The sequence below is a fragment of the Marivita sp. genome (assembly GCF_048006345.1).
Lineage (GTDB): Bacteria > Pseudomonadota > Alphaproteobacteria > Rhodobacterales > Rhodobacteraceae > Marivita.
Genome location: NZ_CP180351.1, coordinates 3,160,010 through 3,216,852, shown reverse-complemented (window position 1 = coordinate 3,216,852; position 56,843 = coordinate 3,160,010). Strand labels below are relative to the sequence as shown.

The following is a 56,843-nucleotide window of genomic DNA, read 5'->3' as shown; positions in this document are numbered from 1 at the left end:
GGTTTCGTTCGAGATGGATTTCATAGGGCTGTGCGCCGACACGCGGCGCTGATCCTGTCCGCGCGCGAGATGGTAGAGGCGGTGGCCCATACTGCCAAAGCGATGGGTCAGATCATCAAGGTCCCAGCGCAAGAGATCGTCAAAGGTGCGGATGCCCGCGCGGTCCAGCGCGTCTTGCGTCGCGGTGCCAACGCCCCAGATCATGCGGACGGGTTTGGGCTTGAGAAAGGATTGGGTTTCGGCCTTCCCGATCACGGAAAAACCGCGTGGTTTGTCGAGATCCGAGGCGATCTTGGCGAGGAACTTGTTGTGGCTCAGCCCGATGGACCCGGTCAGCCGCAATTCATCACGCATGCGTTTGTCAAGCCGCGCCAGCATCACGGCGGGTGGGTGACCATGCAGGCGGGTGGTCCCGGTCAGGTCGATGAAGGCCTCGTCCAGCGACAGCGGTTCGATGGCGGGGGTCAATTCCTCCATCAACTGCCGGATGGCGCGCGAGGCTTCGACATAGGCGTCCATGCGCGGTTTGACGATCACCGCATCAGGGCAGAGTTGAAGGGCCTTGAACATCGGCATGGCAGAGCGGACGCCCTTGATCCGCGCAACATAACAGGCGGTGGACACGACACCGCGCCGACCGCCGCCGATGATCACCGGTTTGTCAGCGAGTTCCGGATTGTCGCGCTTTTCGACAGAGGCATAGAACGCATCGCAATCCATATGCGCAATGCTCAGGTCGTAAAGCTCGGGATGCGCAATGACGCGCGGACTGCGGCACGCGGGGCAGCGGGCACCGGCATCGAATTCGGTCAGGCAATCGCGGCAGAGGGCAGGCATGGGTTGGGTATCCGAACGAGCCTCGACAGGGTACACCCGGCGTGGGTCAGACAAAAGGCAGGATCATGCAGGATTTCGGCGGAGCAAAGCTTATCCTGTTCATTGGCGACCGGATCGTCGTTCTGCGCAGGGACGAGAAGCCGGACATCCCGTGGCCGGGCCGGCTTGATCTGCCCGGGGGTGGGCGAGACGGCGAGGAGTCCGCGGTCGAGTGTGTGTTGCGCGAGACCGTTGAGGAAGTTGGTCTGTCGCTGACGCCCAGCGATCTTGTCTGGCAGCACCAGTTCGAACGCGGTGTGTTCTTTGCCGCACATCTGCCGACCGATGCACAGGCCCAAATCGTGTTCGGGTCAGAGGGGCAGGGTTGGCTTCTTGTTGATCCTGCGGATTACGTCCGCGATCGAGAGGCGATCCCGCATTTCGCGGCCATGGTCCAACGCTATCTGGATCACGCGTTCGGCTGAGTCGCCTGTGGGGACTGCATTTCGGCCACGATGGCCTCGGCAGCAACACGCGGATCGGCGGCTTTCCAGACCGGGCGTCCGACGACGATGTGGTCGACACCGTTCTTGACGGCATTTGCCGGGGTCGCGACGCGCTTCTGGTCACCCAAGTCGGCACCAGCCGGACGCACGCCGGGGGTCACGATCAGTCGGCCTTTGGATTCCGGTAGGGCACGGATCAGGGCGGCTTCGTTTGGGGATGAAATGACGCCGTCGGCACCGGCATCAAAAGCCCGGCCAGCCCGTTCGACCACAAGGTCTGGAACGGCACCATCCTTGATCATTGCTGAGTCCAGATCGCTCCGTTCAAGCGATGTGAGGATGGTCACCGCAAGGATCTTGAGATCTGAACCCGCTGCACCTTCCTTCGCCGCGCGAACGACATAGGGGTCGCCATGCACCGTCAGGAAATCGAGATCGAATTGTGCCAGCCCGCGCACGGCGGCTTCGACCGTTGCTCCGATGTCGAAAAGTTTCATGTCAAGAAAGATGCGCTTGCCGTGTTCTTTCTTGAGTTCGTCGGCCAGTGCAAGACCGCCGCCGGTCAGCATCCCGAGACCGATCTTGTAGAACGACACTGCATCGCCCAGCTTTTCCGCCAAGTGAAGACCATCCAAGGCGTTGGGAACGTCCAGAGCAACAATCAGGCGGTCGTCAGACATGGGGCAAAGTCCTTTCAGGCAAACGTGTGCCTTCTAGGCGGGCGCCGTGTCTGAGGTCAAGCGGCGCGGCCGAAGAATTTGTCCAGAAGGCTTGGTCCGGAAAACAGGTTGCGATAGGCAAGGACGCCGGGGCTGTCGGCGGGCACGACGCGGGACACGAACTGGCCCTTTTTGTGCTGGTCGATCGCAATGCGGATCAGTGCCGGGCGCAATGCCTCAAAGGGCATCGAGATGGGTCCGGGCACATGGACCACATGGCAGGTTGTGCCAAGGGCGCTTTCGACCGTGACATGGGCTTCGAACATGCCGGTTTTGGCTTCGTGAATGATGTTGGTTGCATTGGCTGTGTAGGGCATCGAACTGCTCGGTTCTGTTTGATCTATGTTAATGAAATGGGAACGCGCTTGACGGAATAAAGGTTCCGGGCACCGAAACCGGGTCACTTCCTGTCACAGGGTCTTGAAGCGGAGCGTGTGGGTTTCCATCTTGATAGGCGAAGGCCCACACACGGATTTGCCGCGAAGCGGGGGTCCGGAACCGGGGCGCTTAACAAGAAGGAGAAGGCCATGAACTTAGAAAAGTTCACGGAGCGGTCGCGCGGCTTCATTCAGGCTGCCCAGACCATTGCAATGCGGGAAAGCCATCAACGGTTGGCGCCCGAACATATCCTCAAAGCCTTGATGGACGATGAGCAGGGGTTGGCCTCCAACCTCATTCAGCGCGCTGGCGGTGCGCCGCAGCGGGTTGTTCAGGCTTTGAACGGCAAGCTTGCCAAAATCCCCAAAGTGTCGGGCGATGCCGGACAGGTGTATCTTGACAGCGCGACGGGCAAGGTGCTCGACGAGGCGGAAAAGATCGCGAAGAAAGCTGGCGACAGCTTTGTGCCGGTCGAGCGGATCCTCATGGCTTTGGCTATGGTCAAAAGCCCGGCGCAAGAAGCGCTTGAGGCGGGTGCGGTGAACGCACAGGCGCTGAATTCTGCGATCAATGACATTCGCAAGGGCCGGACTGCCGACAGCGCCAGCGCGGAAGATCAGTACGAAGCGCTGAAGAAGTTCACGCTTGATCTGACCGAACGTGCCCGCGAAGGCAAAATCGACCCGATCATTGGCCGGGACGATGAAATTCGTCGCGCCATGCAGGTGCTCAGCCGCCGGACCAAGAACAACCCCGTTCTGATCGGGGAGCCGGGCGTGGGTAAGACTGCGATTGCCGAAGGTCTTGCGTTGCGCATCGTCAATGGCGACGTGCCGGAATCCCTGCGCAACAAACGTCTGTTGGCATTGGATATGGGCGCGCTGATCGCCGGTGCGAAGTATCGCGGTGAATTCGAGGAACGTCTGAAAGGCATTCTGTCCGAAGTGACGGCTGCTGCGGGCGAAATCATCCTGTTCATTGACGAGATGCACACGCTGGTGGGCGCCGGTAAGGCCGATGGCGCGATGGATGCGGCCAACCTGATCAAGCCTGCTTTGGCACGGGGCGAACTGCATTGTATCGGTGCAACCACGCTTGATGAATATCGCAAGCATGTCGAGAAAGACGCGGCTTTGGCCCGTCGGTTCCAGCCTGTGATGGTGTCGGAGCCCACGGTCGAAGACACGATCTCGATCCTGCGGGGCATCAAGGAAAAGTACGAACTGCACCACGGCGTGCGGATTTCGGACAGCGCTTTGGTGGCCGCGGCAACCCTGTCGCATCGCTATATCACGGATCGGTTCCTGCCGGATAAAGCCATCGACCTGATGGACGAAGCGGCGTCGCGTCTGCGGATGGAAGTGGACAGCAAACCTGAAGAACTGGACGCGCTGGACCGCGACATCCTGCAAAAGCAGATCGAGGTGGAAGCCCTGCGTCTGGAGGACGATCAGGCCTCGAAGGACCGTCTGGCCAAGCTGGAAAAAGACCTTGCCGATCTGCAGGAGAAGTCTGCGGAAATGACGGCGAAGTGGCAGGCGGAACGGGACAAGCTGGCTTCGGCACGCGATGTGAAAGAGCAGCTCGACAAGGCGCGGGCCGAGCTTGAGATCGCCAAGCGTGAGGGCAACCTGGCCAAGGCGGGTGAGCTGTCATACGGCGTGATCCCGCAGCTTGAGAAAAAGCTGGCCGAGACCGAAAGCAATGACGACGGCGTCATGGTTGAGGAAGCGGTGCGCCCGGAACAGATTGCCGCCGTTGTCGAACGCTGGACCGGTATTCCGACGTCGAAGATGCTGGAAGGCGAACGCGACAAGCTTTTGCGGATGGAAGAGGGTCTGCACAAGCGGGTCATCGGACAGGATCAGGCGGTTCGGGCGATCGCGAATGCGGTGCGGCGGGCACGGGCTGGTCTGAACGACGAGAACCGTCCGCTTGGCAGCTTCCTGTTCTTGGGGCCGACTGGCGTGGGTAAGACTGAGCTGACCAAGGCGGTGGCGGAATTCCTGTTTGACGACGACAACGCCATGGTGCGGATCGACATGTCGGAGTTCATGGAGAAACACGCTGTGTCCCGTCTGATCGGCGCGCCTCCGGGCTATGTCGGCTACGATGAGGGCGGCGTCCTGACCGAGGCAGTACGGCGGCGACCATATCAGGTTGTGCTGTTTGACGAGGTCGAAAAGGCGCATCCGGATGTGTTCAACGTGCTGTTGCAGGTGCTTGATGACGGGGTGCTGACCGATGGTCAGGGCCGGACCGTGGACTTCAAGCAGACGCTGATCGTATTGACGTCGAACCTCGGGTCGCAGGCGCTGAGCCAGTTGCCCGATGGCGCTGACCCCAGTCAGGCCAAGCGCGACGTGATGGACGCGGTGCGGGCGCATTTCCGTCCCGAGTTCCTGAACCGTCTGGATGAGACCGTGATCTTCGACCGCCTCAAGCGCGAGGATATGAACGGAATCGTCGATATCCAGATGGCGCGCCTGCTCAAGCGGCTTGCCGCGCGCAAGATCGACCTGCAACTGGACGATGCCGCCCGCAAGTGGTTGGCGGACGAAGGGTACGACCCGGTGTTCGGGGCACGTCCGCTCAAGCGGGTGATCCAGCGGGCGTTGCAGGATCCGCTGGCGGAGATGCTGCTGGCGGGTGACATCGCGGATGGGGATTTGGTGCCCGTGACAGCGGGGGCTGAAGGCCTGATCATTGGGGATCGCGTGGCCGCGTCGAACAGGCCGCGCCCGGATGATGCCGTGGTGCATTAAGCTTTGATCGAAGTGGCAAAGAAGAGGCGGGGGAGACCCCGCCTTTTCCATCTTTGCCAATCGTTAAGGGTTTGCCCACAAAATCGCTGTGGACAGCCTGTGATCTTTGTTTGCCCGATACCAAATATTGATTTAGACAGGTGTGAACCCACAATAAGAGGTGAGTCATGACAGCTGCGGACGATCTGCGCAATTTTCTGGGCGACGACCGTTTTGCCACCGTCATGGCGGACCCGCCGTGGCGGTTCCAGAACCGCACCGGCAAGGTCGCGCCCGAGCACAAACGTCTGGCGCGCTATCCCACGATGGAGCTTGATGAGATCTGCGCGCTGCCCGTGGCGGAGCATCTTGAAGATCGCGCACATTGTTATCTTTGGGTGCCCAACGCACTGTTGCCAGAGGGGCTTCAGGTGCTGAAAGCGTGGGGATTTGAATACAAGTCGAACATCATCTGGGAAAAAGTGCGCAAGGATGGCGGGCCGGATGGCCGGGGTGTTGGATTCTATTTCCGCAATGTGACGGAAATCCTGCTGTTCGGGGTGCGCGGGAAGGATGTGCGGACATTGGGGCCGGGCCGGTCGCAGGTGAACTACATCGAAGCCGACGAACCGGATGGCGACGTGCTCAAGACCCGTAAGCGTGAGCATAGCCGCAAGCCGGATGAGCAGTACAAGATTATCGAAAGCTGTTCCTGGGGGCCGTATCTGGAACTGTTCGGGCGTGGCAAGCGGGATGGCTGGACTGTCTGGGGCAACCAGGCGGACGACGATTACAAACCGACGTGGAAGACCTACAAACACAATTCCGGCGTGGCGGCAGAGTAGGGGCGTTTCGATCAATCGAAACGGATGATGCGATGACGCATCATCCTCGCCGCTCCTCGCTCAGCTCTTGATGATGGACGCGGGCAATCCGATCAGAAGAAGCGGACAGGGATTCCCCACACCCCGGTCGATCCGGTCCTTCAGCTTTTGCCAATGTGTCGTGGCCGCGCCAAACTTGTCGCTGACAAAATGCTTGGCAAAGGCTTCGGCAAAGGGCGTGTGATGGTCGATCATCCGCTGAACCGCATCGCGTTGACGTTTGGTGCGATCCTTCATGCCAAACGCTTCCACCATCTCGGCCTCGTCAATGAAACCGTGTTTTTCGATGCAACGCTGTATGATGCCCCGCATGTCGTCCTGAAGGCTGGCGCCCCGCGTGATCAGGATGCCGACGGAAATCGCGGATTGCGCATGAAGGCGCTGAAAGTTTTCCAGGTCGCGGTCAAAGAACGGATCCTTGTTGTTCCATTCGATTTCCAAAGCGACCTTTCCCAAGGGCGTGCTGCGGATGTGGTCAATCTCGTGGCTGTTGGACACGGTTTCGCGCCCGTCGACGATCATGCGGAAGTCGAAGCTGTGTTTGGGCCAGTTTTCCTCGTAGAGCCGCTTGCGCAGTCTTTGGGTCGAAGGAGCCTCACCGCCGCCAGAGCCGATCAGTTCCTCGGCCGGTATGCTCAGATCCTGTAGTGCGGATTCAAGCTCGCCAGCGATTTCGGGAAAATCGACGGACAGGATGGCCCCCGCATGGTTGCGGGTCTCAACATCAAATCCGTTTTTGCGAAGCTCGTCGAACATGCGCCCAGCTTACGGCATTGATGTCCCGCCTCAAGCGGCGTTTCAAAGGACGGACAAAGCCGAGGAAACACGAAAAAGGGCGGTCCGAAGACCGCCCTTGATTGCGCTTGCGCGCGACGTTTTTAGCCTTCCGGCAGGATCACCGTGTCAATGACGTGGATCACGCCGTTCGATGCTTCGATGTCGGCGGTTGTCACGTTGGCGTTTTCAACCATCACACCGTTGTCGAGGTCGATGGTCACGGAAGAACCCTGAACGGTTGCGGCTTCCATGTCATCGGTGAGGTCTGTCGACATCACTTTGCCAGGGATCACGTGGTACGTCAGAATGGCGACCAGCTGATCCTTGTTTTCCGGCAGAAGCAGGTTTTCAACTGTGCCTTCCGGCAGAGCGGCAAAAGCTTCGTCGGTCGGTGCGAATACGGTGAACGGGCCTTCGCCCTTCAGCGTGTCGACCAGCCCAGCAGCCTGAACCGCAGCGACGAGGGTTCCGAAGGTGCCTGCATCAACGGCGGTGTCGACGATATCCTTGGAGTGACCTCCGGCGAATGCGGTGCCTGCCAGCAGCGAAGCGGCAGTTGTGAGGGCGATTGTTGTCTTACGAAACATGTGTGTCGTCCTTTGTAAAAAGCGTTGCGATGTGTCTCGCACATCTGAACCTTTAACGCAGGCCGAGGGTGTTTGGATCTGCGGGGGAATCCGCCGATACCGCTTGACAAAAAGCGCTTGCCGCCTAAGCCGCAAGTTATTGCCATTTCAACTGAAATTCTTGTGATCAGGCGTTAGTGATCCGTCATCATTCAAGCCCGATTGCAGCCTTTGCGATGCCATCCAGAAGCGCTTCGATTGTCTTCATCGCGCCGTCCGGGAAGGTGCGGAATCCGATGGTTGTCACATCCGGGGTCTCTGGGCGGACCATGACGAAAATGTCGTAGGGACAGAAGACGATGTTCATGGGATCGGCCTCCATCACGTCGCGGGACAGCTTGGCGGAGCAAAAGCTGTAAACATCCGCGTGCAGGAACAGCGTGACGTCCGACCCGACATCGCCCTTGGTGCGTTCCAGCATGTCGCCCGTGTGGCTGATGTGGTCGATCACAAGCCCTGCATCCAGGATCGCGTTTTCGAGCCCGAAGGTGACGTCGTCAAAAGACTGATCCGTGTCATAGGTGATCATATCCGCAGCCGAGACCGAGGATGCCGCGATTGTCAGTGCGAGTGTGGCGAGCAGACGTTTCATGGGGTCTCCTTTTGTGGCAAGCCTTGCCGTAAGCTGGGATCGTTGGGATCAGTCTAACGTGTTCCTTTATATAGATGCAATGAATTGAATGTGAGGTCGTTATGGGCGTCGCCATGTATGCACTGAATTTTCTGGCGCTCTTGTTTGTCGGAGTGATCGGATTGATCGTCCTTGCCGCGATTGTGCTGGGGATCATCGACCGGACGCAGACGAGTGATGCCATCCGGCGCAACTATCCGGTGCTGGGGCGGTTCCGGTCGTTGTTTTCGACTTTGGGCGAATTCTTCCGTCAGTATTTCTTTGCGATGGATCGCGAAGAACTGCCCTTCAACCGGGCACAGCGCGAATGGGTCAAGCGATCTGCCGAGGGTCATGGCAACACTGTCGCCTTCGGGTCGACCCGGAACACAGCGATCGTAGGCACCCCTATTTTCGTGAATGCGCCCTTCCCGCCGATCGACAACCAGTTCGCAAAGTCGGAACCCAAGGTCATCGGGCCCAATGCGCGTATCCCTTATACAGCCACGTCCTTCTTCAATCTGTCCGGCATGAGCTACGGCGCGATTTCCAAGCCTGCCGTGCGTGCTCTGAGTCGCGGGGCAAAGCGGGCAGGCATTTGGATGAACACGGGCGAGGGCGGTTTGTCGCCGTATCACCTGGAGGGCGGTTGCGACATCGTCTTCCAGATCGGCACAGCCAAGTACGGTGTGCGCGATGCGGATGGGCGGCTGGAAGAGGGCAAGCTGCGAGACATCGCGGCGCATGAAACGGTGCGCATGTTCGAGATCAAGCTGAGCCAAGGTGCCAAGCCCGGCAAGGGGGGCATCTTGCCCGGCGAAAAGGTGACGCCCGAAATCGCGCAGGTGCGGGGGATTCCCGTGGGCAAAGACAGCATTTCGCCCAACCGCCATGAAGAGGTGGACGATTGGGATGATCTGCTGACCATGATCGCCCGTGTTCGCGACATCACGGGCAAGCCTACCGGGATCAAGATGTGTGTCGGGTCGGAAGAGGGGATTGCCGGTCTCTTCGATGCGATCAAGACGCGGGGCGCTGATATGGCCCCGGACTTCATCACTCTGGACGGTGGAGAGGGCGGCACCGGCGCAGCCCCGATGCCGTTGATCGATCTCGTGGGCATGAGCATCCGCGAGGCGCTGCCGATGGTGGCCAACCTGCGCAATGGGCATGGGTTGCGGGACCGCATTCCGCTGGTCGCCAGTGGCAAGCTGGTCAACCCCGGCGATGTCGCGTGGGCGCTGGCGACAGGCGCGGATTTTGTGACCTCGGCGCGCGGCTTCATGTTTGCACTGGGCTGCATTCAGGCGCTCAAGTGCAATCGCAACACCTGCCCCACGGGGATCACGACTCACAATCCGCGCTTCCAGTCCGGTTTGGTGGTCGAGGACAAAGAGTTGCGTGTGGCCGCCTATGCCAAAGAGATCATCAAGGAGGTTGAGACCATCGCTCATTCCGTCGGTGTGGCGGAACCGCGACTGATGCGCCGCATCCACGTGCGCGTGGTTCAACCTGATGGGCGCAGTATTCTCATGTCCGATCTTTGGCCGCAGGCGGTGCAGGCGTGACGCGGGGGTTCACACCCCGTGCCCTGGGCGAGATTGCGATCCGCTGTCGGGACTACGAGGCAATGGTTGCATTCTACGAGACCGTGCTCGGCCTCGAGGTTCTTCCCGACGGACGGCGGGCCGGTCCACCGCAGAGGATCACGTTCTTTCATCTTGGCGAAAGCTACGGCGGACATACTGCCGTGCTTGCTCTGTTCGAGGACACAGACCCGTCCCCCGTCGTCAGTGACCCATCCACGCTGCATCACATCGCGCTGAGCCTTCCATGGGCGGAACAGGATGCTGCCAAGCTCTGGTTGGAAATGCAGGGCCTTCCCGCAAGGTTTCAGGATTTCGACTGGGTCGGCTGGCGCGGGCTTTTCACGCGCGACCCAGACGGGAACACCGTGGAACTGGTTGCCGCCGTGCCGAATGCCCGCGACGGCTAAGCGTCAGGTCACGGGGCAATTGACGCGACCGCGTGCTTCTGGTCCAAGGCCATCATCGACAGTCTTGATCGGGATCGCCTGCCATGACCAACACAAAACGCATCGTTCTTTCCAGCGATCACGCGGCAATCGACCTGCGGCAGGCCGTTGCCAAACATATCGCAGCGCAGGGCTGGGATGTGGTCGATATCGGCCCCACCACACCGGAAAGCACCCATTATCCCTTGCATGGACAGGCCGCCGCCGAACGTGTGGCGTCGGGTGACTGCACCCTCGGCATTATTCTGTGCGGCACAGGGCAAGGCATCATGATGACCGCGAACAAGGTCAAAGGCATCCGCTGTGGTGTTTGCTCTGACGTGTTCTCGGCGCGGATGATCCGACAGCACAACGATGCCAACATGCTGTCCCTTGGCGCGCGGGTCGTTGGCGAAGGGCTGGCACTGGACATCGTGGATGCCTTTCTGAACGCAGAATTTGAAGGCGGCCGTCACGCGACGCGCGTCGACATGATCGAAGCCTGACGTCTGAGGTCGCGGTCACGTATCCGTTTTCGCGGTTTCAAAACATTTCAAAACGGCCACGCACACGTGAGACAAGTTGGTTTGGTCGATTGATCCTCTGCGTCTATATCCATGTGGAACACGGACGAAGAGGATCCCATGGCATATCGTTGGAAGAACACACTCAGCGCAGAGGACGTGACCCCGTACTCGGCTTTCCTGAACCGTCGGCAATTGATGGCAGGCCTCGCAGCGGGTGGCATTGCAGGCGCGCTGCCAATCGGCGCAAAAGCGCAGGAGTCTCTGGAACCGAACGCCTGGGAAGAGATCACCAACTACTGCAACTATTATGAGTTCGGCACCGGCAAGGAAGACCCGGCACGCTATGCGCAGGCGCTGACCATTGATCCCTGGACCGTGCGGATCGACGGCCTTGTGGACAAACCCGGCGATTACAGCTTTGCCGACATCCTGTCCCAGATGACTATTGAAGAACGTATCTACCGCTTCCGCTGTGTGGAGGCGTGGTCGATGGTCATCCCGTGGAACGGGTTTGAGTTGGCCGATCTGCTGAACTGGGTCGGTGTCCAGTCCAGTGCGAAATACGTCGCCTTCGAAACCGCGCTGCGCCCTGAAGAAATGCCGGGGGTCTCCAGCCGCGTTCTCGACTGGCCCTATGTCGAAGGCCTGCGCCTTGACGAAGCGATGCACCCCCTGACGATGATGGCCACCGGCATTTATGGCCGTGACATCCCCAAACAGAATGGCGCTCCAATGCGTTTGGTCGTGCCATGGAAATACGGGTTCAAGTCGATCAAGTCCGTCGTTCGCATTTCTCTGGTGGAAGACGAACCACCTGCAAGCTGGAACGTCGCCAATCCTCGTGAATACGGCTTCTATAGCAATGTGAACCCCGAGGTGGATCATCCGCGCTGGTCGCAGGCCACGGAACGTCGCATCGGCAGTGGTCTTTTCGCCAAGCGTGAACCGACCCTGATGTTCAACGGGTATGCAGACGACGTTGCCAGCCTTTATGACGGCATGAATCTGCGGGAGTTCTTCTGAACCATGGTCGACGTGATCAACACCACGCTTCGTCGCATTCCGGCATGGGTTCTCTATGTATTGGCACCCATTCCGGTGATCGCGCTCTTCTATCTTGGCCTGACGGGCGAGCTTGGGATCGACCCGGCCAAGCGGATCGAACATGAGCTCGGTCTCTGGAGCCTCTGGCTTCTGATCGCCGGACTTGCCGTCACGCCGTTGCGCCGTTGGCCGGGAGTGAACCTGCTGAAGTTTCGCAGGGCGATTGGTGTGATCACCTTCTTCTACCTGCTGGCGCATCTGCTCACATGGCTCGCTCTCGATGTGCAGTTCCAGAACGTTTGGGCCGATATCGTCAAGCGCTGGTATATCACAGTGGGAATGGCCGCATTTGTCCTGATGCTGCCGCTCGCTCTCACGTCCAACAATTGGAGCGTGAAACGCCTTGGTGCCCTCACATGGCGAAAGCTGCACAAGCTCGTCTATCCGATCGCTGTTCTGGGGGCGTTGCATTTCCTGCTGCTCGTAAAGGGCTTCCAATGGGAGCCGATCCTCTACGCGGCGGTGATCGCAGGTCTCCTTCTGAGCCGGATTCGCACCGATCGCATACCCGGAATCGGGCAGTTCCGGCAGGCGTAACTCGTAGGTCTAGGGGCGTGGAGTCTGCACCTTACTAAATCTGGACTGGCGCCTGTCAAAATTACCCTGACAGGCGTCCGCGTGCACGAATATTGCGCCAAAACCCTGTTTTCATAGAGAAATCGAACTCCAAGAAAAATCTTCAATTCACTGATTTTTTCGCTTGCGGACTCGGCGCAGTAACCGTAGAACCCCCTTCACCGGCGGCGCTGAGGCGGATGCTGGGACATCGGACGGGGCGTTGATTGCTTACGGTGGTGGATAATTCAGGGGTATATGAGGGCGGGCGCGCCGGGAAGTTAGGGCGCACTGGTCTTGTTGTTTGTCTCTGGGTTGCTCTTTGACATTGCTAATATCTGAAGAGATATGCGGGCGGTTTGGTTTGTTTCGGCAAGTCTGGACGTCTGTATGTCGCGCTCTTAGGGTGTTTGTTTGGCGATTTGGGTTGATGGGTGTTTCGACATTCCTGGGCTCAAGTAGCGAAGCGGTAGCCCGATGATAGAGTGTCAGCTTCACTGTTTGGCGGCTTTTGTTTCCTTGTGAAACTTGAGCGCATCAAACAGAGAAAACGCCAGGTGATGTCAGTAATGTCATCTGGTGGATGTGCAGAGGTTCGACTGTCAAGAAGGCTATTATGTAGCCTTTCAACTTGAGAGTTTGATCCTGGCTCAGAACGAACGCTGGCGGCAGGCCTAACACATGCAAGTCGAGCGAGGACTTCGGTTCTAGCGGCGGACGGGTTAGTAACGCGTGGGAACGTACCCTTTTCTACGGAATAGCCTCGGGAAACTGAGAGTAATACCGTATACGCCCTTAGGGGGAAAGATTTATCGGAGAAGGATCGGCCCGCGTTAGATTAGATAGTTGGTGGGGTAATGGCCTACCAAGTCTACGATCTATAGCTGGTTTGAGAGGATGATCAGCAACACTGGGACTGAGACACGGCCCAGACTCCTACGGGAGGCAGCAGTGGGGAATCTTAGACAATGGGCGCAAGCCTGATCTAGCCATGCCGCGTGAGTGATGAAGGCCTTAGGGTCGTAAAGCTCTTTCGCCTGTGAAGATAATGACTGTAGCAGGTAAAGAAACCCCGGCTAACTCCGTGCCAGCAGCCGCGGTAATACGGAGGGGGTTAGCGTTGTTCGGAATTACTGGGCGTAAAGCGCGCGTAGGCGGACATTTAAGTCAGAGGTGAAATCCCAGGGCTCAACCCTGGAACTGCCTTTGATACTGGGTGTCTTGAGTTCGAGAGAGGTGAGTGGAATTCCGAGTGTAGAGGTGAAATTCGTAGATATTCGGAGGAACACCAGTGGCGAAGGCGGCTCACTGGCTCGATACTGACGCTGAGGTGCGAAAGTGTGGGGAGCAAACAGGATTAGATACCCTGGTAGTCCACACCGTAAACGATGAATGCCAGTCGTCGGGCAGTATACTGTTCGGTGACACACCTAACGGATTAAGCATTCCGCCTGGGGAGTACGGTCGCAAGATTAAAACTCAAAGGAATTGACGGGGGCCCGCACAAGCGGTGGAGCATGTGGTTTAATTCGAAGCAACGCGCAGAACCTTACCAACCCTTGACATCCTCAGCTACATCCAGAGATGGATGGTTCCCTTCGGGGACTGAGTGACAGGTGCTGCATGGCTGTCGTCAGCTCGTGTCGTGAGATGTTCGGTTAAGTCCGGCAACGAGCGCAACCCACATCTTCAGTTGCCATCAGGTTATGCTGGGCACTCTGGAGAAACTGCCCGTGATAAGCGGGAGGAAGGTGTGGATGACGTCAAGTCCTCATGGCCCTTACGGGTTGGGCTACACACGTGCTACAATGGTAGTGACAATGGGTTAATCCCAAAAAGCTATCTCAGTTCGGATTGGGGTCTGCAACTCGACCCCATGAAGTCGGAATCGCTAGTAATCGCGTAACAGCATGACGCGGTGAATACGTTCCCGGGCCTTGTACACACCGCCCGTCACACCATGGGAGTTGGGTTCACCCGAAGGCCGTGCGCCAACCTGCAAAGGGGGCAGCGGACCACGGTGAGCTCAGCGACTGGGGTGAAGTCGTAACAAGGTAGCCGTAGGGGAACCTGCGGCTGGATCACCTCCTTTCTAAGGATAACCTTAGCAGTTTGGTTCGCCGAACTCGTAGGTTACTTAGCAGATGGCTTCTCAAGGCCATCATAAACAGGTCTCGCGAGAGGCACTGTAAACCAGGCCGTCCTCATATCTCTTCAGAACGTCAGACCCTGTATGGCGGGACCTTTCGGAAAGGTTCGGTGTCAGGGTCCCAAAGCATGGGGCCTTAGCTCAGCTGGGAGAGCGCCTGATTTGCATTCAGGAGGTCAGGAGTTCGATCCTCCTAGGCTCCACCATCTTCGCTTCGGCTGTGCAGGATCGGTTCTATCACTTGACCGGGTGCCTCCCCGCGCATTTGCATGGCAAATACGCTTGGTCGCACTCACTTAAGTGGCTGGAACCACTTAAGTGGGGTCGGTAGCTCAGGTGGTTAGAGCGCACGCCTGATAAGCGTGAGGTCGGAGGTTCAAGTCCTCCTCGACCCACCACTAACTTGCGGGAAGTGACGTGTCTGGGAACATACTTCTGAGCATTCTTAGGAATGTTGAGATGTTTGCTCCAAGCAAACTGGACGTCTCTTATGAGATGTCATTTGAAATCGTTTAGAGAGATACAAAATCAACTATGTTTGATTGCCGCGAGTGAGCGGTGATCTCCATGGGTTCGGCTTCGGCTGAAGGTGTTGATTGGGTCTAGCCGGCTCGATCTGCATATCCTCATGTGAAACGAACATAAGTTGTCCAAGTCAAGTACACTAACCCGTCGTTCATTCCGCACGGATTGAACGACATAGTCCTCGCTAAAGCGAGGGCGGGAAAAAAGTGACTTTTGATCGGAAGGATCAACAACTGCGCTCAAGTAGCGAAGCGGTAGCGCTTCAAAACTGCTCGGTTTTGTTCTTTCTGGATCAAATCAAGCGCGAGAAGGGCGTTTGGTGAATGCCTAGGCAGTAAGAGGCGATGAAGGACGTGATACTCTGCGATAAGCCGTGAGGAGCTGAGAATAAGCTTTGATCCACGGATTTCCGAATGGGGCAACCCACTTGATTGTTTATTATTGTCGGCCGCAAGGTCGATCAATAGTAGGCAAAACCAAGTACTTATAGACTGAATACATAGGTTTATAAGAGCAAACCCGGGGAACTGAAACATCTAAGTACCCGGAGGAAAGGACAGCAATAGCGACTCCCCTAGTAGTGGCGAGCGAACGGGGACCAGCCGAGCCTTGAGAGTGACCAGAATGTGCTGGAAAGCACAGCCATAGCGGGTGACAGCCCCGTATGGGAAGCTCGATGGGACGTATCAAGTAGGGCGGGACACGTGAAATCCTGTCTGAAGATCGGAGGACCACCTTCGAAGGCTAAGTACTCCTTACTGACCGATAGTGAACCAGTACCGTGAGGGAAAGGTGAAAAGCACCCCGACGAGGGGAGTGAAACAGTACCTGAAACCGAACGCCTACAATCAGTCGGAGCCCCCTTGCGGGGTGACGGCGTACCTTTTGTATAATGGGTCATCGACTTGGTCTATCTAGCAAGCTTAAGCCGTTAGGTGTAGGCGCAGCGAAAGCGAGTCTGAATAGGGCGCATGAGTTAGATGGATCAGACCCGAAACCGAGTGATCTAGGCATGGCCAGGTTGAAGGTTGGGTAACACCAACTGGAGGACCGAACCCACATCCGTTGAAAAGGATCGGGATGAGCTGTGCCTAGGGGTGAAAGGCCAATCAAACTCGGAGATAGCTGGTTCTCTGCGAAATCTATTTAGGTAGAGCGTCATCCGAATACCCCCGGGGGTAGAGCACTGGATGGGTAATGGGGCCCCACAGGCTTACTGATCCTAACCAAACTCCGAATACCGGGGAGTACTAGATGGCAGACACACGGCGGATGCTAACGTCCGTCGTGAAGAGGGAAACAACCCTGACCGACAGCTAAGGCCCCCAATTCATGGCTAAGTGGGAAAGCAGGTGGGACGACCAAAACAACCAGGAGGTTGGCTTAGAAGCAGCCATCCTTTAAAGATAGCGTAACAGCTCACTGGTCTAAACAAGTTGTCCTGCGGCGAAGATGTAACGGGGCTCAAGCCATGAGCCGAAGCTTCGGATGCACATAGTGCATGGTAGCAGAGCGTAGTGTGACATAGGACTACGTCTTACTGATCTTTTGCATGACTGACGGAAGTTACGAGGGTGTTCGCACTCAAGTAGCCGAAGGCGGTAGTGCAAATAAGAGGTCAGAAAAGACGAAGTCTTTTCTGTGAAGCCGGCCTGTGAGGGATCCGGTGGAGAGATCACTAGCGAGAATGATGACATGAGTAGCGACAAAGAGTGTGAGAGACACTCTCGCCGAAAGTCCAAGGGTTCCTGCTTAAAGCTAATCTGAGCAGGGTAAGCCGGCCCCTAAGCCGAGGCCGAAAGGCGTAGGCGATGGGAACCACGTTAATATTCGTGGGCCAGATGGAAGTGACGGATCTCGAAGATTGTTCCTCCTTATCGGATTGGAGGGGCCGTTCAGAGGTTCCTGGAAATAGCTCCATCATCAGACCGTACCCTAAACCGACACAGGTGGACTGGTAGAGCATACCAAGGCGCTTGAGAGAACGATGTTGAAGGAACTCGGCAAAATACCTCCGTAAGTTCGCGAGAAGGAGGCCCGGTTCCTAGGCAACTAGGGGCTGGGGGCACAAACCAGGGGGTGGCGACTGTTTATTAAAAACACAGGGCTCTGCGAAGTCGCAAGACGACGTATAGGGTCTGACGCCTGCCCGGTGCCTGAAGGTTAAAAGGAGGGGTGAGAGCTCTGAATTGAAGCCCAGGTAAACGGCGGCCGTAACTATAACGGTCCTAAGGTAGCGAAATTCCTTGTCGGGTAAGTTCCGACCTGCACGAATGGCGTAACGACTTCCCCGCTGTCTCCAACATCGACTCAGCGAAATTGAATTGCCTGTCAAGATGCAGGCTTCCCGCGGTTAGACGGAAAGACCCCGTGCACCTTTACTACAACTTCGCACTGGCATCAGGATTGTGATGTGCAGGATAGGTGGTAGGCTTTGAAGCAGGAACGCCAGTTTCTGTGGAGCCTCCCTTGAGATACCACCCTTCGCACTCTTGATGTCTAACCGCGGTCCGTTATCCGGATCCGGGACCCTGCGTGGTGGGTAGTTTGACTGGGGCGGTCGCCTCCTAAAGCGTAACGGAGGCGCGCGAAGGTTGGCTCAGAGCGGTCGGAAATCGCTCGTTGAGTGCAATGGCAGAAGCCAGCCTGACTGCAAGACTGACAAGTCGAGCAGAGTCGAAAGACGGCCATAGTGATCCGGTGGTCCCAAGTGGGAGGGCCATCGCTCAACGGATAAAAGGTACGCCGGGGATAACAGGCTGATACTGCCCAAGAGTCCATATCGACGGCAGTGTTTGGCACCTCGATGTCGGCTCATCTCATCCTGGGGCTGGAGCAGGTCCCAAGGGTACGGCTGTTCGCCGTTTAAAGAGGTACGTGAGCTGGGTTTAGAACGTCGTGAGACAGTTCGGTCCCTATCTGCCGTGGGTGTAGGATACTTGAGAGGAGTTGCCCCTAGTACGAGAGGACCGGGGTGAACGATCCACTGGTGGACCTGTTGTGGCGCCAGCCGCAGTGCAGGGTAGCTATGATCGGAAAGGATAACCGCTGAAGGCATCTAAGCGGGAAGCCCCCCTCAAAACAAGGTATCCCTGAGGGCCGTGGTAGACCACCACGTCGATAGGCCGGAGGTGTAAGCGCAGCAATGCGTTCAGCTGACCGGTACTAATGGCCCGATAGGCTTGATTTGATCCAGTAACAACAAAATCGTCGTCCGCAAAGCGGACACGATTGGTGGCAGGCAGGGTATGACGCAGTCATGCCCGTTGCCACACCGTGGACTAGCAAAATACCGCCAACCACTCCTGGAACAAAGATCAAAAGCACTACACCAAAGTGCACAAAACTTGGACAACACACTCTTTACTCGGTTTGGTGGTCATAGCGTGAGCAAAACACCCGGTCCCTTTCCGAACCCGGCCGTTAAGTGCCACCGCGCCAATGGTACTGCGTCTCAAGACGTGGGAGAGTAGGTCATCGCCAAACCTAGTAAAGAGTGACAATATCTCTCTAAATCGAACAAAAATACTGTCGCGGGGTGGAGCAGCCCGGTAGCTCGTCAGGCTCATAACCTGAAGGTCGTAGGTTCAAATCCTACCCCCGCAACCAAATCCTTCAGGAAACATAATAAATATCAGTGGCTTGCCGATTGGCGAGAATTCTTGGATCATTTTTCCCATACAGTATCAATGACTTAGCGCCGCAGGTTCAAATCACCCTGCAACCAACTGCCAACGCGTAGAACAGCGGATAATCGGCGTCATCCTTGTGACAGATGGTGGCGATATACAAGAAATTTCAGAAAGTTGCGAGAAGCTGTGTGCAGTTCATGCTGACCCAGCCCCCTGATCCGGTCCGTTCCGGTGTATAATCCGTTCCTGTTTTTTCAGTCGATTTGGTTGCGGTCAAGGCCTGCTGAGCGGAGCCTTTGCGGAACTCAAGTGAGCCAGGCCGGGTACTGCGGGTGAGATTGCCGTGACGGCCGAGGCCAGCCCGCCAAGCGATGTGCGTGGTCGTTCTGTATTGTCGTTGATCCTTCAGTTTTCGATGAACTTCTGGGCTTCGGAAAGATTGCCGAAGATGTGCTCAATCAAGCATTGGTCTGGGAGCGTGCCATTGAACGACTCCACAAAGGCGTTCTGCATGGGTTTCCCAAGAGCGATGTCGTGCCACCCGACACCGGTTTCCTGACACCATCTCAGCACTGCTAGAGATGACTTTTCCGTTCTATTTTCGCTGACAATCATATCTGGCTGACCGCGTCGTCGGATCAGATCAACACGTTCGCGGGTCATCGGTCCGCCCGATAATAAGCGATCCACAACATTTGCCAGCGCTTCGCGCGCGCAATCATCCACGATGCAAAGAACAATGACCCACTGGCCGTCTTCAAAGGCGTCAGACACATAGCCATCGTGCGGGCCGCCGTTCTAGATGGGCGATTGACAGGCGCATACCAAAGAGCAGCAGACCGACCCACAACTTTTGCCCACTCCCGCTGCACGCCATCCAGATCGACTACCACGTGATGCGCCATGCTCAGGATCTGGAAACCGTGAGCTCCTATGAGGGTACCAGCGACGTCCATGCCCTGATCCTCGGACGCGCGATCCAAGAAATGCATGCATTTGGCTGACAGAACGAAACGCTCGGAACAGGGCGTCTGATTAGTGCTCACCCGCGGTTTCGTTGAGCGCGCGATTGCACAGAACCGAGATCAGTGTCGCAAGCGCTCCCATGACTGCATAGCACTTCGCGACAAGACTGTAATCGCCGTCATAAAACACACCCGTCAGCTGCGCGATAACCGCGCTTCCCAGCATTGCCATGCCTCCGACGACAGAAGACGCGAGACCTGCGAAGCGTGTGTGAGGATCGACTGCAAGCGTATTTGTATTCGAGTATACCATCCCCTTTGCGGCCATGATGGCCAGGATCAGAAGGTGAAAGAGCCATAGCGGGATCGCCATGATTTGTGTCAGTCCAAGGAAGATCGTGGAAACCGTGGTCAGGAAGATCAACGCCACCCTCTGCATGTGTGCAGGCCCGAACCGCATAACGGCCCGCGAGTTGATGAAGGCTGAACCGACAATACCCAAACCGAATGTCGCGAAAATGGCCGAAAATCCCGAAGCGACCCCATATATGTCCCGGTATATGAAGGGGGCCAGCCCGACAAAACCAAACATCGCGCCATAGATCAGCGTTGAGACAGCAATGTTCCCCACCGTCTGCCTGCTGCGCGCCATAGTTGCCAGATTGGCCGTGATGACGGAGAACTCGATCCGGGTTCGGTTATCCGGGGGGCAGGTTTCAGGAAGGGCCATCAGCACGGCCGCCAGCACGGGCAGGGCCAGCACTGTCAACAGGACGAACACAGCCCGCCACCCCGCGAAAGAAGCGGTGACCTCTCCCAGAAAGGGCGCCACGATCGGTGCCAGCATGAAAATCATCGCCGCTGTTGACAGGGCTTTGGCCATCGCGGCCCCTGACATCCTGTCCCGGACAATGGCCACGGCGATCACTCTGGGCCCAGCCGCTGCGAGCCCTTGCAGGCCGCGACCAATCACCAGCATCTCAAACGTGGGTGCCAAAGCGCAGAGCACCGATGCCAGCGCGTAAAGTCCAATTGCAGCGCCAAGGATTGGCCGACGACCGTATCTGTCGGAGAGAATGCCTACACCCATCTGACCCAGCCCGAAGGTCAGGACGAAGACTGTCAGCAGAATTCGGACGCGGGTCGGATCGTCCATTGCGTAATCGGCCGCAACCTGTGGCATAACGGGCAGGATAATGTCCAGCGACAGCGACAGGTTCCCCATCAAAGCGGCGATGAAGAGCGTGAACAAGGGCCCGTCTAGCCAGCTGCGCGCTCCAACGCCATGCTTGAGCTGGGCCATGATCAGAAGCCGTCCGGTGTCGTCACACCAAGGGACCTGGCCAGCTCCTGCAAGCGTTTGGCGGTTCCGGGAGCGAGCGGTATGCCCTCGGCGGTGCACTTTTGAGCTGTCGCTGCACCCCGTTCGCCCGGCAGCAAAGGCGGAGCAGACGGGTCGATCGGATCAAGCGCCCGGATCGCGCCGGCAAGTCGACCGACCTCGGCAAAAAATGCCGCTTCCTCACCGAAGGCCTCCGGCGCGACTGCCAGTACCATCCCGTTGAAGCCACCGGATTTCTCTCCGGTCAGCACCGGTCCGATCACGGCATTGCCCGCCAGAACACTGGTCAGCATTTCGATCATCAACGACAGGCCCGAGCCTTTCGCCCCAGCCATCGGCAAGAGTGCTGCAACCTTGTGCGGATCGGTGGCTGGGTTACCCTCGCTGTCGATGGCCCAGCCTTCAGGAATGGTCTGGCCCGCATCTTTGGCGGCCATGATCTTGCCTAGGGCCACCGATGCGGTGGACATATCGAGCAGGATCGGATCACTGCCGGAACCCGTCGGGACCGCAATGGACAACGGGTTGGTCGACAAGGCCTCGCCCCGTGCGCCGACATAGCTCATCAGCGGTTTGGACGCGGTCATGGCAATGCCCACCAGCCCCTTCGCCGCCAACGCCTGCGTGAAATACCCCACGGCCCCCGCATGCGAGATGCGTCGCGCGGCACACCAACCAACGCCATGTGTCCGCGCCGCCGCCGCGGCTTTGTCGACCGCCATGTTCATGCCAACCGCACCGGGGCATTTCCCGCCGTCGATCACCGTCACTGCGCCGAACGACCGCACCACTTCGGGCCGCTTGCCGGAGGTCATAAGCCCGAGCGAGATCATCTCGACATAGCGGGGAATGCGCAGCACGCCGTGGCTGTCCACGCCACGCAGGTTGGCCCAGACCAGCAGGTCGGCGGTCTGGTCCGCGTCCTCGGGTGCGAACCCGCCTGCCGTCAGGAGGTCTTTGGCGAATTCCTTCAGCGCATTGGCGTGGATCGTCGGCATGACGGTATCCCTTTCGGATCAGTTGGCCAGTGGCGTCGGGAAGAACTTGTCCAGCCAGCTCTTCATCAACATCTTGGTGCGCGGCGCATCGTCAGGGGCCAGTGGGAAATGCGCCGTGGTGTCGACCAGCATCAACTCCTTGGGATGTCCTGCCTTTTCCCACATGCGCACTGACTCGATTGTCGGTGTGATGATGTCGTCCGAGGTGTGGAACAGCAAAAGCGGACGCGGTGCGATATTGGCGACCACATCATCGGCACGGAAATTGCGCATTGACCATGCGGTTTCCGTGGGGATCTCCATGATCGCCTTGGGCGACAGGTTCTTGCGCAGCCTCTCGGGGATCGGCACTGCATCAAAGCGCGACATCCAGGCGCTTTCACCTGTCTCCTGCTTGTGGCGGCGACCCTCTTCGAGGATCGTCACGAAGCGGTTCCAGCTTTCCTGTCGGGTGCTGGCCACGGAACTTGCGTTCACCATCGCCCCAGCCGCAGGACGACAAGCAGCACGCCACCCTTTCATCGACACCGGCCGTATAAACCGACACCGCCGCACCGAAACTGTGCCCTGTAATGCCGATCCGCTGGGCATCCACCTCGGGGCGTTTTGCCAGAAAAGTCAGGGCGTTCTTCGCGTCGGCCACCTGGTCCATGCAGCGCACCTGTCCGCGCTCACCTTCGCTTTCGCCGCAGCAGCGGAAATCGAAGCGCAACGCCACATAGCCGAACTCTTCCATCATATCTGCCTGAATCTGCGCATGGCTCTCGTCTTTGGAACCGACAAAGCCATGGCAAACGATGAACGCCGGAAGTGGCGTGCCGTCATAGCCTTTGGGGATATGAATGACAGCCGACAGGGTCAGCCCGTCGGATTCAAACGTGACTTTTTCCTGCATTGGAAAACTCCTTTCAGCCGCTGTGGATCAGCCAAGTTTCATGAACGGGTGGACATGTTCGCGCCATTCCAGCGGGGCGGGGGTGCCCCAGACATTCATGTCGCGCACATTGCCGGGGCGTTCGAGATTGGTGATGACATTGGGTTCGAAATTCAGGTCATCCGCGATCATCGCCATCGGCCCCGAGATTTCGACCATGCAGTTCGAGCTGTCGAGGTAGTAGGCATAGGTGTTGTCACCGGGGCGGTGGCGGCCCGGACCCCAAAGATACTGGCGGTCATGCCGGTCGAGGATGTCGCCCAGTCGGCAATACATGTTGAATTCGGGAAACTCGAACGAGTAGTGATGCAAGCCCGGGCCGGTGCCTTTGACCAGCCCGAGGATATGGTGCTGGCGGTTGCCGCCGTAGTACCAGCTCAGCGCGTAATTCACCATTCGCTCGGACTGACGCACGTCGCCGATGGCCATCAGCTGCGCCGCGGTCGCTTCGGGGTCGGGCGTCAGGATGTTCATGTGGTCGAGCCGCCGGGGGCCGACACCATGCGTGTCGTAGCGCGGATTGCGCATGTCATCTCGTGTGGGTGTGTGGATTTCGAACCGCAATCCCTCGGGGGTGTCGAACGTGACCCCCGCCGTCATGCAGTCGAGCGACGGCTCTTGCGACACGATCCGACAGCCCGCAGCCTCGATCCGATCGGTGGCGGCCTTTACATCGTCGACATGCAGCGCCTCGAGCCCGATCGTGTTGGTTGCGTTTTCGTCGGCTTCGACGATCACCAGTTCCGCGGCGCGCCCATTGGCGCTCAACCAGACCTGGTTCCCAGTCTCGCGGGTGACGCGCAGACCCAAGATGTCTGTGGAGTCCCGTACAAGGTCTTCGACCCGGTTGGTGTTGAGCTTCACATGCCCTGCGGCGTGAACAATCTGAGCCATCCCGCATCCCCTTTTCTGTCTGTGTCGTCTCGCTGTCGCGTGACTGGTTACCTGTGGGTTTCCCAAATATCAATGAATTTCGAAAATAACTGCAATTACGAAAATACAATGTTCCTCGGATCGATGTCCTGCTGCACGTGGTTTTGCAAAGTCCCGATCCCTGTGATCTCGACCTCGATCACATCGCCATCGCGCAGGAATTCCTTGGGTGTCCGCGACGATCCAAACCCCGACGGCGTGCCGGTCACGATCACATCGCCTGCCTGTAACGGCGCAAAAGTCGAGATATAGGCAATCAGCCATGGAATATCGAAAATCATCCGGTCCATCGAAATCGCCTGTTTGATCCGCCCGTTGACACGGGTTTCAAGCGCCAGTTGCGTTGGGTCCGGGATTTCGTCTGTTGTCACCAGCCACGGCCCGAACCCGGCGCTTTGATAAAAGTTCTTTCCGGGGGTGAACTGGGTTGAGTGTTTCTGCCAGTCCCTGACACTCCCATCGTTGAAACAGCTGTACCCCGCAACGTGCTTCATCGCGTCGGCGCGGTCGATCTTGTGACCCGGACGCCCGATGATGACCGCCAGCTCGCCCTCGAAATCGAATTGTTCGGAACGGGCGGGCTTTAGGATCGGCTGGCCGTGGCCGGTCTGCGCTTCGGCGGTGCGGGTGAAAAGCAGCGGAAAAACGGGCACCGGTTTTTCGGCTTCATGGAAATTAGTCGCGACGCAGAAAACCTTGGACGGATTCACGACCGGGGGGAGCAGGCGCACCGCAGTCAGCGGCAGGCGCCGCGCGCTGGCGGACGGGGTAGGGCCATAGGCCATCAGGCTTGGCAGATAGGACCGAAGGTCCGGCGCTCCGTCCAGAACGACAATCGTCTCTCCGTCCAGCATGCCAAAGCCAAGGGTGCCGTTGTGGTCGAAACTGACATATCTCATAGGCGCCTCCAATGTGACCGAGGCAAAGGGCTACTGATTGCAATGGTTTTCGGGAAATTTGAGGAATTTCGAGAATCGCGGAATCTGTAAGAAAATTGATGGCGACGGCGGCTCGCCACGGAAAATCGTGACAATTTTCGAAATTCATCTGTCCGTTTTCGCGACCGCGACCTAAACTGGATCGATACGGCGGTGGACGCCATTGACTGCGGAGCGGGATTCAGATGGAGACCACGAAGACCAAGGCAAAGGGCGAAACCCGCGCGGGAGATGTGCATCTGCGGATGCGCGACGATATCCTGAGTTGTGTCCTCAAGCCCGGCGAAAAGCTGCGGTTCGAGGCGCTGCGAGACCGCTACGAAGTAAGCTTTTCGACCCTGCGTGAGGCGCTTGTCCGGCTCAGTGCTGAAAACCTCGTGGTTTCGGAAGGCCAGAGGGGCTTTGCCGTGGCGCCGGTCTCGCTGGCTGATCTGCAGGACCTCACCAATGTGCGTGTCCTTGTCGAACGTGAGGCGCTGCGCCTGTCGATGCAGCTGGGTGACGACGCCTGGGAGGCGGATATCCTTGCGAGCTATCATCGGATGGATCGGTTGCAGGCGCGCCTTGGGGCGCAGTATTTCTTTGACGAAGAATGGGCGCGATTGCACGGCGTGTTCCACCGGTCGCTGGTCTGCGCCTGCGGCTCTCCGGTCCTGCTTGAGTTGCGGCAAACGCTGTTCGACCGCGCGCATCGGTATCGGCGCATGTCGTCGCAGTTTCGCAAGAAGTGGCGACCCAAGGATGTCGAGCACAAGGTCATCCTTGACGCTGCCATCGCAAGGTCGCCCAAGGCACTTGATCTGATCGAAAGGCATTTCCGCGAGACCACGGAAAACGTCACTGAATTCGCGGGCCACCTATTTGGCCCACAGTGACATCGTGACGGGGGGGCGAACCAAGCGTTCATGCCGGTTTGCGGCATTTGACCAGGATGTTATCCAGGTGCGACATGACCACTGTGCCATCGGGGTCGATCAGCGATAACCGATGTTCCACCACCCCGCGATCCGGGCGTGACCGCGACGGGCGTTTTTGGGTCCACTCGATGGTCAGTGTCAGTTGATCGCCTGCTCGGACAGGCTGGTGAAACCGGACCTCTTCGTAGCCAAGCGAGGCGATGACGGCCGCCCTCACCGGGGCTTCATGCAAAAGCCTTTGTTTGAGACCAAGCACATAAAGCCCAGGCGCGGACAGGCCGCCATTGACCTTTTCGGCCACCACAGGATCGACATGGATCGGCAACGGATCCCAGACTTGGGCAAAGGCCAGCATCTCATCGCCATCCACCGTAACCGTGCCGCAAGTCTCAATTCGGCCAATCTCGATATCGTCGAAAAACAACACTTCAGGCATGGCTGACCTCCAAAGTATGGGGAAACAGGCGCTGCAAAGCACCGAGGGCGGTGTCCAACTCGCCTGCGGTGGTGGCCCCGGCCATGACCATATGGTCAGGGCGCGTCAGGATGGCATTGGCGTTCTTCGCGGTCATCCAGCGGTCGAACACATCGTGTTCTTCGGCTAGCCCGCGCGGACCGATGGAGACGATCTCGATCCCAAGGGCCTTGGCCCGGGCGCGGGTGCGAAGGGGCAGCTTGAACGTGTCGCGGGTGAGAATGGCCCAGCGCGGGCCGATCATGTCGTCGAGCAGTTGCCAGCCCTCAGGCGTCGCCACACGCGGCTGCGGTGCTGCGAAGCCTTCGGCTGTGCTGGCCCCGATTGCACGCATACGGCAAAGGCTGTTGCCGATGGGCGGGAAGAGCTCCTGCCGGACGGTTTCGCCCCGCCCGTCGGCCATGTCTGCCCGCATGCGATCATTGCGCTGCGCGGCTTTTGCGGGGTCAGTTTCGCAGATAATCCGCCCAAGATCCTTGGTGACGGCGATCACGTCGCGCACCAGCGGGCGGCGTTCGTCTTCGTAACTGTCCAGCAGCGCTTGGTCCGCACCGCGAAGCACAGCGTCAAGTTTCCAAGCGAGGTTCACGGCGTCCTTGATGCCCTGCACCATCCCCTGGGCAAGAAAAGGCGGCGTCATGTGACAGGCATCTCCGGCCAGGAAGACATTGCCCAGTCGCCAGCGTTCCGCGACCAAGGCATGAAACCGATATGCGGCCGCCCGCCAAAGCTGGGCCTCGTTCGGCGAGACCCACGGCGCCAGAAGGTTCCAGACAGCAGCGTCTGTCGTCATGTCATCGGGGCTTTCGCCGGGCATGAGCATGAATTCCCAGCGCCGCAGGTTCCGCGGTCCAACCACAAAGGTGTGCGGACGCTCCGGATCGCAGAACTGGATATTCACATCGGGCAGATCAACGTCTTCGTTGACCAAGGCATCCACCACGATCCACGGTTCGTCGAAGATCAGGTCTTCGAAGCTTATACCCAGCGTTTTGCGCACTGTGCTTGCCCCACCGTCGCAGCCGATCGCAAAGCGCGCGGTCACGCTTTGGCGGATACCGCTCTTGACATCGCACAGACCCAAAGTCGCGGTTGTACCGTTCGTCTTGAGGGAGACCATCTCGCAGTCGGTGCGCATCGTGATCTGGGGGTCGGCTGCGGCGTGGCGGCGCAGGACGCGTTCTAGCTCAGGCTGCAGGAAGGTCTGGTAAGGGGCCCAGCCCAACGGAAAAGGCGCCGGTGGTGAGGTGAAGCGCCGGATGACATCGCCCTTGGCGGTCCGGTATTCTGATGAACGGTACATGCTGATGAACGGCGCGAGATCTTCGGCAACGCCGATTTGCTGAAAGACGCGCATCACCTCGTGATCCATGCCAATGGCGCGGGGGCGGTCATAGATGTCGGCGGCGGCATCGACTGCCAGGACCTGCGCGCCGAACCCAGCCAGAAGCTTGGCCAGAGTCACGCCCACCGGGCCCATTCCGATGATGGCCACGTCGTAGTGGCGTCGCAGGCGGGACTTTGCGGTCTTAGCTGGATCGGTCATGGCGTATCGATCTCCTTGGTGCGTCGATCCTGTGGAATTGACGGTGTGCCACAGGGCGTTCTTATTTTACGATAAATTTTTCTATCACAGATATTATGATTGAATTTCGAAAATATATAAAGCTTGTGGTGGAGATTGCGGATCAAATCGTTTCACGCAGGTCGAGCGCGGCTTCGGCTGCGTTGACACCGCTGGTCAGGGCGCTTTCATAAGCTCCGGTGTACATGTAGTCGCCACAGAGGAACAAACCGGTCACGTCGCGGTAATGGGACTTTCTCATCCGGTTGATCGCCGCTGCAGCCCCTTGGGGCATTGCATAATTCGCTTCGGGCCAGCGGGCGATATTGGAAAAGCGGATCTGGGTGGGCAAGGGATCAGGGCAGATGTCGCGCAGGATGCGGACGGTCTCGCGAGTGATCTCCTCGTCCGACATTGCCAGCATCTCGTGCACCGACTGACCATAGAAGAACACGTTGATTGAATCGCATCCCTCGGGGACCATGGCCTTGGACTTGGCGGAGTTGTACAGGATCGCCGAGATTGGATAGCCGGATTTGCGCGGCACCATGCCGCCGGAGGCTCCGCCCTTCGACATGAGTGTGTCCACAGCCAGCACGACGTTCACAGCGGGCGCATAGGTCACACAGGACAGAGCGCTGCGCATCACGTCCGGCAAGTCAGGCAGGATGTCGAGCGCCTTGGTGGCCGTCGCGCCGCAAATAATGTGGGTGGCCTCGATGAAGCCCTGGTCTGTCTCGACCCCACGCACGCGGCCGTTCTCGATCACGATCCGGCGTGCGGGGGTGTTGGTCAGCACTTCCGCCTTTTTTGCGACCCGCGCCTCGAGATGGCGGGCCAGCTGGCCGGTGCCCTGCCGCAGCACGGCGGTGTCAGCATTGGCGATAGCATACATGATCGCAAGTCCGAACGCCTTGCCGCAATTCTCGGGGTGATCGAGCGCGATGCCCCCCATGATGGGCTGGACGAAATATTCCAGCACATCCTCGCCGAATTCGCGGCGGACGTAGCTGGCGAAATCCTCGGTGTCGAGGTCGAGCATCCAGTCGGTGTTCGACACGTTCATCCCGTCCAAAGACGCCGACGTATCGAGCAGCCGTTTGAGGTTCCGCGCGCCCTTGAGGCCGAATTTCAGAAGCCATCGCAGGCTGTTGATCCGGTCTCTGAGAGAACCGGAAGGCTGAGAATACCACCAGCGCCCGTCACGCCACATCTTGACCCGGCTCATGTCGAGATCGGTGATTTCGCCAGTCAGACCGAGCTCGTCCAGAAGACGGGCGGCGGTGTCGTAGCCTTCGTGGACGAATTGTGAGCCCATATCCATGTGGAAACCGTCATGGAACTGATGCTGCATGCGCCCGCCCGCGACACTCTCCTTTTCCAGAAGCACGACGTCCGCGCCGTGCTTCTGCAAAGTGTAAGCGGCGGAAAGGCCAGCACATCCCGCACCGATGATGACCGTCTTCATTGTGCTGTCCTTTCGGGTCCGTTCCGTGATCCGGGGATCACACAAGCTCGGTGATGCGTTGGCCGCTGATCTTGGCCTTGCCGAACAGACCCGCCTTGGCCCCGCCCGAGAGCGTATTGCCGTCAACCTGGATTGCGACCGACAGCTTGACCTTGATCGGTTTCTCCATTCGCATCTTCCAGGTGAGGGTGTTGCCCGAGTGGCGACCTTCCTCGATCTGCATGACAGTGCCGTTTTTGAGATGGCGGACTTCGCCGGTGAGCGTGCCATCGGCATGGGTCTTGATCGTCATCTCGTGCGGTTCCTGGCCCATGGGCGTGGCGACAGCGAAGTCCCAGACGCCATCGGGTTTCCCATCCGAATATGTCGGCAACGAGGTATTGGGCATGATCACATCAGGTGCCGCGTCGTCTGCGTCTGGCTGGAACATTGCGCGATGTTCCATCAACCATGCCCGCAGCGTGTTCGGCTTGCGGCCGAGCGTCCGCTCCATGAACTGGTTAGGCACCCAGACTGTTGCGTTGGCCGCTTCGTATTCGAAAAAGTCCCACAGATAGTCGGGGAAATGCGCCGGCATCGCGCCGCCATCGACCAGCGGCTGGAAATAAGCCAAAAAGCCTTCTTTGCTTGGATTATGCGGAATCTTGCGCAGAAGGACGTCTTCCATCAGCGCTGCAACATCCGAGGCGCTGCGGGGTTCTTCGCCGTTGTTCATCGTGTAGAACTGGAAGATGTGGCGGGCGTCTTCGGACAGCAGTAGCCGAGCCGCGACTTCACCAATCTCGCGCGGATCGATATAGGTGACGGGGCGGTTCGGCCAAGCCAGATAGCCGGCCTGCACCTGACCTGCGAGGCGCAGAAGGTTGTCCATGAAACTGGCACCGCTGTTCAGATAGGTCACGGGAAGGTCGGCATCGTCCAGGACCTGCCGCGCGATTGGGTGCTGGACCTCGATCCCCTTGCCGAAGCTTCGCATCTTTTCCGGCACGCGGGCATGGTTCATATCGGGTTGCAGGCCGACGACCCGGATCAGGTGCTGGAGTGTGCCCGCCTTGCGCACAGCGTTCACGACATTGGTCATGGCCGACAGCTCGTCGCATTCCGGCGGCGTTACAACCAGTGCGGCCTCGATGCCGGAAAAGGCTGCAGTCATTCTGGCAGGATCGCTGTAGCTGACCTGAACGATCTCTGCGTCGGGAAAAGCCGACTGAAGCGCGGCCATACCTTCGGGGCGTGAGCTGGCAAGGCGCAGACGCATCTCGGGGGCATGAAAGCGCAGGAATTCGGCCATGGGGCGACCAATATGGCCGCTTGCGCCAAAGATCAGGACGCTTTTCGGAATCGGCTTGATGTGCTTGGGGTCAAGTTTCATGGGTCACAATCCATTCTTTGCGACGCCTTTAGAGGCGAATTTCAACACAGGTTCGGAGGACAGGAGCGGGCGCAGCGGTGGCAGGATCTTTTCCAGCACGGGGTGAACCTTGGGGATGACGTATTCCTTGGATTTGGAATTGTCGCCCGGATCGAAATGGTTCTTGATCTTGCGGATCTGGTGATGCGCACGGCCGACCCGTTCGCCCATCACTTCCTGCATCGGGCCTACCGTGAAGGTGACCATGCCGGTCGAGCCTTCACGCCAGGCATCCGCCACATGTGCAAGGAAGCCGTGGGTCGCAGCAGCGCGCGAGGCTTCGCTCGCGGGGTCGAACTGGTAGATGTTCTCGGACCACATGTAGCGGCCTTCATTGGGCCAGACCCACTGCTCTTCGCCCTGACCCGTTGTCAGATGTCCCCCCGGCTTGTTTTGGCCGCGTTGCGCTTTTTCGCCCATTTCCATCGCTCGGGGCAGGAAATGGAAGCTGTCGAACACCCCGAAGGAGGTCATGATGCCGCCCGCCGGTCGCAGCACGCGCGCGATGTACTGCGCGGTGACGAGGTTGTGGTAGAGCATCCACTCGTCTTCCTGCGCCAGTTCGATGAACCTTGCGCCGGTGCGGGTGACGATGTCCTCGATACAGGATTGCCGCCACGCGTGTTCCTCGGGGGAACGGGACGAGATCAGAACCGTCCAGTTCTTGTCATTCATCGGGTCGGCGACCGGGGCAATGGTGCCTTCACGGTCCTGTTCGACGAATTGGGTGTTGGACGATGTCACCGTCCAGGCAAGGCTGTTGGGCGGCATTCGTAGCATGGCAAAGCACAGATCGTCCTGCATCAGTTCGAACGTGGCTTTGGTCTGGCTGTCCCAGTCGGGCCAAACGATCTGGTAGAGCTTCGACAGCTCTGGCACTTTGGTGCCCAGTTGCGGGTGCTGACCGGCGTGTTGCAACTGGCCCTTGTTGGCTACGGGATAAAGCTTGATCCCGATCTTCGTGAAGACGCCAAGACCGCCCGCCGCGCCGAACAGACCACGGATCAGCCCGCGCGTGCCCGGCCCGGGGCCTTCGCCCGCGAACCAGCCCTTGTCGCCTTCGGCCGAGCCGCCGCGGATGATCTCGCCGGTGGGGGATACCCATTCCCATGCCAGCAGGTTGCGCATGTTCACCCCGGTGCTGAGCCCGGTCACCCCCACCCCGAACAGCGAGGTGGCCGAGGCCAGCGGCGAATGGGACGGGCCCGCCCCGACGATATGGCAGGTCAACCCATGCTCCAGCGCCTCGGCCTGGATCATGCCTGCCGTCGCATAGGGGCCGATGATCGCCATGCGGTCCTTGGGCACGATCTCGAGCGTGTTCATGCGACGCAGGTCGATGGCCACGGTGTTGGGTGCAGGCACAACCGCCATCGAGCCGTAGCCGGTGGAATGTGCCTTGAAGTGCAGCTTGTGCCGCAAACACGCCTTGACGATTTCGGCCACTTCTTCGGTGGTCGACGGCAGCACGATTGCGATCGGGAAATGCGCCGTGAACTTGTCACGGCCGGGGATTTCGCCGTTGCCGCAATACCACGAATAGCCGGTCATCACGGCGGGGTCGGTTTCCACATAGCGCGCGCCAAGGATCGCTTCGAGATCCTTGCGGGCCGCTTGGGGGAGAACCTGTACCTTGGATTTTCTCGCTTTGGCCATAGCTCAGGCTCCTTTCCCGGCATGCAGGGACGCCGCGACGACGTCGAGCAGGTCGACAACGGGTGCGCCCTCGGCGTTGCGGTTCATGTGGCTTGCACAATTGCCGCAACCGCTGACCATCGTGGCGCAGCCGGTCTGGGGAAGTTCGGCAAGTCGGCTTTTCGCGGCCTTGCTTGCGGCTTCGGGCACCGCCTCGGTCACGCCGCCATTTGCACCGCAGCAGAAACTGGAGTGACGGTTGCGTTCCAGTTCGAGCACATCGAGGCCGATCCGGCGCAGGATCTCGCGCGGGGCCTCGTAGCAGCCGTTGTTTCCGTAGCGCAGCTTGTCTGGCGCTTTCGAGATGTAGATGCCCGCAGGCACCCGTTCGAGCGACAAATCGCGCGGCTCCCAAACCTCGCTCAGGCGGCCCAGCTTGCAGGGGTCGTGATAGGCGACAGGGCCAGATGATGTATCGGAGGCCGATAAGAGAACCGTGCCCTCATCGGCCAATTCAAGCAGGTATTCCGTGATGTGCAGCACGCGCACATCTCCAAAAGACAGGCCGAGGCGCGGATAGATCGCGCGCCAGGCCGCAAGCGCCGCAGCGGAGAGGGTGACCACGGTTTTTGCGCCCGATGTGCCCACCTGTTGCAGGAATGCCTGCCCCAAGCGGCGCGCCTCGTCCTGATAGCCGAGGTCGAAGGCGGTGGAGCCGGAGCTTCCCTCTTCGCGGCCAAGGTTGCGCACGCGAATCCCGCTCGCCATCAGCGTGTCGGCGATCCGCCTCAATGTCTCGTGTTTGCTTTGATCATAGGCCAGCGCGCTGCCAACATGCAGAAGGATATCTGCGGCGCCATCTTTGGCCAGCGTGCCCTTGAGTTCGTCAGTCCAGTCGGCGCGACGGGCCGCCGGTTTGCCCTGTGCGTTGCCGGTTTCGGCAATCCGCGCCATGATGTCCTTGTGGGCCTCGGGCGAGCGGCCATCTGCGACGATCTTGGCGCGGAACGCATAGAGCCCGTCCAGCGGCTCTACCGTCTCGCCGAAGTTCAGTTTGCACGATGGATCGCACCCACCGCACATGGTGCAGGCGCTCACGATCTCGGTCAGGCGTTCGGTATAGTCGATTTCGCCGTGGAGAAGGCCGGAGGCCATGATCAGCTGGCCACTGGCGCTGTAGGCGTGGAACTCGCCGTAATCCATGCTGGGGCAGACAGAGGCGAATTCACGGCTTTTCGGCGTGGTGACGAATTTGCAATGCGAGCAGCGCATGCAGCGGTCGAGGAAATCGTGGCGGTCTTCAAGTTTTGCGGTTCCGTCCATTACCGGGCTCCTTCGTAGGGCAGGCGCTTTGGGTTCATGATCCCCTTGGGGTCAAGGATCGTCTTGGCCGCGGTCATCATGCGTCTGGCGTTGGGGGCGTTGCGGAAGGCAAGGTCGAACCATTCGCCATAGGGACGGCTGAAGAACGCGCCCGCTGCGTCACAGGCTGCAACAGCCTCGCGCCATTGGGCATCGACGGGCGTGCCGGTCGCCGTATCCTCGGGGCTGCAGGGAAGAGTGAAAGCGACGTGGCAGAAGGTGCCCTGCACCATCGGCTGGATGTAGGTGCCGACCTTGCGGGTCGCGAGCGGACCTGCTTTGAGGCCCTTGCTGCCTGCAGCAACCACGGTTTCGAGGTTGGAAAAGCTTTGCAGGAAGAAAAGTTCCTTGTGATTGCCTAGGAATTTGTCCTGATATTGCCCTTGCTCGGAAAGACGCAGGTCGGCGGCAAAGGTCTCTGCCGAAACACCCGCAAGATGTTCGGTCAGGTCGGCTCCATGGGTTTTGGCGCACGCCACGAGGTCCTTGTTTTGCCATTGCACGCGCTGTTCGGGGCGGTGCTGGTACCCGGCCAACGACACGAAGATGGTCCATGCAGGCAATTCAGCCGAGAGGCGGTCCAGATCGTCTTGCGACTTGCCTATCAGCATTGCCAACTGAACGGCGTCGACGATGAATAGCGAGCTGCACAAGCGACGGTTCAGCAGATCGCGGGCCAGCGCCACAAGCGTGCCAAGGCTGTCGGCTGACGCGAAATAACTTTTCTCAACCGTCGGGATCGGTTCGCAATAGATCGCGCCCCAGACCATTGTGGCAAGGCTGCCCTGTGCGCCCTGCGTGATGCGGACAAGGTCGATATGGGCGGGACCGGCTGCGAAGAGCTGGCGATGGCCGCGCTTGAGCTGTTGTTCGAGCGTGCCTTCGACAGCGGCGCCCCCGGTCTTGCATAGATCACCATTGCCCAGCACCATCGCTGTGCCGCCGAAAGGATCGCTGATGTCCCACTGCATGTCAGGCACCAGCGTCGGTTCCCGGTCGAGATAGCTGGTCAGAACCGATTTGCCTGCGCGCGGCTTGAGCGGGCGGTAGGCGCGCAGGTCGTGTGGACGCAGGAGGTCGTCGATCATGCCGAAATTGACGCCTGGTTCGATGATCGCGATCTTGTCGCGTCGGTCGGCATGGATCAGCCTTTGCAAGCCCGACAGGTCCGCGACGACGCTGCCAGGAGCCTGCGGGACGGTATCTCCCCGGCGGCGCGGACCGGTCGAGGAGACCGGCACAATGGGCACAGAGGCGTCATTCGCCCATTTGACGAGCGCCTGCACGTCCTCGAGCCGCTTGGGCGTGACGACGGCTGCAGGCGCAAAGCCGTCCTGTGTGTCCCTGTCTGAAGCATAGGGCGCACAGCGTACAACCTCGGAGGAAGCCGCGAGCGCACCGGGTATTCGAACCTGAAGTGACATGGATGGTCCTTGTTGTCTTGGGGCCGGATGCACCGCGCACGCAAACACGGGTACGATCCCGCGAAAACGGTCGCAAAGTGCCGCGCCCGAGGAGCGGCAAATGGGCCTGGAATGGAGTGTGTCCGGTGGTGACGCGGCGCAGCAGGTGGGCCGCTCGCGCCGCGTCAACCGGTCAGTTCAGCGACGTGGGAGGACGTCCTGAAAAGGCAATTCTCTGAGTTCTGACATGGCGTTTTCCTCCCCAGGAAACGATGATGCGTGGTTCCGGGACAGGTTGCCCCGACATGCTCTTGGCTCCCAGGTGCAACCGGGAAGACCAAACTGACCAAGACGCGGTATTCTGTTGGTCAGGGGTCCCCCCGGAGCTGTACAGCCGACAATTGAACATGTTACGTTGGGAAATTCTGCGCTTGAAATGCAGCTTTGTCCGCTTGTGCCGTCTTTTTAACCGACAGTTCCGTCTGGATTTCGGCTTTGGGCGGGCTTGTTCTGGCGCGACACGGACTTGGCGAATTCCTGTGGAGACATCCCGCAGGATTTCCGGAAGGCCTCGCGGAAGCCTGCCTCGGATTTGTAGCCCAGTTCGCATGAGAGATTCGAGATGGTCTTGCCCCCGAGAGTCAGTTCGCAGCGCGCCAGATGCATCCGCCAGGATCGCAGGTAATCCATCGGTGGCACGCCCATGATTTCCTGAAATCGCAAGGCAAAGACGGCGCGTGACATGCCCGAAAGGCGGGCCAGTTGTTCCACGGTCCATTGGGTGCCGGGCGCGTCGTGGATCGCCTCTATGGACTTGCTGATCCGCGGTTCGGACAGCCCCTTCATCCAACCCGGCGCGGTTCTGGAATGGTCCTGCGAATGGCTGCGAACGACATGCGCGAGAAACAGTTGCGCTGCTTGCGCGGCAAGAAACCGGAAGCCGGGTTGATCCGGTGCGACTTCCAGCATGTGGATGTCTGTGAAGAAGCTCAGGATATTTGCACCGGTCGCCGATGCGTTCTGGCGCAGGATGAAGGGAAGATCCGCAACAAGCGGGCCATAGTGACTGTCTGCCCAGTCAAAGGTGAAGGACAGAGCGCGCATCGTTTCGGTGCCGGGTCCGCCGAGTTCGAGCTTTCTCATTGGGGTCGATTTTTGGTTGGATCGAACTGCGACGAACCGGCCTTCTTCCCAGATGCGGTCCGTTCCAACCGGTTGACCCGGCATCGTGGCTGCTGAGGACACTAGGATATCTTCGCCGCAGTAGCCGCGGGGCATGACGAAAGTGTCCCCAGGCCCATAACTTTCCGCGGGCAAGCGGCCATGCTTGAGCCAGAGCGTGCCTTGCGTGACGGTACAGACGAGGGGTTTGTGCTGACGAACCCGAAGTGTCCAAGGGGCGGTGAATTCGAAAAAGGCGATGTCGGCAGCGGCCACCTTGAGGCTCGAAAGCACTTCGCCCATCAGGTCGCGTGTGGGGAACAGGTCCTCGGGCGGACCGGCCATCTCGTCAGTTTTGCTTTTGCGTAAAGGTGACATGGCGGCCTCTTTGGAACGACACATGCAGTAAATTCAGATCATTGAGACGAGGTCGATCTTAAATTCGCAGAGACTGCCCGCATGAGTGATTCCGCAGGCAGTCCTGAAGTTTGGAGCTATGGATCAGGGCTTGCCGATTGGCGTCGTGAAGTTGATCAGCAACTTGTCGCCGCCAGCGGTGTTGCGGACATGATAGTCGTGCACGTAGTTCACGTTGAGCTCCATCGGACCGAAGCGTTTGCTCAGGCCAACGCCGATGCCGTATTGTTCGGCGCGCCCGCTGGTCGTACCGCCATAGGCGAAACCGTTGTTTTCGTCATCCGTCACCTGCTTGCGGAAGTAACCGACCGGGCCGATGCTGAACCCGCCAAGGTCCTTCATTGCGGTCCAGTTGAGCATGATTTCGTTTCCGGACTTGTAATTGGTGTCGTCGTTCTCGCCATACATGATGTAATTGGCATGAGCCGAAAGGTTCCAACCGTCGCGCAGATAGCTGAAGCCAATGTCGATGGCCGCTGCCGGCGCGTTGCTGCCAAGGTTGACCGCCCCCGGGGCCGTGTCGAACTTGCCGGTTGGCAACGAAAAGCTGATGCCCGACTGCACGAAAATACCGGGCTGCAGCATCCAGGAGATGTTCAACGGTGACAGGATTACGTCACCGACCCCGCTTTCCGAGGTCGAATCTCCGAACGCCGTTTGCGTGGCATGCACCAGCGGGATGTTGATCATTCCGCGATAGGACCCGCCAAGCAGGGTGAAGCCCGGCACCCAGTGCAGCTGTTGGGCGGAACTGTTTACGTCCAGCTCGATCGGCAGTTCGGTATCGCCCGAATAGACATTGCTGCGGAAAATTTCGCTGCGCTGGATGAAGTAAAGCCCCGGAGGCGGGTTGGCGCCGACCGGCACGCCGATGCTTCCGCCGGATGGCATCATTGTCGGTGTGCCCGGCTCTTTGGCGAGGCTCGGGGCAGCGGCGATCGTTGCGGCGGCTGCCAGTGCATGGAGTAGTTTTTTCATGGTGTCCCTCCCTTGATTGTAACTGGATGTCTTCCGCATCGGACTGAACGGGCGCGTTTCTCCTCAAAAAGCCCGTCGGAATGCAAAAGACGAAACTGAATCTGGTAACTTTGCTTGGCTGGGTATTCGCGGTTCTCCCTGCGATTTGGATGCTGTTTCGTCAGGCGGCCGTAGCCTGTTCACGGGCGAAAACGCGTTGAACGGCGGGCCGGTCTTTCATGCGGGCGTAGAAGCGCGACAGGTTGTCTGGGGTGTCGATGCCAAAGGCCGCCGCCCAATGTGTCAGGTAGAACAGCGCAGCATCGGCGATGCTGAAGCTTCCCATCAGAAAGTCTTTGTCTCCGAGCGCCGCTGACAGTGTTTGGAGCCCCTCTGTTACAACTTTCCGGCCCATCGCCCGAAGTTCGTCCTGGGCGGCTGGATCCGAGACGAATTTGGGTGCCGCGATGATGAGGGCGAAGCCGCGCATGTGGATGCTGGCCACCATGTAGTCGAGCAATTCCTGCACCCGGATTTCGCCGTCGACATCCTTTGGGAGCAGATCTGCTTCTGGATTGGTGCGTGCCAGCCAGAATGCGATTGCGCTGAACTCGGTCAGCAACCTGCCATCATCGCGGACCAGCGCAGGCACTTTGCCCTTGGGATTGACTGAACGGAATGCCGGGGTGAACTGCTGCCCTGCCCGGACATCAATGGCTTCGGCATCGAAGGTCGCGCCGATTTCCTCGACCAGGATGTGAATGCCGATGGAACAGGCGTTCGGCGAATAATAGAGCTTCATGTAACGGGAACCTTTGATCAGAACTTCACATGCCCCGCGCCCTTGAGGGCGAGGCGGTCGCGGGCTTCGTCGGGGGTGGCAATGCCGTAGCCAAGCTCGGTCACGATGCGGACGATCTTTTCGACCTGCTGCGCGTTCGAGGTGGCCAGCTCGCCTTTGGTAATGTTGAGGCTGTCCTCGAGTTCCGACACGGACATTGCCGCCAAGAAGCGCGTTCTGTGTGCACATCGGCATCTGGTGGCGCCCGGCGGCCAGCACCGAGAATTCCAGATCGTTTCCGAAAAGGCGCTGCGCCATGCGCACCATGTGCAGAAGGTTGTCGCAATCCGCCCCGGCACCGCCGAGTACGCCCATCACGAACTGTACGAAGACCGGACCTTCATAGAGCTTTTGATCCATGACGTATGCGAGATTGTAGAGATGGCCGAGATCGTAGCATTCGAACTCGAAGCGGGTGCCGTGTCCCTTGCCGAGCCGGTTCAGAATCTCCTCGATCGAGGCGAAAGTGTTGGCGAAGACGCTGTCCTTGGTGTTCTCGAGAAAGGGCTTTTCCCAGGAATGCTTGTATTCCTTGATCCGACGCGCTCCTGCGAACAGGCCCACATTGATAGACCCCATGTTCAGCGAGGCCATCTCCGGGCTGGTCTGTTCGGCCGCGCGCAGACGTTCGTCCATGGTCATGCCGGGCGCACCGCCAGTCGAGAGGTTCAGCACCGCATCCACCTGCTGCTTGATACGCGGCAGGAATTCCATGAACACCTCGGCCGAGGCAGTGGGGCGACCGTCCTCGGGGTCGCGGGCATGCAGGTGGATGATTGATGCACCGGCCTTTGCTGCGGCCACGGATTCATCGGCGATCTGCGTCGGGGTGATCGGCAGATAGGGCGACATAGATGGCGTGTGCAAGGAGCCTGTGACAGCGCATGTCACAATAACGTTTCGTTGACCCATGGTTCCTCCCGATGGGGTGTCTGTCTTTTTGGTGTGAAAGGCTGTGTCGGCGGACGCAGCGTCTACTGGTCTTCCGTCAAAGTGTTTGCGACGGGCTGTACGGAGGCGCGCGGGACATCCGAGAACGGAGCGTCCGATGACAGAAGAATATCCGCCGTCTTGTTCAGATGTTGGGCAAGCAGATTGCAGGCAAGATCGGCATCGCGTGCCAGAACAGCTTCTGCGATGCCTTTGTGCTCCTCGTGCGGGTCGCGTTGAATCTTGGTGTAAGGCAGCAGCAAGCGGCGATACCGTTCTGCTTGGGTAAACATCTGGTCCCGCAGCTTCAGGCGCCATTTGCTGTCGCAGGCGCTGATCAGGCTGTCGTGAAACGCCGCGTGCAGGTCGCTCCAGCGGGGGTTGAATGCGGTCGGATTCGTTTCTGACCGAGTGGGCGTGCGTTCAAGTTGATGCCAGATGCTCTTGATCTTGCCTTCCCATTCGAGGTCACCAAGGCGAATCGAACGGCGCAGGCAGTTGAGTTCGATCTCGACCCGGACAGAGGTCAGATCCGTGAGATCTGCAACGGATATCGGCGCTGTCACAAACCCGCGCTGCGGCTCGGAAACCACGAGGCCATCCGATGTCAGCCGCGCCAGTGCTTCGCGGACAGCTCCAGGGCTGACCTCCATTTCCTTGCTGATCTGATCGATTTGCAGCTTTTTCTGTGGGGGGTAAACGCCATCCAGCAGACGCTGCCTCAGCGCCTCGTAGGTCTCGATCGTGCGACTCTTCGCTGCCATATCGCCCTCCCTTGCGTATCAAGGCTCGTTCATTTCATCGACTTTTAGGGTAAAAATGAATTTGCTGCAATAAAATATTTTTTTTGTAGACAAATAGATCATCAAGGGGCTAGGTCCGGTGTAGATCAGCAATCGCGAGGAGGAGCGCGAGCGTGTTCGACCTGTTCCGCACCGTGATGTGCCGGGCCGACGAGACCGCATTGTTCCTTTGCAAAAGCCTCACTTTGCGCCTCGATGCAGCGCGCCGTGCACAAAACAGGAGACTTCCGTATGAGTTATTTGATCCGGCAGATGGGCCATGTGGTGATTTCCTCACCCGATCCCGAAGCGGCGGCCCAACACCTGAGCGACGTTGTCGGCTTGCGGATCACCGAGCGGGATGGCGACAGCGTCTATCTGTCGAGCAACAACCGCCATCACGAAGTCACCTATGTAAAGGGTGAAGCAGCCGTTCTGGCCTGTGGTCTGGAAGCAGTTAGCGCCGAGGCCGTTGACGAAGTGATGGCGCGGGCGAAATCCGATGGTCTGACCATCCTGTCCGATGCGCCGATGGGCAAACACTACGACCGCGCCGTGCGCATTGTGGCGCCCGGCGGGTCGATCTTCGAGATCCACACGCCCATCGCCCGCACCGAGCCGCATCGCTATATCGGCGGTGGCGGTCCGCGCCCCAAGCGGATCGAGCACATGAATTCCTTCTCGGGTGATACCGCTGCCTTTGGAGAATTCTGCGAGAAAGTCCTGTCGATGCAGTTGTCAGATCGCACAAGCGATGACGGTCTGCGCTGGTACCGCGCGCAGGACGGGTTCCACCATACGATCGCCATGGGGACCGGCCCTGAGATGCTGCATCACTACGCGTTCGACCATCATTCGATGGAAGACCTGGTTCGCATTGCAGACAACCTGACGATCAAGGACGAAGCAATGGTCTGGGGGCCGGGTCGCCACGGCGCGGGCAGCAACATCTTCACCTATTACGCCGATCCGCATGGCTGCATCGTCGAGAACTCGGTCGAGATGGCGCATATCGACAACGACGCCGTCTATCACCCACGCGCATGGGATATTTCTGAAGGTCTTGCCGGGCGCTGGCTGAACCAGTGGGGCACTCCGCCTACACCTGGTTTCCTTGCCGGTGGACTGAAATTCGCAAGCTGACAGGAGTAGTGCAGCGGGACACCCCGCTGCATCCTTGAGGGAGGATATCATGGCGCATTACGACGTTGCCATCATCGGTTACGGCCCAACCGGCAAGGTGCTGGCCCGGCAACTGGTCGACAAAGGGCACAGCGTTGCCATCATCGAACGCTGGCCCGAAGCCTACCCGCTGCCCCGCGCGGTTGGTTTCGACCACGAAATCAAGCGGATGTTCCACGCGCTTGGTGTCGCTTCGGAGGTCGAAAAGATCTCGCGGCCGATGAACAACTACGTGTGGTACAATGCGGACTGGAAGATCCTGCTGGAGCTGACCAACAACAAGGACACGATTTCGGGTGGACCCGAGGGCTACTTGTTCAACCAGCCCGATTTGGAACGTGTGCTTGAGGCGGATCTCCAGGGCCGTGACGGTCTGACAACTTACCTGGGTCACGAGGCCCTGTCGGTCCAAGATTTGGGGGATGAGGCCAAGGTGCGTCTTGCGCCTTTCGATGCCGCCAGCCAGACGGCTCAGACCGATGCGGCTTTCGAGATCAGTGCAGATTATCTTGTTGGTTGCGACGGGGCAAAAAGCCTTGTGCGCCACGCCATCGGTGCGGAGTTCGACGATCTCGGCTTCGATGCGCATTGGATCGTCGTCGATGTGCGGCCCAATGACATCAGTAGCCTGCCGGTGCCGGATGCCGCGCAATGGTGCAACCCCGAGCGACCCACGACCATCGTGCCAAGCGGCGTTGCGATGCGCCGTTGGGAGTTCATGGTCAAGCCGGGTGAGGACCCGCAGGAGCTGGTCAAGACGGAAAACGTCTGGGGGCTTCTGTCGCAATGGGTCAAGCCCGACGAGGGCGAGCTGATCCGATCGGCTGCCTATAACTTCCGGTCGCTCATTGCACGGGGCTGGCGCAAGAACCGAATGATGATCGCGGGTGATGCTGCGCACCTCATGCCGCCGTTTATGGGGCAGGGCATGTGTTCGGGGTTGCGCGATGCCTGGGGTCTGGCCTGGAAGCTGGACTGCGTACTGTCGGGAACCGCACCGGTCAGTTTGCTGGACAGTTATGAGGCCGAGCGCGCTTCGCATGTCGAGGTCGTGATCCGCATGTCGATGGAGTTGGGCAAGATCGTCTGTGAAGCCGATCCCCAAGCAGCACGCATGCGCGACGAGGCATTCCTGTCGGGACAGGTGCCGCCGCCGCCTGCCTATCCGGGGCTCATGGCCGGGCTGATCTCGAAAACCCCGTTGGCAGGGGCGCTTTCCCCACATGACGAGATCGAGCAGGATGGAAACTTGTGCCGGCTTGATCAGGTCACAGGGCGCAGTTTCGCGCTTCTGACGTTGGATGCGCCGTCCGAGGAAGTGCGGACCAAGGCCGCGTTGGTCGGCGCGGTCATCGTGCAGGTCGGTCGCAACGGCGCGCGCGAAGCAGCCGGGCGGATCAGCGGGTTCATGGCCGAAACGGGGGCGCGAACGCTGCTCGTCCGGCCTGATTTCTACATTTTCGGCAGCAGCACGAGCGATGAGGAGACCCTCGCGCTGCTGGATGACTTGGATGCTGCGATGGCGCCGTAACGATCACTGACGCCGGGAAACAGAACAACACACCCGGTGCTTTTCCTGTGGGAGGATACCTGAATGTCAACTGTTGATAAGAAACGATCCTGGTTTGCCCTGATCACGGGCCATATGGCCGGTATGATCGATCTTGCCGCTTTGCCGGTTTGGGTCGGGACGCTGATCGCGGGCTACAGTTTTCTTCCGGCCCAGGCTGGAGGCCTCGCGACGCTGTTCCTGATCGGCGTTGTGTTGTGCAACCTTGTCGTGTCGGCCCGGTTCCACACGATGAATGGGCGATGGCTGGCACCACTTGGGTTCTGGGTCGCAGCCTTTGCCTTTGTGGCCATGACACGGATCACGGATTTCGTTCCACTTGCGGTGCTGCATTTCGTGGCAGGTGTTGGCACGGGTATCGGCATTTCGCTGACACACGGGTCGATGGGCTTGTCGCGCAATCCGCATCGCGTCTTTGCAATGGCAAGTTTCGGTCTTGGAGTTTTGGCCGTTGTCTATCTGGGTGTCACACCGCAGGTGATCGCCGCGTCGGGCCCGTCGATGCTGTTCTGGGTGTTCGCCGCCGTGATGGGCGTTGCGGCGCTGGTACACACGCTGTTCTTTCCGCGTGTCGAACCGCCTGCCGTGACGCACACGCAAGGTGGGAAAATGTCGCCAAAGGTCTGGTTCCTGATCCTTGGTATCGTCTGTATGGCGCTCAACAACGCGATGGCGCTCAGCTTTGCAGAACGCGCCGGGATCGATGGCGGCTTCGGGGCAGAGCAGGTGCAATTGGCCCTGATCACCATGGGCATCGTCGCCATCCTGCCCGCGATCATCGCCGCTGTGCTTGAAAAGAAACTGTCCGTGATGTGGGTTGCTCCGATCGGTGCTTTGCTTCATGGCGGCTGCGCCTTGGTGATGCTGTCGGCGGATGAGTTTACGTTCTTCATGGCACCGCTGATCTTCATGCCGTTCCTGATGATCTTCACCCATACCTTCCTGTTCGGCTATCTGGCCAAGCTCGATCCGACGGGCCGGGCCGTGGCGGCCACCCCGGCGATGGTCATGACCGGATCGGCCATTGGACCGTTCCTGGGCGGGACCATCGTCCAGAACTTCGGGTATCCGACGCTCGGCATTGCGACCTTCGTTATCGCGCTGATCGCTGTCGGCGCATACCTCAAATCAAAGAGCATATCCGAGGGAAGTGCGGCGTACGAAACCGCGTAACCGTAAGATTAGAAGGGGTTCGTGAGGAGATGAGCAGTTGGTGGATCTGGATCGTGCCGCTTTGGCCTGTCACCCCGGGACGGTCTTCGGACCGTACACCGGAGCACTCAAGCCAGACATCATGAGACAGACCGCCAACTGTTCATTGCCTGACCGGCGACACGCCGTGACCCGAAAGTGAGTACCGTGCAGAATACGCAAATTCACCTCGTCTCGCGTCCCGGCTCCGAAGGACCAGGTCTTGAGAATTTCGACATCGTCCAAGTGCCGCTGCGCCCAATCGAGGACGGGGAAATCCTGCTTTCGACGGAATATCTGTCGCTTGATCCCTACATGCGCGCCCGCATGTACGAAGGCGTCAACTATGCCGAAAGCGCGCAGCTGGGCGCGCCGATGATCGGGAGCACGGTGGCCCGCGTCCTTGAAAGCCGGAACGCCGATTTTCGCGAAGGCGACTTCGTCGAAAGCTGGCATGGCTGGCAAAGCCATCACATCAGCAGTGGTGACGGGCTGCGCAAGATCGATGCATCGATTGCGCCCGTTTCGACTGCGCTGGGCGTTTTGGGGATGCCGGGGCATACAGGCTATGGCGGGATGCTTCGGCATGGCAGACCGCAGGCTGGGGAAACGGTTGTCGTATCCGCCGCCTCGGGCACGGTTGGAGGCGTTGCCGCCCAGATCGCCCGGATCAAGGGGGCGCGGGTCGTCGGTATCGCGGGCGGGCCGGAAAAATGCGCGTTTCTGACAGACACGCTGCGGCTCGACTCGGCGGTTGATCATCGCGCGCCAGATTTCGCCGCAAAGCTGGTCGCCGCCTGCCCGGACGGGGTGGATGTGTATTTCGACAATGTCGGCGGCGATGTTTTTGCTGCCGTGTTGCCGCTGATGCGGGCAGGGGGGCGCATCCCTGTCTGCGGCACGATCGCAGTCAATCGAGATGGTGCGCCGCAGATCGGCGAGGACCGGATGAACTGGGTCCTGTCGCGCGTGTTGGTACGGCAACTCACGATCGCGGGCTTCATCTATCCGCAATTTTTCGACATGGCCGAGGCTTTTCGCGCGGACATGTCCGCCTGGATCGCCAGTGGCGAACTCGCCTATCGCGAGGACATCGTCAACGGTCTCGAGAACGCGCCACAGGCGTTCCTCGGCCTGTTCGAGGGTCGCAACTTCGGCAAGCTGTTGGTGCGCCCGTGACCGATAAACGAATTCAAGAGCGCGGTGCGGTGCTTCCCACGCGCGCTGGAACCCACCCCAAGAAGGACAAGACACCATGAAACTCGGACGTTTCCGGACCGCAGACGGCATCAATTTGGGCAAGTTGGCGGGGGATCAGATCGTGGACCTGACGGCGGCAGGCTACGGCACGTCGATGCGCGACCTGCTGACCCGCCTTCCCGAGATCCGCGACGAGATCGCTGCCGTTGATGGCCCTACCGTGCCGCTTAAGGGTGCCACTCTCGAAGCGCCGATCGCTGATCCGCAGAAATTCCTCGCTCTGGGAATGAATTACAAGGAACATGCCGATGGCGCGCGCAAGGCGGGCATCCCGGTGCCGGACTCGCAGTTGTGGTTCAACAAGCAAGTGTCTTGCATCAACGGCCCCTACCACGACATCGACCTGCCCAAAGTGTCCGAGAAACTGGATTACGAGGCGGAATTGGCCGTGATCATCGGCAAGCGCTGCAAGCATGTAGATCCGGCTCGTTACCGCGAGGTTGTGGCCGGTTATGCCGTCGCGAATGACGTGAGCGTGCGCGACTGGCAGCTGCGGTCGCCGACCTTCACGCTGGGAAAGTCGTTTGACACACATGGCCCATTCGGCCCGTGGATCACCACCGATGACGAGGTCGACGATCCGCAAGCGCTGCCGATTCTTGCACATGTGAACGGAGAGGTCCGACAGGACTCGAATACCGACGACATGATCTATTCGATTGCCGAACAGATCGCCTACATCTCGACCGCCTTCACGCTCGAGCCGGGCGATGTCCTCCTAACGGGCACTCCGTCAGGAGTTGGGATCGAAACCGGAGTATTCCTCAAGGAAGGGGACGTTGTCCGGATCGAGATCGGCAATCTCGGCCATATCGAGAACAAGGTGGCCGTGCTGGGCTGACCCCGGTGGCCGGGGCGAGCCGCGACGATGCGGCACGCCCCCCGATTTGCAGGGCATGGTGCAACCAAGGGAGACAGGTTGATGGATATCACGCATCTGGGACAGGCGGCGCGGCGCGCGGCGGAGCGGTTCGGCGACAAGGACGCGCTGGTCTTCGAGGGGCGCATCTTCTCCTTTACTGAACTCAGTGATCTGGTCGAGCGGGCGGCGGCCGGGCTGGCAGCGGCCGGTGTGGGCCAGGGGGACATCGTCACGCTTTACGCGGGCAATTCCTGGGAATGGATCGTCAGCTATTACGCCATTGCCCGCGCGGGTGCAGTCATCAACCCGATCAACACCATGCTGACGCCGGAAGAAGTTGCCTTTGTCGTGGGCGATTGCGGCGCGAGCGCCATTATCGCATCCGTTGACAAGCTGGCGGGGGCGACGGCCGTTCTGGACAAAGTGAAGCTTGCGGTGGCCATCGCGGCGCAGGCCCCCGAAGGCATGGTAACCTTCGATGACCTGCTGACCGGCGATGCCCCCGCCTTGCCGGAGATCGAGGTAGAGGCCGCCGCGTTGTCGACCATCTGCTACACCTCTGGCACGACAGGCCATCCCAAAGGCGCCATGCAATCGCACCGGGCGGTCCTTACCAACGGTGCAATGACCGCACAGATGCAAATGCGCGGCCCCGGCGATACCGTGATCAGTGCGTTGCCCTGTCCGCATGTCTACGCCAATGTGGTGATGCAGAGCATGATGCTTTTCGGGGCCAAGCTGGTCCTGCATGCGCGCTTCGATCCGGCGGCGTTCCTTGCGGATATCGCGGCGCACAAGGCCACGGTGATCGACGGCGTGCCGACGATGTACATGTTCATGCTCAGCGCGCCCGAGCTTGCTACAACCGACTTGTCCAGCCTGAACCGGGCCTATGTCGGCGGGCAAACGATGCCGGTTGCCACGATGGAGCGGGTCGAGGCTGCCTTTGGCATTCCGCTGATCGAGCTTTGGGGCATGACCGAGATCGCCGGACTGGGCACCACGCATCCGCTCTATGGCCGCAACCGGCACGGCTCCATCGGAGTGGCGCTGCCCTATTGCGAAGTGCGCATCGCCGATACCGAGGATCCCGAGCGCGTTCTGCCCAATGGCGAGGCAGGCGAACTGCAGGTCCGCGGGCCAATCACGATGATGGGCTATTACGGCAACGAAGAGGGCACGCGATCGACGCTTTTACCTTCCGGCTGGCTACGCACCGGGGATGTTGCGATCAAGGAGGATGATGGCTGCGTCTTCATCGTGGACCGGCTCAAGGACATGATCATCACGGGCGGCTTCAACGTCTATCCTGCCGAGATCGAGCGGGTGCTGGCAAGCCATCCCGATGTCACGCTCTGTGCCGTGGGCAAGCGCGCTGACGAGATCAAGGGCGAGGTTGCGGTCGCCTTCATCGTGCCGACGCGCGACGCGTCCCGCGACAAGGAGGCCATGCTGGCCTTCTGCCGCGAACACCTCGCTTCTTACAAATGCCCCCGCGACATTCGCTTTGTCGAGGACGTTCCCAAAACCAGCACCGGCAAGATCATGCGCCGCGAACTCTATCGGCTGGACCAGGACTGACATCGGCAGGCGCGATGGACTGGGAATTGGAGAAAAGGAAATGACAGCACTCTACAGATCGCCTGTCGACCTCTACAGTCTTGAGGCCTTGGCAGACCCTTACCCGATCTATGACAACCTGCGCGAAGGCGGACCGGTAGCCTATCTCGAAAAGCTTGGGATGTACGCCCTGACGCGGTTCGATCACGTTCAGGATGCTTTAAAGACGCCCGAGGTCTTCAGTTCGGGTCAGGGTGTGATGATGAACGATGCAATGAACGAGGCCACACGGGACATCATGCTTTGCGCCGATGGTGAACGTCATTCTCACATGCGCCGATTGTTCCAGCGCCCCCTGATGCCGAAATCCCTTCTCGACATCAAGGACCAGATCACGCAGATGGCCGAGGAGCTTGTCGAGCGTTTGGTAGCGCAAGGCTCTTTCGATGCCGTGGCGGACCTTGCGCATTACCTGCCGATCACGATCATCAGTCGGCTTGTCGGGTTGCCCGAGGAAGGCCGTCAGAACATGATGCGCTGGGCGGCGGACGGCTTTGACTGTTTCGGCCCGATGACGCCGCGGCTGGGTCCGGCCTTCGCATCCGTGCAGGAAAGCGTTGCCTATATCCGGGAGAACAACCATCCCGGCAAGGTGAAGCCCGGAAGCTGGACCGACCAGTTGCACCAGACGGCCAAGGCGGCAGGCCTGCCACCCGAAGCGGCGGTCATGATGGGACTGGATTACATGGGCCCGTCGCTTGATACGACGATCTTCGCGATTTCGAGCGGCGTTGCGCTCTTCGCGCAGAACCCAGGTGAATGGGACAAGCTGCGCGACGACCCGAGCCTGTTGCCATCGGCCATCAACGAGATCATCCGTGTCGAGTCACCGATACAGGGCTTTTCTCGTGTAACCACGATGGAGCATGCCTTTGACGGCGTCACGATTCCGGCACAGCGCCGGGTGATCGTTCTCTACGGCGCAGCCAACCGGGATCCGCGCAAATGGGATATGCCCGAGCGCTTCCTGATCGATCGCCAGCAACATCACGACCAATTGGGGTTCGGTCGCGGGTCGCATACCTGCGCGGGCTCGAACCTGGCCAAGCTGGAGATGATCGCGATCTTCTCGGCGCTGATCACGCGCGTTGCGCGTTTTGAGGCGGGCGAAGGCACGCGTGCGGTCAACAGCGTGCTGCGCGGATACACGCACCTGCCTGTCACCATTCATTGATCCGGGCCGTTTTGCCCTTTGCGAAAGGACACATCATGCCGAACATCGCCGCGAAATGGATTGCCGCAGGGCTTCTGTCGCTCTGTCTCGGGCTGCCGACAGGAGCCAAAGCAAACGATGCCAAGGAGCTTGTCATACGTGCCCTTACCGAAGCCATGATCGAGCGTGACGTGACCGCCATCGATCGGTATTGGGCCGAGGACTATATCCAGCATAACCCGATGGCGCCATCAGGTCGCGAACCGATCCGCGGTTTGATTGCGAATGCGCCCAAGGGCGCAACATACGAGATGGGTATGGTCATCGCAGAAGGCGATCTCGTCGCGGTGCATGGCAGGATCACGGGCATCGGCCCAAAGCCGCTGATCGCGATAGACATCTACCGCGTTGAGGATGGCATGATCGCCGAGCATTGGGATGTCATTCAGGAAGAAGTGCTGGAAACTGCATCCGGCAATCCGATGTTCGAACCCGCGCAGCCCATGCAGTGACCTTTGGCCGACAACCGGCGAAGACATTGGCCGTTTCTTCGCCGCCCCGCCCCGTCGGTGCGCGAAGCCAGCGTCAAACAGCCAGGGTCGGACAATCCGATCGGCCGCGTCGCGAAACGGACTGCAGGGCGTAAGGTGTGCGCTTCTTGTGGCACGGGCCCGGCGCGCTCGCCGAACCAGGGCCTGGGGTCTTTCGTGCGATCCGATTGCGGGCCCGATCCGCAGCAAACCTGCCAGGCATCCCATCGGTTTCTTCCCTTATTTCAACGCTCTGGCAAAACCATCGCCGGACCCGAGTGTTTGTCGTGTCGCTCCCCTGGTCTTGCGCCGGGCGCAATCCTCTTGTCGTCCCGCCTCAACGTCAGGGGGCAGGCCCGGCCTTGCCGGTTCTGACTTTCGGCGGCGGAAACAACAGTCGAAAGCATATTGCCAAAATCTGGCTTGCTCGCTACAAAATATCACATCGCGACATTGTTGTCGTATAGAGGCAAAAAGCAACGCTAGACTGCGGAGGACATCGTCATGAAAGTAGCCATTGCCGGAGGGGGGATAGGCGGACTCACATTGGCGCTAGCGCTGCATGACCGCGGGATCGATGTGACAATCTTCGAAGCGGTTCGTGAACTTCGACCCTTGGGTGTCGGGTTGAACGTCCTGCCGCACGGCGTGAAAGTGTTGTTCGATCTTGGGCTCAAAGACCCGCTCGTTGCGTCAGCAATCCAAACCAAAGAACTTTTCTATTTTGACAAGTTCGGCAGCGAAATCTGGAGCGAGCCAAAGGGCATGTACGCGGGGTTCGACTATCCGCAATTGGCGATCCGGCGCGGCGAGTTGCACAGCATTCTTCTTGACGCCTGCCGGGAGAGGCTGGGCGCGGAGAAAATCCGAACCGGGCATGAGTTCCAACATTTTGAACAACTGGACGATGGTCGGGTGGCCTGCACATTCGCCGACAGGAACGCAGACGGCGCGCCGGTCATCATCACCACAGACGTTTTGGTGGGCGCGGATGGGATTCATTCGGCCGTTCGCGCGCAATTGTACCCCAAAGAAGGAGAGCCGAAGTGGGCTGGTCAGTATATCTGGCGTGCCGTCAGCGAGGCTGAGCCCTTCTTATCGGGCAAGACAATGTTCATGGCCGGTCCCAGCGCAACAAAGTTCATTGCCTACCCGGTATCCCAGAAACATGCGGACCGGGGCAGTTCTCTGATCAACTGGATCGCGGAAATCACCGTCGACCCGAGCCAGGGCTTTCCCAAGGAAGACTGGAACAGGATCGGCAAGATCGAAGATTTCATGCCGATCTTCGAAAACTGGGACTTCGGCTGGATCAACATCCCCGAACTCATCCGGAAAGCCGAAGTCATCCACGAATTTCCCATGGTCGATCGTGACCCGGTTGACCGCTGGAGTTTCGGAGCAGTGACTCTTCTTGGTGATGCCGCGCACCCGATGTATCCGAATGGATCGAATGGCGCGTCTTCGGCCATTCTGGATGCCCTGGCGCTTGCAGAGGCGCTGGATTCGGATGGTTCGGTAGAAAACGCCTTGATCGCCTATCAGGTGGACCGCCTGCCAGCGACGACCAAAATCGTTCACCTGAATCGCCAGCGCGGCCCCGAGCAGGTGCTGGAGATTGCGGACCAGCGCGCGCCGAACGGATTTGAGAATATCGAAGATGTGATTCCACGGCAGGAACTGGAAGAAATCGCGGAACGCTACCGTCGCGTCGGCGGATTTTACTACGCGCGCACCGAGGCCAAACAGGCCTGATCGGCCCGCTTTATTCGCGGAATTGGGAAGGAAAAAATGCCTATTCAGTATACGATCATCGGTGACGGCCCCGAACATGTTCTGGTGCTGCATGGATGGTTCGGGGATCACAGCGTGTTTTCCCCGATCTTTCCCTCGCTCGATACCGAACGCTTCACCTATGTCTTTCCGGATTACAGGGGTTACGGGAAATCAATCGCGATGACCGGAGCTTACACGGTTGACGAAGTGGCCACGGACGCTTTGGAACTGGCCGACACCCTGGGGTGGGACAGATTCCACATCGTGGGGCATTCCATGGGTGGAATGGTGGTTCAGAGACTGATGGTTGACGCCCCCCAACGTGTGAAAAGCGCCGTTGCGATCACGCCTGTTCCTGCGTCCGGCGCCCCTCTGGATGAAGAGGGGGAAAAGCTGTTCAGCGGCGCCTGCGCGGATGACGCCCTGCGGGCGATGATCGTCGGCGCATCCACCGGAAACCGGCTGAGCGAGACTTGGGTGCGCAAGATCGTTCACGATTCACGCGCTCAGACCACGCCGGACGCGTTTCAGGGCTACATGAGAATGTTCACCGGAACGGATTTCGCCGCGGCAGCGAAGGGGAACAAGACACCCATTCTTGTGCTGCCCGGAGAGTGTGACGGGGCGCTGACCGTGGATGTCATGCAGCAGACATTCATGAAGTGGTATCCCAATGCCACTTTGAAAGTCATCGGAAACGCGGCGCACTACCCGATGCAGGAAACCCCGGTCTTTCTGGCAACGGAAATCCAGAAGTTCTTTGAGGCGCATGCCTGAAGCATCCGGGCCGTTCAGATCCACAAATCTGATCGACGCGCCGAGGCAATATCACTGCCGCCCTGCCCGAATTGAAATTCCAGATTGTGAGACACTCAATGTATGAAGCCGATCCATCGAATGCACCTCTTGGTCATGTCGAGCGCGCCGAATGGGCAAAAAAACTGACAACGACGAAGTACCTTCCGCACCGTGTCACAAAGGTGGCGCGGCCGGATGGCTCGATCTTGCTGATGAGCGATTACGCTTTGCCCGACTATGCGAGCAGCACCGGCGTTTGGCTGGACAATTGGGCCAAAAGTGCCCCGGACAGAATAGCGTTCTCCGAAAGAGCTTTGGATGAGGAAGCCTGGCGAGACCTGACCTATGGGGAGTTGCATCGTCAGGTGCGTGCCATAGCGGCGTCTTTGCTTGGCAAGGGGCTGGGCAGCTCTGACACGATCGCAATATTGTCAGGCAACGGGATCGATCATTTGCTCCTGTCGCTGGCAGGCCAATATGTCGGCATTCCGGTTGTCCCGCTTGCCGAGCAATATTCGCTTCTGCCCGAAGCAAGGGATCGTCTGACCTATGTGCTGAACAAGGTCCGTCCGAAGATGGCCTTTGTCGATGATGCAACGCTTTACGCATCGGCTCTTGCATTGCCGGCGCTGGAAGACGTTGAAATTGTTTCTGTCCGGGGGCAGGTACCAAACTCCGTGACGTCCTTTCAGGACTTGCTGCGGGGGGACGAAGCGGCAGATGTGGATGCTGCGCATAAAGCCGTCGGGCCTGATACGCTGGCCAAGATCCTCTTTACGTCTGGCTCCAGCGCAGACCCAAAAGGTGTTCTGACAACGCATCGCATGCTTTGTGCCAACCAGGCGCAGCTGTCGACGGTCTTTCCGTTCTTGACGGAAAAACCGCCCCGACTGACGGACTGGCTACCCTGGAACCATGTTTTTGGCGGAAGTCACAACGTCAACATGACCCTGGCCAATGGCGGAAGTTTCACGATCGATAAAGGCAAACCGACCGCGAAGCAGTTCAAGACCTCGCTTCGGAACTGGATAGACCGGCCGGGAACACTGGCATTCAATGTGCCGGTTGGATTTTCCATGTTGATTTCCGCACTCTCGGGCGACGCCGACCTTCGCAGACAAGTCTTCGAGGATGTGGACCTGATTACCTATTCCGGGGCTTCATTGCCGCAGAACGTCTGGGAAGAGCTTGAGCGGATCTGCATCGACGTAAAAGGCGGGTTGCCGTTGATGAATGCGGGCTATGGCCTTACCGAGACCGCGCCCGCGTGCCTTATGGTCCATGAGCCGATCGGGCGCTCCGGCGTCATCGGCGTTCCGATGCCCGGTGTCGAAGCAAAGCTTGTTCCCCTTGAGGCAAACAGGTTTGAAATCCGCGTCAAGGGCCCCAACATCACACTTGGATACTATGATGAACCGGCCAAGACCAAACAGTCCTTCGATGAAGAAGGCTACTTCGTGACCGGGGACGCTGTCCGGTTTGTCGATCCCGCGGATCCCTTGCAGGGTTTGATGTTTGACGGTCGGATCGGCGAGGATTTCAAGCTTGAAACCGGAACGTGGGTGCAGGCCGGAACGCTGCGCCTCAACCTCATCAAGGAACTGGGGGCGCTGGTCCGTGACATCGTGATTTGCGGACACGACCGTTCCGAAGTGGGTTTGATGATCTTCCTGCAGGAAGGCTCCGCTCAGAATGCCGAGAAAGTGCAGGGCGCGGTGATCGACCCCGTGCTGGCTGCCGAAATCACATCCCGTTTGCGCGCCTTGAATGCAGCGACCTCCGGTTCGGCAAAAACCGTAACACGCGCCATTCTCCTGGAAGAACCGCCGAGTGTGGCAGGCAAGGAAATCACCGACAAAGGCACACTGAACGTGCGCAATATCCTGCAAAGGCGCGCGTCGCTTCTCGACAGGCTCTATGACAACAGTGATCCGGCGGTTTTCCTGGTCTGAGCAAAGCAACTTCCTGCAAGGATCAGGCAAGTCTTTCTACCGCACAGGAGGATATCGGCATGATTGATTTTCAAAAGATACGGGCGATAGATTTTCACACCCATGCTGAAGAGCCATGTGGTTGCCACACGGACGATGGGCTGGACGATCTGCACGCCGCGATGGCGTCGTATTTTAATGCGCCGTGGAGCCATCCTCCGACCATTGAGCAGACTGCTGCACACTATCGTGAGCAAAATGTTGCGGCTGTCATTTTCCCAGTCGATGCGGAACGCGAGACCGGATACACTCGCTATGACAATTATCAGGTCGCAGATATTTGTTCGAAGAACAGCGATATCTTGATCCCATTTGCCTCGGTCGACCCTGCAAAGGGAAAAAAGGGCGCACGAGAGGCGCGCGATCTGGTCGCAAATCATGGTATTCAGGGGTTCAAGTTTCACCCGACCATGCAGGGGTTCTACCCAAACGACCGTGTGGCCTATCCGCTTTACGAGGCGATAGCAGAAACCGGAAAACCTGCGTTGTTTCACACTGGTCAAACGGGTGTCGGATCCGGAATGCCCGGAGGAAATGGCATGCGTCTGAAATATTCAAATCCGATGTACATGGATGATGTTGCCGTCGATTTTCCAGACATGCCCATAATCCTGGCGCACCCTTCCTTTCCCTGGCAGGAAGAGGCTTTGTCCGTAGCTCAGCACAAGCCAAATGTCTACATTGATTTGTCGGGCTGGTCTCCCAAGTATTTTCCAGAAATTCTTGTGCGCTATGCAAATACTCTTTTGCGAGAAAAGATGCTTTTTGGGTCTGACTGGCCCATGATCGCGCCCGAAAAGTGGTTGAACGCCTTTGAGAAGGCGAACTTCCGGGACGAAGTCAGACCGCTGATACTCAAGGAAAACGCGATGAAACTACTGGGGGTGAACCCCCAATAGCTTTGGGGGCCTCCGCGGTTGCCGGCCGAGCGCACAGGACGAAGTTGACTGTATGATACAATTATTGTATATAGCAATTTATGGACTATGTGAAATTACCTCACTACTGGGTGAATCACCTCAGCTTTCAGCTGCGAAAACAGTTGGAGGTTGCCTTCACCACCAGAGGTTATCAGGTCACCTCCGAGGAATGGGCCATCTTGCTGATCCTGAACAAGCATCAGCAAATGACGCCCGTCGCTTTGTCGCGACTGACTTTGCGTGACCCGACAACCGTATCTCGCCTGATTGACCGGCTGGAGAGCAAGGCACTGGTCGAGCGTAGCCGGACGCGTCGGGATCGCCGGATCGTTGATATCCAGATGACAGATGCTGGTGCCAAGATGTTTGGCGATCTGGCCAAAATCGCTCAGCGGATCGTCCAGCAATCCTTGGTCGGGCTTACCGCTTCTGACATCGAAACGAGTATCCACGTACTACGAAAAATCTCTGAAAACCTCGCTGAAATCGGAGAGACAGCAGATGTATAACTATAGCCAATTCAGTGCCAAGGGCTATGATCTTTCCAACTTTCGCGGACCTTTGCCAGGCACATCAGCGCCTGATTTTTCTTTGGCGCTGGTCGATGGCGGGCAAGCCCGTCTTCTGGATTTCGCAGGTGCATTCCTGGTACTGGAGATGGGTAGCCTGACCTGTCCGTTGTTTCAGGGTCGCCGCAGCACTATGGGCGCGCTGCACGACATGCACCCGGATGTCAGCTTTGCCGTTCTTTATGTTCGCGAGGCGCATCCGGGGCAGGACATCCCTGCCCACGGCTCGGCGCAAGACAAGCACAGTTGCGCTGCGCAACTTGCCGCAGATAGCGAAAAGCGTCGGGTTTTTGTTGATGACATAGAAGGAACCGCGCACCAGGCTTATGGCGGTTATCCCAACTCGGTCTTTATAGTGAATCGCAATGGCTGCTTGGTTTATGCGTCAGATTGGAACAACCCCGCGGTCACGGGACGTGCGTTGAGTCTCTTGAAGAGCGGCAAGTCTGTCAATCTGAAAGCCTGGTTCAAGCCGGTCCGGCCCTCCGTAAGTCTGAAGATACTTCGCGCCGGCGGAAAGGGTTCCATGTCCGACTTTCTTCGCGGATTACCTCGCCTGATCTGGAACAATCTCGTGTTGCGAAATATACGGCTTTTGCGCGGAAAGCCGGTCGCGGTTGCGCCGGATACACTGTGCTGAAATATCTATCCGGCAGAAGCTGCTCCAGTTACAGCGTCCTGCCTTTGAACCGATACATGTCTTTTTTACAATCTCCCAAGAACGTGCAGCATTGCAGGGCATCGGGGATGGATGTGTTTCAATATTTCACGAAACGCTTTGGCAACACTGCAGACCCGTCCGAAAAACCGGAGCCACGTTAGGCCGAGGAGACGTCAGGATCACGGCCCACCGTGACATGTTCGCTCGCCGAGCCCAGTTTTCCGGAATTGCCGAGAATGGTGCCGATTTCAGAAATGCGTTCGGAAGTAGCCCGTTCCCGCGGCAGCACAACCGTCAGCGATGCGATCAGTCGGTTCCGAAGGTCGAAAACCGGGGCGCTTATGGCGCAGGTTCCAACCTGAAAAACTCCTTCGAGGTGAACGTAACCCAAGTCGCGGATACTGGCCGCCCGTGCGGCAATGGAGTCATGCCCGCGCAAGACCTCGGTAAGTGGCGCACGGTCTTCGGTCCCGGTCCACTCATTTATCATCTCCGCTTCGACATCCGGATCAAAGCTGACGAACGTCCAACCCGTTGCGGTTGTCAAAAACGGCAGTGTCGCCCCGACGCGCGCAGTCAGGGCGATCGGACCGTTGCTCTCCCTGAACTCGATGATACTGGCACCCGAGACGCTCTTGACACTGAGAAACGTTGTCTCTCCGGTCTGTTCGCGGATCGACGTCAGTCTTTGGCTCGCGTGACGCATGACATCAAACTGGCCAAGCGCGGTGAGGCCAATACTCAGCGCCAGCGGGCCAAGT

General features: G+C 58.9%; 48 protein-coding genes, 3 tRNA genes, 3 rRNA genes and 2 pseudogenes (2 of these 56 running past the window's edge). 30 read left to right on the top strand and 26 right to left on the bottom strand.

Going from position 1 to position 56,843, the window contains the following annotated elements:
- On the bottom strand, positions 1-837 hold the 5' portion of the coding sequence (locus ACMVPR_RS15740) for a DNA polymerase IV (RefSeq protein ID WP_416883647.1). 417 nt of this gene lie to the left of the window's left edge; the window shows 837 of its 1,254 coding nt (coding positions 1-837); the start codon lies at positions 835-837; its stop codon lies beyond the left edge, outside the window.
- Between the two features lie 41 nt (positions 838-878).
- Here ACMVPR_RS15740 and ACMVPR_RS15735 point away from each other — a divergent pair, with 41 nt between their 5' ends.
- Positions 879-1,301 carry an NUDIX hydrolase gene (locus ACMVPR_RS15735; protein WP_416883646.1) on the top strand — a complete coding sequence of 141 codons (423 nt, stop codon included), beginning with the start codon at positions 879-881 and terminating at the stop codon, positions 1,299-1,301.
- Here ACMVPR_RS15735 and pyrF read toward each other — a convergent pair.
- Together pyrF and ACMVPR_RS15725 are read right to left on the bottom strand one after the other, a co-directional pair.
- Positions 1,286-2,002, bottom strand: a complete 717-nt coding sequence (pyrF, locus tag ACMVPR_RS15730; protein WP_416883645.1) for an orotidine-5'-phosphate decarboxylase — start codon at positions 2,000-2,002, stop codon at positions 1,286-1,288. The genes ACMVPR_RS15735 and pyrF overlap by 16 nt on opposite strands.
- Before the next feature lie 56 nt (positions 2,003-2,058).
- Positions 2,059-2,358, bottom strand: coding sequence for a hypothetical protein (locus tag ACMVPR_RS15725; protein ID WP_300584572.1), 300 nt, complete (start codon positions 2,356-2,358; stop codon positions 2,059-2,061).
- Positions 2,359-2,568: 210 nt separating this feature from the next.
- On the opposite strand from ACMVPR_RS15725, the gene clpB reads away from it, so the two are divergent.
- Together clpB and ACMVPR_RS15715 are read left to right on the top strand one after the other, a co-directional pair.
- A complete protein-coding gene (clpB, locus tag ACMVPR_RS15720) occupies positions 2,569-5,184 on the top strand; it encodes an ATP-dependent chaperone ClpB (RefSeq protein ID WP_416883644.1) in 2,616 nt (871 codons plus the stop codon).
- A gap of 167 nt (positions 5,185-5,351) precedes the next feature.
- The gene (locus ACMVPR_RS15715; protein WP_292270602.1) at positions 5,352-6,008 is read left to right on the top strand and encodes an MT-A70 family methyltransferase; all 657 of its coding nucleotides are present in this window, start codon (positions 5,352-5,354) and stop codon (positions 6,006-6,008) included.
- Positions 6,009-6,068: 60 nt separating this feature from the next.
- Here ACMVPR_RS15715 and ACMVPR_RS15710 read toward each other — a convergent pair whose 3' ends face one another.
- The 3 genes from ACMVPR_RS15710 to ACMVPR_RS15700 form a co-directional block, all read right to left on the bottom strand.
- Positions 6,069-6,803 carry a BglII/BstYI family type II restriction endonuclease gene (locus ACMVPR_RS15710; protein WP_416883643.1) on the bottom strand — a complete coding sequence of 245 codons (735 nt, stop codon included), beginning with the start codon at positions 6,801-6,803 and terminating at the stop codon, positions 6,069-6,071.
- Between the two features lie 122 nt (positions 6,804-6,925).
- The gene (locus ACMVPR_RS15705) at positions 6,926-7,411 is read right to left on the bottom strand and encodes a fasciclin domain-containing protein (RefSeq protein WP_416883642.1); all 486 of its coding nucleotides are present in this window, start codon (positions 7,409-7,411) and stop codon (positions 6,926-6,928) included.
- A gap of 187 nt (positions 7,412-7,598) precedes the next feature.
- On the bottom strand, positions 7,599-8,042 hold the full coding sequence (locus tag ACMVPR_RS15700; RefSeq protein ID WP_300584578.1) for a DUF302 domain-containing protein: 444 nt from the start codon (positions 8,040-8,042) through the stop codon (positions 7,599-7,601).
- 101 nt (positions 8,043-8,143) lie between these two features.
- Between ACMVPR_RS15700 and ACMVPR_RS15695 the strand changes: the two genes are divergently transcribed.
- From ACMVPR_RS15695 to ACMVPR_RS15645, 11 genes are all read left to right on the top strand, one after another.
- Positions 8,144-9,628, top strand: a complete 1,485-nt coding sequence (locus ACMVPR_RS15695) for an FMN-binding glutamate synthase family protein (protein WP_416883641.1) — start codon at positions 8,144-8,146, stop codon at positions 9,626-9,628.
- On the top strand, positions 9,625-10,056 hold the full coding sequence (locus tag ACMVPR_RS15690; RefSeq protein WP_416883640.1) for a VOC family protein: 432 nt from the start codon (positions 9,625-9,627) through the stop codon (positions 10,054-10,056). Before ACMVPR_RS15695 ends, ACMVPR_RS15690 begins: the two co-directional genes overlap by 4 nt.
- Positions 10,057-10,139: 83 nt before the next feature.
- Positions 10,140-10,580 (top strand): ribose 5-phosphate isomerase B, encoded by a 441-nt coding sequence (gene rpiB, locus ACMVPR_RS15685; RefSeq protein WP_416883639.1) that lies wholly within the window; start codon positions 10,140-10,142, stop codon positions 10,578-10,580.
- Between the two features lie 138 nt (positions 10,581-10,718).
- Positions 10,719-11,624, top strand: a complete 906-nt coding sequence (gene msrP / locus ACMVPR_RS15680; protein WP_416883638.1) for a protein-methionine-sulfoxide reductase catalytic subunit MsrP — start codon at positions 10,719-10,721, stop codon at positions 11,622-11,624.
- Between the two features lie 3 nt (positions 11,625-11,627).
- On the top strand, positions 11,628-12,242 hold the full coding sequence (msrQ, locus tag ACMVPR_RS15675; protein WP_416883637.1) for a protein-methionine-sulfoxide reductase heme-binding subunit MsrQ: 615 nt from the start codon (positions 11,628-11,630) through the stop codon (positions 12,240-12,242).
- A gap of 645 nt (positions 12,243-12,887) precedes the next feature.
- Positions 12,888-14,352, top strand: a 16S ribosomal RNA gene (locus ACMVPR_RS15670).
- A gap of 187 nt (positions 14,353-14,539) precedes the next feature.
- Positions 14,540-14,615: transfer RNA gene (locus ACMVPR_RS15665), tRNA-Ala, on the top strand.
- A 115-nt stretch (positions 14,616-14,730) separates the two neighbouring features.
- Positions 14,731-14,807 (top strand) — tRNA-Ile (locus tag ACMVPR_RS15660).
- A 422-nt stretch (positions 14,808-15,229) separates the two neighbouring features.
- Positions 15,230-18,124, top strand: a 23S ribosomal RNA gene (locus ACMVPR_RS15655).
- A gap of 181 nt (positions 18,125-18,305) precedes the next feature.
- Positions 18,306-18,420: ribosomal RNA gene (gene rrf, locus ACMVPR_RS15650) — 5S ribosomal RNA — on the top strand.
- Together the 16S, 23S and 5S rRNA genes with 3 tRNA genes alongside form the textbook arrangement of a ribosomal RNA operon.
- 46 nt (positions 18,421-18,466) lie before the next feature.
- Positions 18,467-18,543: transfer RNA gene (locus tag ACMVPR_RS15645), tRNA-Met, on the top strand.
- A 428-nt stretch (positions 18,544-18,971) separates the two neighbouring features.
- On the opposite strand, the gene ACMVPR_RS15640 is transcribed toward ACMVPR_RS15645, so the two are convergent.
- Positions 18,972-19,340 (bottom strand): integrase core domain-containing protein, encoded by a 369-nt coding sequence (locus ACMVPR_RS15640; protein ID WP_416883636.1) that lies wholly within the window; start codon positions 19,338-19,340, stop codon positions 18,972-18,974.
- A 95-nt stretch (positions 19,341-19,435) separates the two neighbouring features.
- On the opposite strand from ACMVPR_RS15640, the pseudogene ACMVPR_RS15635 reads away from it, so the two are divergent.
- Positions 19,436-19,570 (top strand): annotated as a pseudogene (locus ACMVPR_RS15635) (acyl-CoA dehydrogenase); the annotation flags it as partial.
- A gap of 31 nt (positions 19,571-19,601) precedes the next feature.
- On the opposite strand, the gene ACMVPR_RS15630 reads toward ACMVPR_RS15635, so the two are convergent.
- From ACMVPR_RS15630 to ACMVPR_RS15605, 6 genes are all read right to left on the bottom strand, one after another.
- Positions 19,602-20,834: a multidrug effflux MFS transporter gene (locus tag ACMVPR_RS15630; protein ID WP_416883635.1), complete on the bottom strand. Its 1,233-nt coding sequence runs from the start codon at positions 20,832-20,834 to the stop codon at positions 19,602-19,604.
- 2 nt (positions 20,835-20,836) lie between these two features.
- Positions 20,837-21,871, bottom strand: a complete 1,035-nt coding sequence (locus ACMVPR_RS15625) for an Ldh family oxidoreductase (RefSeq protein ID WP_416883634.1) — start codon at positions 21,869-21,871, stop codon at positions 20,837-20,839.
- 18 nt (positions 21,872-21,889) lie between these two features.
- Positions 21,890-22,240: an alpha/beta hydrolase family protein gene (locus tag ACMVPR_RS15620; RefSeq protein WP_416883633.1), complete on the bottom strand. Its 351-nt coding sequence runs from the start codon at positions 22,238-22,240 to the stop codon at positions 21,890-21,892.
- Positions 22,241-22,250: 10 nt separating this feature from the next.
- Positions 22,251-22,766, bottom strand: a complete 516-nt coding sequence (locus tag ACMVPR_RS15615) for an alpha/beta hydrolase (protein ID WP_416883632.1) — start codon at positions 22,764-22,766, stop codon at positions 22,251-22,253.
- Positions 22,767-22,793: 27 nt separating this feature from the next.
- Complete coding sequence (locus tag ACMVPR_RS15610) at positions 22,794-23,699, bottom strand: VOC family protein (RefSeq protein ID WP_416883631.1); 906 nt, start codon at positions 23,697-23,699, stop codon at positions 22,794-22,796.
- A 95-nt stretch (positions 23,700-23,794) separates the two neighbouring features.
- On the bottom strand, positions 23,795-24,637 hold the full coding sequence (locus tag ACMVPR_RS15605) for a fumarylacetoacetate hydrolase family protein (protein WP_416883630.1): 843 nt from the start codon (positions 24,635-24,637) through the stop codon (positions 23,795-23,797).
- A gap of 224 nt (positions 24,638-24,861) precedes the next feature.
- Between ACMVPR_RS15605 and ACMVPR_RS15600 the strand changes: the two genes are divergently transcribed.
- Entirely contained in the window at positions 24,862-25,551 is a 690-nt protein-coding gene (locus ACMVPR_RS15600) for a GntR family transcriptional regulator (RefSeq protein ID WP_416883629.1), read from the top strand.
- Positions 25,552-25,579: 28 nt separating this feature from the next.
- Here ACMVPR_RS15600 and ACMVPR_RS15595 read toward each other — a convergent pair whose 3' ends face one another.
- The 12 genes and pseudogenes from ACMVPR_RS15595 to ACMVPR_RS15540 form a co-directional block, all read right to left on the bottom strand.
- Positions 25,580-26,029, bottom strand: coding sequence for a MaoC/PaaZ C-terminal domain-containing protein (locus ACMVPR_RS15595; protein ID WP_416883628.1), 450 nt, complete (start codon positions 26,027-26,029; stop codon positions 25,580-25,582).
- Positions 26,022-27,614: a bifunctional 3-(3-hydroxy-phenyl)propionate/3-hydroxycinnamic acid hydroxylase gene (locus tag ACMVPR_RS15590; RefSeq protein WP_416883627.1), complete on the bottom strand. Its 1,593-nt coding sequence runs from the start codon at positions 27,612-27,614 to the stop codon at positions 26,022-26,024. Before ACMVPR_RS15590 ends, ACMVPR_RS15595 begins: the two co-directional genes overlap by 8 nt.
- Before the next feature lie 142 nt (positions 27,615-27,756).
- Entirely contained in the window at positions 27,757-29,100 is a 1,344-nt protein-coding gene (locus ACMVPR_RS15585) for a protoporphyrinogen/coproporphyrinogen oxidase (RefSeq protein WP_416883626.1), read from the bottom strand.
- 37 nt (positions 29,101-29,137) lie between these two features.
- Positions 29,138-30,472: an NmrA family NAD(P)-binding protein gene (locus ACMVPR_RS15580; RefSeq protein ID WP_416883625.1), complete on the bottom strand. Its 1,335-nt coding sequence runs from the start codon at positions 30,470-30,472 to the stop codon at positions 29,138-29,140.
- A 3-nt stretch (positions 30,473-30,475) separates the two neighbouring features.
- Positions 30,476-32,167: an FAD-binding oxidoreductase gene (locus tag ACMVPR_RS15575; RefSeq protein ID WP_416883624.1), complete on the bottom strand. Its 1,692-nt coding sequence runs from the start codon at positions 32,165-32,167 to the stop codon at positions 30,476-30,478.
- 3 nt (positions 32,168-32,170) lie between these two features.
- Positions 32,171-33,469 (bottom strand): (Fe-S)-binding protein, encoded by a 1,299-nt coding sequence (locus ACMVPR_RS15570; protein ID WP_416883623.1) that lies wholly within the window; start codon positions 33,467-33,469, stop codon positions 32,171-32,173.
- A complete protein-coding gene (locus ACMVPR_RS15565) occupies positions 33,469-34,932 on the bottom strand; it encodes an FAD-binding oxidoreductase (protein WP_416883622.1) in 1,464 nt (487 codons plus the stop codon). The genes ACMVPR_RS15570 and ACMVPR_RS15565 overlap by 1 nt, the downstream gene beginning before the upstream one ends.
- A 444-nt stretch (positions 34,933-35,376) precedes the next feature.
- Entirely contained in the window at positions 35,377-36,450 is a 1,074-nt protein-coding gene (locus ACMVPR_RS15560) for an AraC family transcriptional regulator (protein ID WP_416883621.1), read from the bottom strand.
- A 123-nt stretch (positions 36,451-36,573) separates the two neighbouring features.
- The gene (locus tag ACMVPR_RS15555) at positions 36,574-37,467 is read right to left on the bottom strand and encodes a SphA family protein (protein WP_416883620.1); all 894 of its coding nucleotides are present in this window, start codon (positions 37,465-37,467) and stop codon (positions 36,574-36,576) included.
- Positions 37,468-37,627: 160 nt separating this feature from the next.
- A complete protein-coding gene (locus ACMVPR_RS15550) occupies positions 37,628-38,248 on the bottom strand; it encodes a glutathione S-transferase family protein (protein ID WP_416883619.1) in 621 nt (206 codons plus the stop codon).
- A 17-nt stretch (positions 38,249-38,265) separates the two neighbouring features.
- Positions 38,266-39,199, bottom strand: a pseudogene (locus ACMVPR_RS15545) (3-keto-5-aminohexanoate cleavage protein).
- Positions 39,200-39,261: 62 nt separating this feature from the next.
- Positions 39,262-39,981, bottom strand: coding sequence for a GntR family transcriptional regulator (locus tag ACMVPR_RS15540; RefSeq protein ID WP_416883618.1), 720 nt, complete (start codon positions 39,979-39,981; stop codon positions 39,262-39,264).
- 270 nt (positions 39,982-40,251) lie between these two features.
- Between ACMVPR_RS15540 and ACMVPR_RS15535 the strand changes: the two genes are divergently transcribed.
- The 14 genes from ACMVPR_RS15535 (at position 40,252) to ACMVPR_RS15470 (ending at position 56,061) form a co-directional block, all read left to right on the top strand.
- Positions 40,252-41,142 (top strand): VOC family protein, encoded by an 891-nt coding sequence (locus ACMVPR_RS15535; protein WP_416883617.1) that lies wholly within the window; start codon positions 40,252-40,254, stop codon positions 41,140-41,142.
- 49 nt (positions 41,143-41,191) lie between these two features.
- Positions 41,192-42,712, top strand: coding sequence for a bifunctional 3-(3-hydroxy-phenyl)propionate/3-hydroxycinnamic acid hydroxylase (locus ACMVPR_RS15530; RefSeq protein ID WP_416883616.1), 1,521 nt, complete (start codon positions 41,192-41,194; stop codon positions 42,710-42,712).
- Positions 42,713-42,775: 63 nt separating this feature from the next.
- Positions 42,776-43,924, top strand: a complete 1,149-nt coding sequence (locus ACMVPR_RS15525) for an MFS transporter (protein WP_416883615.1) — start codon at positions 42,776-42,778, stop codon at positions 43,922-43,924.
- A 186-nt stretch (positions 43,925-44,110) separates the two neighbouring features.
- Complete coding sequence (locus ACMVPR_RS15520; RefSeq protein WP_416883614.1) at positions 44,111-45,121, top strand: NADP-dependent oxidoreductase; 1,011 nt, start codon at positions 44,111-44,113, stop codon at positions 45,119-45,121.
- Positions 45,122-45,197: 76 nt separating this feature from the next.
- A complete protein-coding gene (locus ACMVPR_RS15515; RefSeq protein ID WP_416883613.1) occupies positions 45,198-46,043 on the top strand; it encodes a fumarylacetoacetate hydrolase family protein in 846 nt (281 codons plus the stop codon).
- Between the two features lie 81 nt (positions 46,044-46,124).
- Entirely contained in the window at positions 46,125-47,645 is a 1,521-nt protein-coding gene (locus ACMVPR_RS15510; RefSeq protein ID WP_416883612.1) for a class I adenylate-forming enzyme family protein, read from the top strand.
- A 40-nt stretch (positions 47,646-47,685) separates the two neighbouring features.
- A complete protein-coding gene (locus ACMVPR_RS15505) occupies positions 47,686-48,858 on the top strand; it encodes a cytochrome P450 (RefSeq protein ID WP_416883611.1) in 1,173 nt (390 codons plus the stop codon).
- Between the two features lie 35 nt (positions 48,859-48,893).
- The gene (locus ACMVPR_RS15500; RefSeq protein WP_416883610.1) at positions 48,894-49,349 is read left to right on the top strand and encodes a nuclear transport factor 2 family protein; all 456 of its coding nucleotides are present in this window, start codon (positions 48,894-48,896) and stop codon (positions 49,347-49,349) included.
- A 522-nt stretch (positions 49,350-49,871) separates the two neighbouring features.
- On the top strand, positions 49,872-51,122 hold the full coding sequence (locus tag ACMVPR_RS15495; RefSeq protein WP_416883609.1) for a flavin-dependent oxidoreductase: 1,251 nt from the start codon (positions 49,872-49,874) through the stop codon (positions 51,120-51,122).
- A 36-nt stretch (positions 51,123-51,158) separates the two neighbouring features.
- Positions 51,159-51,920, top strand: a complete 762-nt coding sequence (locus ACMVPR_RS15490) for an alpha/beta fold hydrolase (protein ID WP_416883608.1) — start codon at positions 51,159-51,161, stop codon at positions 51,918-51,920.
- 98 nt (positions 51,921-52,018) lie between these two features.
- Positions 52,019-53,893, top strand: a complete 1,875-nt coding sequence (locus tag ACMVPR_RS15485; RefSeq protein ID WP_416883607.1) for a feruloyl-CoA synthase — start codon at positions 52,019-52,021, stop codon at positions 53,891-53,893.
- A gap of 59 nt (positions 53,894-53,952) precedes the next feature.
- Positions 53,953-54,831 carry an amidohydrolase family protein gene (locus ACMVPR_RS15480; RefSeq protein WP_416883606.1) on the top strand — a complete coding sequence of 293 codons (879 nt, stop codon included), beginning with the start codon at positions 53,953-53,955 and terminating at the stop codon, positions 54,829-54,831.
- An 80-nt stretch (positions 54,832-54,911) separates the two neighbouring features.
- The gene (locus ACMVPR_RS15475; protein WP_416883605.1) at positions 54,912-55,361 is read left to right on the top strand and encodes a MarR family winged helix-turn-helix transcriptional regulator; all 450 of its coding nucleotides are present in this window, start codon (positions 54,912-54,914) and stop codon (positions 55,359-55,361) included.
- Positions 55,282-56,061, top strand: coding sequence for a deiodinase-like protein (locus ACMVPR_RS15470; protein WP_416884668.1), 780 nt, complete (start codon positions 55,282-55,284; stop codon positions 56,059-56,061). Before ACMVPR_RS15475 ends, ACMVPR_RS15470 begins: the two co-directional genes overlap by 80 nt.
- A 178-nt stretch (positions 56,062-56,239) precedes the next feature.
- Here the strand turns inward: ACMVPR_RS15470 and ACMVPR_RS15465 are convergent, their stop codons facing one another.
- A protein-coding gene (locus ACMVPR_RS15465) for an IclR family transcriptional regulator (RefSeq protein ID WP_416883604.1) crosses the window boundary here: on the bottom strand, positions 56,240-56,843 show its 3' portion. It continues 209 nt past the right edge of the window; the window shows 604 of its 813 coding nt (coding positions 210-813); its start codon lies beyond the right edge, outside the window; it ends in the stop codon at positions 56,240-56,242.

Excerpts from the sequence above, each read along its gene's own strand:
- pyrF (WP_416883645.1), bottom strand. The coding sequence starts at position 2,002 with ATGTCTGACGACCGCCTGATTGTTGCTCTGGACGTTCCCAACGCCTTG.
- ACMVPR_RS15725 (WP_300584572.1), bottom strand. The coding sequence starts at position 2,358 with ATGCCCTACACAGCCAATGCAACCAACATCATTCACGAAGCCAAAACC.
- clpB (WP_416883644.1), top strand. The coding sequence starts at position 2,569 with ATGAACTTAGAAAAGTTCACGGAGCGGTCGCGCGGCTTCATTCAGGCT.
- ACMVPR_RS15715 (WP_292270602.1), top strand. The coding sequence starts at position 5,352 with ATGACAGCTGCGGACGATCTGCGCAATTTTCTGGGCGACGACCGTTTT.
- ACMVPR_RS15710 (WP_416883643.1), bottom strand. The coding sequence starts at position 6,803 with ATGTTCGACGAGCTTCGCAAAAACGGATTTGATGTTGAGACCCGCAAC.
- ACMVPR_RS15705 (WP_416883642.1), bottom strand. The coding sequence starts at position 7,411 with ATGTTTCGTAAGACAACAATCGCCCTCACAACTGCCGCTTCGCTGCTG.
- ACMVPR_RS15700 (WP_300584578.1), bottom strand. The coding sequence starts at position 8,042 with ATGAAACGTCTGCTCGCCACACTCGCACTGACAATCGCGGCATCCTCG.
- ACMVPR_RS15695 (WP_416883641.1), top strand. The coding sequence starts at position 8,144 with ATGGGCGTCGCCATGTATGCACTGAATTTTCTGGCGCTCTTGTTTGTC.
- rpiB (WP_416883639.1), top strand. The coding sequence starts at position 10,140 with ATGACCAACACAAAACGCATCGTTCTTTCCAGCGATCACGCGGCAATC.
- msrP (WP_416883638.1), top strand. The coding sequence starts at position 10,719 with ATGGCATATCGTTGGAAGAACACACTCAGCGCAGAGGACGTGACCCCG.
- msrQ (WP_416883637.1), top strand. The coding sequence starts at position 11,628 with ATGGTCGACGTGATCAACACCACGCTTCGTCGCATTCCGGCATGGGTT.
- ACMVPR_RS15630 (WP_416883635.1), bottom strand. The coding sequence starts at position 20,834 with ATGGCCCAGCTCAAGCATGGCGTTGGAGCGCGCAGCTGGCTAGACGGG.
- ACMVPR_RS15625 (WP_416883634.1), bottom strand. The coding sequence starts at position 21,871 with ATGCCGACGATCCACGCCAATGCGCTGAAGGAATTCGCCAAAGACCTC.
- ACMVPR_RS15620 (WP_416883633.1), bottom strand. The coding sequence starts at position 22,240 with ATGTCGCGCTTTGATGCAGTGCCGATCCCCGAGAGGCTGCGCAAGAAC.
- ACMVPR_RS15615 (WP_416883632.1), bottom strand. The coding sequence starts at position 22,766 with ATGCAGGAAAAAGTCACGTTTGAATCCGACGGGCTGACCCTGTCGGCT.
- ACMVPR_RS15610 (WP_416883631.1), bottom strand. The coding sequence starts at position 23,699 with ATGGCTCAGATTGTTCACGCCGCAGGGCATGTGAAGCTCAACACCAAC.
- ACMVPR_RS15605 (WP_416883630.1), bottom strand. The coding sequence starts at position 24,637 with ATGAGATATGTCAGTTTCGACCACAACGGCACCCTTGGCTTTGGCATG.
- ACMVPR_RS15600 (WP_416883629.1), top strand. The coding sequence starts at position 24,862 with ATGGAGACCACGAAGACCAAGGCAAAGGGCGAAACCCGCGCGGGAGAT.
- ACMVPR_RS15595 (WP_416883628.1), bottom strand. The coding sequence starts at position 26,029 with ATGCCTGAAGTGTTGTTTTTCGACGATATCGAGATTGGCCGAATTGAG.
- ACMVPR_RS15590 (WP_416883627.1), bottom strand. The coding sequence starts at position 27,614 with ATGACCGATCCAGCTAAGACCGCAAAGTCCCGCCTGCGACGCCACTAC.
- ACMVPR_RS15585 (WP_416883626.1), bottom strand. The coding sequence starts at position 29,100 with ATGAAGACGGTCATCATCGGTGCGGGATGTGCTGGCCTTTCCGCCGCT.
- ACMVPR_RS15580 (WP_416883625.1), bottom strand. The coding sequence starts at position 30,472 with ATGAAACTTGACCCCAAGCACATCAAGCCGATTCCGAAAAGCGTCCTG.
- ACMVPR_RS15575 (WP_416883624.1), bottom strand. The coding sequence starts at position 32,167 with ATGGCCAAAGCGAGAAAATCCAAGGTACAGGTTCTCCCCCAAGCGGCC.
- ACMVPR_RS15570 (WP_416883623.1), bottom strand. The coding sequence starts at position 33,469 with ATGGACGGAACCGCAAAACTTGAAGACCGCCACGATTTCCTCGACCGC.
- ACMVPR_RS15565 (WP_416883622.1), bottom strand. The coding sequence starts at position 34,932 with ATGTCACTTCAGGTTCGAATACCCGGTGCGCTCGCGGCTTCCTCCGAG.
- ACMVPR_RS15560 (WP_416883621.1), bottom strand. The coding sequence starts at position 36,450 with ATGTCACCTTTACGCAAAAGCAAAACTGACGAGATGGCCGGTCCGCCC.
- ACMVPR_RS15555 (WP_416883620.1), bottom strand. The coding sequence starts at position 37,467 with ATGAAAAAACTACTCCATGCACTGGCAGCCGCCGCAACGATCGCCGCT.
- ACMVPR_RS15550 (WP_416883619.1), bottom strand. The coding sequence starts at position 38,248 with ATGAAGCTCTATTATTCGCCGAACGCCTGTTCCATCGGCATTCACATC.
- ACMVPR_RS15540 (WP_416883618.1), bottom strand. The coding sequence starts at position 39,981 with ATGGCAGCGAAGAGTCGCACGATCGAGACCTACGAGGCGCTGAGGCAG.
- ACMVPR_RS15535 (WP_416883617.1), top strand. The coding sequence starts at position 40,252 with ATGAGTTATTTGATCCGGCAGATGGGCCATGTGGTGATTTCCTCACCC.
- ACMVPR_RS15530 (WP_416883616.1), top strand. The coding sequence starts at position 41,192 with ATGGCGCATTACGACGTTGCCATCATCGGTTACGGCCCAACCGGCAAG.
- ACMVPR_RS15525 (WP_416883615.1), top strand. The coding sequence starts at position 42,776 with ATGTCAACTGTTGATAAGAAACGATCCTGGTTTGCCCTGATCACGGGC.
- ACMVPR_RS15515 (WP_416883613.1), top strand. The coding sequence starts at position 45,198 with ATGAAACTCGGACGTTTCCGGACCGCAGACGGCATCAATTTGGGCAAG.
- ACMVPR_RS15510 (WP_416883612.1), top strand. The coding sequence starts at position 46,125 with ATGGATATCACGCATCTGGGACAGGCGGCGCGGCGCGCGGCGGAGCGG.
- ACMVPR_RS15505 (WP_416883611.1), top strand. The coding sequence starts at position 47,686 with ATGACAGCACTCTACAGATCGCCTGTCGACCTCTACAGTCTTGAGGCC.
- ACMVPR_RS15500 (WP_416883610.1), top strand. The coding sequence starts at position 48,894 with ATGCCGAACATCGCCGCGAAATGGATTGCCGCAGGGCTTCTGTCGCTC.
- ACMVPR_RS15495 (WP_416883609.1), top strand. The coding sequence starts at position 49,872 with ATGAAAGTAGCCATTGCCGGAGGGGGGATAGGCGGACTCACATTGGCG.
- ACMVPR_RS15490 (WP_416883608.1), top strand. The coding sequence starts at position 51,159 with ATGCCTATTCAGTATACGATCATCGGTGACGGCCCCGAACATGTTCTG.
- ACMVPR_RS15485 (WP_416883607.1), top strand. The coding sequence starts at position 52,019 with ATGTATGAAGCCGATCCATCGAATGCACCTCTTGGTCATGTCGAGCGC.
- ACMVPR_RS15480 (WP_416883606.1), top strand. The coding sequence starts at position 53,953 with ATGATTGATTTTCAAAAGATACGGGCGATAGATTTTCACACCCATGCT.
- ACMVPR_RS15475 (WP_416883605.1), top strand. The coding sequence starts at position 54,912 with ATGGACTATGTGAAATTACCTCACTACTGGGTGAATCACCTCAGCTTT.